Below are 56854 nucleotides of genomic sequence, written 5' to 3'. Positions count from 1 at the left end.
CGTGGTGATCCCCAAGTCCGTGACGCCGTCACGGATCGCGGAGAACATCGACGTCTTCGGCTTCGAGCTGGACGCCGACGACCTCGCCGCGTTCGCCGCACTCGACGAGGGCAAGCGCCTCGGCCCCGACCCGGCCGAGTTCAACGTCGGGGCCTGAGCCCCTTCCGCACGCAGGACGGCGCCCCACCGCGTACGCGGTGGGGCGCCGTCCTGCGTGCGTGAGGACGCCTTCACCGCGCCCGGAACGACGTGCTTGCCGGTCTTCGGGCGCCTGCGGCGACCACCTCGCTCACCCGCGTGTGCGAAAGGCCAGCAGCCGGTACACCGGGTCGGCGCGGGGGGTGTCGGGATCCGGCAGCGCGAGGAGCTGCTCCGCGAGCCGGGTGGCGGCCGTCCCGGGCAGGGTCAGCCGCGACGCGTAGTCCCCCCGCAGCACAGCCCCGGCCGTACGCCGGGGCGAGCGGCCCTGCCCGTGGCCCGCGAACCCTGCGTCGCCGGCCGGTTCCAGGCCGACGTGGCGGGCGTACCCGGTGACCAGGTCCGCGGCGTCGGCGGGCCGCGCGCTCAGATACGGGGCGAGCACCGCGTCGATGTCGCTGCCCACGTCGTGGCCCGCGTCCTTGTCGACGGTCGCGACGAACACCCCGCCGGGCCGCAGCACACGGGCCGCCTCCGCCACCACCTCCCGGACCACGCCGTCCCCGCGCAGCAGGTGCAGCAGCCAGACCGCGCTCACCGCGTCGACCGTGCCGGTGGCCAGGGGAAGTGTCCGCACATCCGCCAGGGCGACCGCGCCGACGCGCTGCCGGGCCAGCCGCGCCATGCCGTACGCGGCGTCCGCCCCGAACACCCGGAGCCCTGGACGTCCGAGGGCGATCCGCTCGGTGACCAGTCCGGTCCCGCAGCCGATGTCCAGCAGGGTGCGCGCGGACGGGGGCACCAGCCGGAGGACCGCATCGGCGGCGGCCTCGGCGCGGGGTGTCCCACCCCGGGTGGCGTCGTAACGGGCGGCTTCCGTGTCGTAGTCCAGCACGGGGCAATCCTATGAGGACGCCGGTGGGGTGACTCTGTGACTGCTCGTGGTGAGTGCGTCAAGCGTGTCCACGTATTGCCGAGGGGCTCCTCCGCCCCTACCGTGCGCGCATGGAGCTGGAGTTACGTCATCTGCGCGCCGTACGGGCCATCGCCGACACCGGCAGCCTCACCAAGGCCGCGGCGTCCCTCGGGCTCGCGCAGCCCGCGCTCAGCGCACAGTTGCGGCGGATCGAGAAGGCACTCGGCGGGCCGCTCTTCGACCGGGACCACACGGGCGCGCGGCCCACCCCGCTGGGCGAGCTGGTGCTCGAGCGGGCCCGGGTGGTGCTGCCCGCGGTCAGCGGACTGCAGGAGGAGGCCGTGCGCTTCGCCAACGCGTGGGCCACCGTGGAGCGCTTCCGGCTCGGCGGCACGCACGGCCCGCTGCTCGGCGGGCTGGTCGACCGGCTGGCCGCCGCGCATCCCACGGCGCCCGTGACCACGCACACCGCGTGGTCGGTCGGGGAGATCGCCTCGCTGCTGATCGACGGCAGGCTCGACTTCGCGCTGATCGGCGCCTGCGGGGAGAGTCCGCCACCGATGGCCGACCGGCTGGTCTGGGAGGTGATCGGCATCGACCCGGTGTTCGTCATGCTGCCCGAGGACCACCCGCTGGCGGGCGAACAGGAGCTCGGGCTCTCCGCGTTGGCGGACGAGTGCTGGGCCGACGTGCCGGGCGACGGCTGCTTCGCCGACTGCTTCACCGCGGCCTGTGCGCGCGCCGGCTTCACCCCGGTGTCGGTGTACGAGACGGACACGGCCTCCGTCGTCCATCTGGTCCAGGTGGGCCGGGCGATCGGACTGTGCCGGGCCACCTTCCCGCCGACGCCGGGCCTGGTGACCCGCCCTCTCACGGGCTCACCGCTGAGCTGGCGCCATCTGCTGGGACGGCACCCGCGTTCCCTCGCCGCCGGTGCGGCGGCCGGTGCGGTGACCGGGCACACCCGGTCGGCGTACGCGGAGGCGGTGCGGCGCAGCGACAGCTACGCGGGCTGGCTGGCCGCACACCCCCGGTTCGGTCCGGCGCTCTGATCTCCCGTGCGGCAGGGGCTACTTCGCCCCGTGACCGGGGGCGATCGCCTCGACGCGTGCCGCCAGCGCGAGGTCCTTCCGCGTGACGGCGCCACCCGCGTCGTGGGTGTGCACGGCGAGGGACACGGTGTTGTAGCCCAACGTCAGGTCCGAGTGGTGGTCGAGCTCCTCCTGGACCTGGGCGACATGGACGGTCAGCCCCGCCGCCGCGAAGTGGGAGGGCAGTCGGTAGGTGCGGGTGATCCGGTCACCTTCCAGTTGCCAGCCGGGCAGCTCGCGCAGCCCTGCCTCGATGTCGTGCGCGGACAGCGGTTCGGTGGGCATACGGCGCCTCCTGGGGCGTAGCGGTGCGGCCTGCGGTGCCCGTGACGTTACGGCCCGGGTCCGTCGGCTGTCGCGCCCGACACCGGCCGAAGCCGGCACGGTGCGACGGCCCGCTTCATCAGGCCGCGGGCGGCCGCGTCCAGAGCGCGTCGCTCCGGGCGAACAGGGTCGCCGCCGTGGTCACCGCGGCGAGAAGGGCCACGGCGATCAGCAGAGGCAGGGCCGGGTGTCCCTTGAGTAGGGCCAGAGCTCCGAGGAAGGCGCCGGCCAGCATGGCCCCGGCGGAGAGGACGCGCCGCCCCGCATGGCCGCCGGGTCCCTTGGCGAGCCGGCTGTCGGCGATGGTCGCGGTGAGGGTGCGGGTGAGTACGGTCGTGGTGAGGTCGGGCACGGCGAGCACCCGGACCATGGCGTTCTGCACGCCGAGTCCGAGGCCGAGCAGCACGATGAGCGCGAAGCGGGCCCCTCCCGTGTACGGCCGGCCCGAGACCAGGGCGACCGTCATGGCGGCGGTGACGAAGGCGGTCTCGACAAGAAGCGCGTGCTGCAACTGCTGGCCCCGGTGGGCCCTGGCCCGGTGCACGGTGAACCCGCCGGTCAGCGCCCCCGCCGCGAACGCGACCAGCGCCGCCGCGGAGGCGGGAGTCGAGAAGCCCGGTGCGCCGGCGAGCGAGAAGCCCAGGAGGACGACGTTGCCGGTCATGTTCGCGACGAAGACATGCCCGAGGAGCAGGAAGCTGAACGCGTCGACCGTTCCGGTGAGCACGGTCAGCACGAGCAGCACCGGCGGCAGCGGACCGTGCGGCCCGGTCATGTCGGGTACGAGCGTGTCCCGGGCGTCACGCAGCACGGCAGGCACGAGCGGCACGCTCCGTTCACTGGACGTGGTCAGGATTGTGCCGCAGGCCGCCGGATGTCCGACCCGTACGCGCCGCGCCGGGTGTGCCGGGGTGCGCTTCCCCCGGCCCGACGCGTACGGCCCGCGGACTACACGCGTGCTCCGGCGTCGGCCGGGTCCCGGCCGGTCCGCCCGGGTGTCCGCCCCCGCGTCGTCCCGCGCCCCGTTGCCCGTTTCCCGGTGGGAGGCGGGGCCTTGCGGTGCCCCTCCAGAAGGAGTGCTCCCGGTACCGCGGTCAGCACCGAGGAGTACGTACCCACGCCGATGCCGATGAGGAGGGCGAGGGCGAAGTCCGCGAGGGACTCACCACCCAGCACGGCGAGGGCGACGAGGATGAACAGGGCGCCCATCCCGGTGTTGACGGTGCGCGGGACGGTCTGCAGGACGGCGCGGCCGGCCACCTCGGCGAGCGGGGTGCGCCGGTTCCGGGCCCACAGCTCCCGCACCCGGTCGAACACCACGACGGAGTCGTTGACGGAGTAGCCGATGACGGTCAGAAGGGCGGCGAGGAAGATGCCGTCGACGGGGCGGCCGAGCCACGCGAAGGCACCGACGAGCAGGACGACGTCGTGCACCAGGGCGCCGACCGAGGCCGCGGCGAACGTCCAGCGGAACCGGGCCGCGAGATAGGCGAGTTGTACGCACACGGCGACGCCGAGGGCGATCAGGGCGTTGCGCCGCAGTTCGTCGCCGAGGCTGGGCCCGATGAGCTCGTCCCGCACCTTGGCCGTCGCGCCGCCCTCCTCGGCCAGGGCGGCGCGCAGGGCGTGTTCCCCGTCGTCGTCCAGCCTGCCGGTGCGCACGGAGAGGTCGTGCTCGCCCGCGGTGGTGACCTCGGCGTCGGTGAAGCCGGCGGCGGCGATCGCGTCCCGGGCCTCCTCGACACCGACGGGACGGCTGGTGGAGTACTCGACGAGCCGCCCGCCGGTGAACTCGACCCCCAGGTCGACGCCGCGCACGAGGATTCCGGTCACGGCGACGAGGACGAGTGCGGTGGAGACCGTCAGCCAGCGCCCCGGTGACCGGAAGAGCCGGGGGTCACGTGTGCTCAGCCAGGTGCGGACGCGACCGGGGCGCGCGATGCCGTTGACACCCCGGTAGTCGTTGACGAAACGGGAGCCCGCCGCGATCTCGGTGAGCGCCCGGGCGATGACGAGTGCCGAGAACATCGAGGCCAGGACACCGATGCCCAGGGTGAGCCCGAAGCCCTTGACCGGTCCGGAGCCGAGGAGGAGGAGCAGGCCCGCGGCGATGAGGGTGGTGACGTTGGAGTCGGCGACCGCGCTTCGCGCGTGACGGAACCCGGCCGCCAGTGCGGAACGGAGCGGGCGGCTCGTCCGGTGCGCGTACTCCTCGCGGGCCCGTTCGAAGACGAGGACGTTGGCGTCGACCGCCATGCCGACGGCGAGGACGAATCCGGCGAGGCCCGGCAGCGTCAGGGTGACTCCGAGCGCCACCAGGGCCGCGTAGGAGATCACGCCGTACGCGACGAGGGCGAGGGCGGCGAGCGCTCCGAAGAGCCGGTACACGAGGGTGACGAAAAGGGCGGTGGCTGCCGCGCCGATGAGTGCGGCCCTGGCGCTCGCGTCGATGGCGGCGGCGCCGAGTGTCGGTCCGACGGTCCGCTGTTCGATGATCTCGACGGGCACGGGGAGTGCGCCGCCCTTGATGAGCAGCGCGAGATCGCGGGCCTCGTCGGCGCTGAAGGAGCCGGTGATCCGGGTGGAGCCGGAGGGCAGGCCGCTCTCGCAGGCGACCGACGGATCGATCTGGGGCGAGGAGATGACCTTGCCGTCGAGGACGATGGCGACGCGGCGGCGTTCGTCCCCGGCCGGGTGGCAGGCGGCGTCCCCGGTGAGCCGCTTCCACTTCTGTCCCGCCTCCTTGTGGAAGTGGAGGGAGACCGCCCAGCCCGTGCCCTGCTGGGCGTCGAATTCCGCGGTGGCGTCCTTGACCCCCGCACCGGAGAGCCGCTCCGGGCCGAGGGCGAGGAGACCGCCCTGTTCGTCGGGCAGCGTCGTTCGCCCGTCCTGCTCGGCCCCGGTCCCCCGCACGGCGTGGAAGCCCAGTCGGGCGGTCCTGCCCAGGACCTCGGCTGCCTGGCGGGGGTCCTGGACGTCGGGCAGTTCGACGATGATCCGGTCCTCGCCCGAGCGGGTCAGGACCGGTTCGGCGACACCGAGCGAGTCGATGCGCTGCCTCAGCACCTCCAGGGTGCGGTCGGTGCTCTCCCGGTCGGCCTTCGCCGCCCGGGAGTCCTCGGCCTGCAGCACCATCCGGGTGCCGCCCTGGAGGTCGAGGCCGAGTCTGGGTGACATGGTCAGCGTGATGAGCACGGCGACGAGCAGCACGGCGGCAGCCAGAACCGCTCGCACCGTGGTGGCGCGAGTCATGGGAATCCCCTCGAGTGGGCGTCGTCCGCCCCGGACTCAGAGGGGACGGGGCGACAGGTCTGCGGAACAGGACCGGTGGCGGGCCGCCTGAGCGGCCGTCACACCCGGGGGCCCACGTACGCCGGGAAGCGTCGCCCGGACCCGTACGACGACGATGGGCCCTGCGCCTACCTCCAGGGGCGCGGCCCCCCGAGGGGGAAGACCGTGCGGGCACGGGGGCAGAGCGGCGTGGCCGGGCGGAGGCAGGTGGTGCGGCGCGTGCGGCCGGTCGGCGCCCGCGCGCGGCCGGGGTGCGGGGTCGGCGTCCGCCCGCCGGACGTCCACGGGCCGGGTGGCTGCCGAGGGACCGGAGACCCGCGCGGCGCCGCCGGACGCGGACGCGCCGGCCCGGATCGTGTGCGCGGCGCGGTGGGCGGCGTGCGTGTGCCGAGGGGCGAGGGGGCCGGCGGGACGGTCGGTGTGCGCGACCGCGGCCCCCTGCGCGGGGAGCGCCGCCCCGGCTGCCGCCGGTGCGCCGCCGAGCAACGTCAGGACGGCGAGGACCAGCCCGGCAAGGAGGTGCCGCACCTGGTGCGGTGCTGAGCGGGGCGCCGACGACGTGGAGTGCGGCGACGGCGTGCAGGACGGCGCCAGGGTGCAGTACGGCGACGGCGCGTCGTCGGCCGTCGTGCCGTGCGGCGGTGGAGTGCCGGGCGAGGGCCTGTCGTGCGGCGACGGTGGTGCGGGGACCGGCCCCGCGTCGTGCGGTGAGCGCGCGCCGTCCGCCGGGTTCCTCCGCCGGTGGACCCGCCGGCCATGCCGCCGTCCGTCACACGAAGAACCCATCGGTCCTCATCCTCCGGCCCCCACCGCACACCCACGCTATGGATAGCAAGGCATGATCGAACCCTCACTATGCAACACGGAGGCGAAAAACACCATCACCTAGGCAAATCCAAGGGATATCACCAGGGGTGGCTCTCGCGCCTACGAGGCAAGGTGGGCCTCGACCAGCTCCGCGAACTCCTCGGGGGCGGCTATCCGGACCCCCAGGTCCTCGGCCTTGGTCCGCTTGGATCCGGCCTTCTCCCCGGCGACGAGCAGACTCGTGCGCTTGGAGACCGAGGAGGAGGACTTCCCTCCCGCCCGCTCGATCAGCTCGTTCATCTGGTTGCGCGAGAGCTTCTCCAGGGCCCCGGTCATCGCCCCGGTGACCACCACGGTCATGCCGGCGAGCGGCAGCCCGGCCTCACCCTGTTCCCCGGCCTCCGGCTCGGCACCGGGCTCGGGCGGCGGAGTCGCGCCGGGCTCCGTCATGGTGACCCCGGCGGACACCAGCTTGGCGATCAGGGGCGCCAGCTCCGCCAGCTCCGTGACGACGGCGGCCGCCTTCTCCGTGCCGATGCCGTCGACCCGCTGCAACGCCTCCGCGTCGGCCGCAACGATCCGGTCCATCGAGGCGAAGTACCGTGCGATCCTGCGGGACATGGAGCGCCCCGTGCCACGGACACCGAGGGCGCAGAAGACCCGGGAGAGCGGCTGCTCCTTGGCCGCCCCGATGGCCGCGAGCAGGTTGTCGGTGGACGTCTCACCCATCCGGTCCAGGGAGAGCAGCTGGTCCCGCTCCAGCGTGAAGAGGTCGGCGAAGTCCTGGACGAGGCCCGCGTCGACGAGCTGGACGACCCGGGTGGCGCCGAGACCCTCGATGTCGAGCTGATCGCGGCCGGCCGCGTAGGAGATGGAGGCGACCAGACGGCAGTTGCGGCCCCGGGTGCAGCGCCAGCGCTGCTCACTCGTGTCGATCTCCGAGCCGCACTGGGGGCACACCTCGGGGAATTCGACCGGCTGCTCCTCACCCGTCCGCAGATGCGCCACAGGGGCCTCGATGCGGGGGATGATGTCACCCGCCTTGTAGACCATGACGTGATCGCCCAGGCGCAGATCACGGCGGGTGATGTCGGCCGGATTGTGCAGCGTGGCGTAACCGACGGTGGATCCGTCGATCTCGACGGGCTCCAGCACGGCGCGCGGCGCGATGATCCCGGTCCTGCCGACGTTCCACTCGACGGCCAGCAGCCGGGTGACCTTCTCCACGGCCGGCAGCTTGTAGGCGATGGCCCAGCGCGGCGCCCGCGTCCCTGACCCCGCGTCACGCTGGTCCGCGGCCAGGTCCGCCTTGATGACGATGCCGTCGATCCCGAACGGCAGCGAGGCGCGCAGGGCCGCTATGCCCTCGACCCCGGCCTGCACCTCCTCGACCGTGCCGACGGTGCGCGGCGCCACCGCGGTGTCCGCCGCGGTGTGCACGCCGAGCCCCGCGACGTACTCCAGGACCTCGCTGTGCGGAAGTCCGGCAAGGGTCGCCGTCAGCTCACCGGAATCCGGGAGCGCGAGCGCGCCGTACGCGAAGAAGGTCATCTCCACCCGGTACGGACGGTCCTTGGCGCGGAGTGTGCCCGCCGCGCCGTTGCGCGGGTTGGCGAAGGGGGCCGCGCCGTGCCCGGTGCGCACCGTGTTCGCCTGCTCGAACTGCTCGTTGGTCATGAGGATCTCACCGCGCACCTCGAGGGTGACGGGAGCACCGAGCCGCTCGGGCAGACCGAGCACCGTGCCGATCGCGTGCGAGACGTCCTCCCCGGCCGTCCCGTCGCCGCGGGTGATCAGCCGGTCGAGGCGGCCCTCCTGGTATCGCGCGGCGACGGCCAGGCCGTCGAGCTTCGGCTCCACGCTCCAGGCGGCGACGGGTCTGCCGATGCGCCGCTCCACCGACACGGTCCAGGTGACGAACTGCTCGGCGGAGAAGACGTTGTCCAGCGAGAGCATCGGGACGGTGTGCGGCACGTCCCCCGACGCCGCTCCGCCCGCGACCTTCCCGGTGGGCGAGGCGTCCAGAACCTCCTGCGGGTGCTCCTCCTCGTAGGCGGCGATCCCGCGCACGAGCCGGTCGTACGCGTCGTCGTCGAGGCTGCTCTCACCTGCGGTGTAATACGCGGCGGCGGCACGCTTGGCCTCTTCGACCGCGGCGGCGTAGGAGGCGGTGTCGGCGAGCGCACCTGCTGAGTTCGTCGTCATGACCACCATCCTGCCGTCCACCACTGACAGTCCCCCTCGCCCCATGGTCGAACCTCCCCCCGGGAGAGCGCTCTCCCGGTCATGGGACCCCGAATCCCGTTCAGCAGCAGGCATTTGAGGCCTCCTCTCAAAGTATTGACATGCTTCGGTCACACTTCTACGTTCCTTTGAGAGAGCGCTCTCTACCCTGGCCGGACCACCGGCCGGAGGAACCCCACTTCCTCGGAACAGGAGTGCCGTGCCCTTCCTCAAGAGACGCACGACCGAACACCGCGCACGCAGAGCCCTGCCGTCCTGGCGCTACCGGATCGCGGGCCTGGCCGCCGCCGCGCTGGCCCTCTCCCTCATCCAGGCCAACGCGGGCAACGCCGCCGGCGATCGCGCCCCCCAGGCCGGGGCCGAGGCCGCCGCCGACGTGGTCCGGGTAGCCGAGTTCCTCGCGGAATGCCCCTACACGCACCGGGCCCCCGACGACCCGATCGTGCTGCCGAACCTGCCCGGTGCCTCGCACATGCACAGCTTCTTCGGCAACGACTCCGCGAACGCCCACTCCGATCTGGCCTCGCTGGAGAAGGCCCGCACCAGCTGCGCGCCCGCGACCGACCTCTCCTCGTACTGGGTCCCCACGCTGTACGACGGCGACCGGGCGGTGGAGCCGACCGGCACCACCTTCTACTACCTCGGCGAGGGCGTGCGGGACGACATCATCCGGACGATCGAGCCGTTCCCCCGCGGGCTGCGCATCGTCGCGGGCAACGCCAAGGCCACCGGCCCGGACGACAACACCATCTCCCGCTGGTCCTGTCTGCACCACGGCGAGGTCGACCCGTCGCACGACTTCGTCAACTGCCCCGCGGGCTCCATGATGGAGAGCTACCTGGACTTCCCGCAGTGCTGGAACGGCAGGGACCTCGACTCGGCCGACCACAAGAGCCACATGGCCTATCCGGTCGGCGGGGCCTGCCCCTCGACCCACCCGGTCCCGGTTCCCAAGCTGCGTCAGGTCCTGCGCTATCCGGTCAACGGTGACCCCGCACGCCTCCGGCTGGCCTCGGGGCGGGGCTACACGATGCACGGCGACTTCTTCAATGTCTGGCCCGAGGCGGAGATCGCACAACGGGTGCGCGACTGCATCAACGCCATCATCAAGTGCGGGGCCGACGGCACGCCCTGACCGCACATCGACCCACCGTCCGACCAGCGCCCGTCCGGGTCCCCGAGGCCCGGACGGGCGCCCCGCGCAAGGACCTCCTGCCGATGACGGCTCGTCGCACCGCAGCCCTGCTGCTCCTGCTCGTCCTTCTGACCTCGTGCGCCGGGGAAGGAGACCGGCGGTCGGACCCGGCGTCCGGCCACTCCCCCACGACGGCCGGCTCCGCCCCCTCCGTGGACCCGACGGACGCCGCATGGGTCCAGCTGATGATCCCGATGGACGAACAGGCCCTCGTCCTGCTGGACGTCGCGGCCGGGAAGGCCACCGGCCCCGGGCTGCGGTCCTGGGCGGCCCGCCTGCGGACCGCGCAGGCCGGCGAACTGGCCGCGCTGCGGGGGCTGCGGGACCGGATGGGGCTGCCGGACACCGATCTGCACAAGGGGCACGACATGCCGGGCATGGTGACGGCCGAGGATCTCGACCGCGCCCGCGCCGCCCGGGGCGCGGCCTTCGACCGCCTGCTCGTGACCCTGATCCACGACCATCTGCGCCAGTCGGAGCAGGTCTCGCGCTCAGCCACGGCCGCCGGCGGCTCGGCGGATGCCCGAGCGCGGGCGCGCGCCCTGGTGGCCGCGCGCGGGGAACAACTGGCGGCTCTGACGGATCTGTGCGCGGGCAGGGCCGCTGACGTGCCGGAACCCTTCGCCTGCCCATCGGATCACCCGGTATAAAGACTGCATGACTGCCGACGTCTCACCGCCCGTACGCCCCGCCACCTTGGAGGACGTGGCCGCGGTGGCGGGCGTCTCCCGGGCCACCGTGTCCCGCGTGATCAACGGGGCGACCACGGTGGACCCGGCCCTGCGGCGCGTCGTGGAGGAGGCGGTGGCCACCACGGGCTACGTCCCCAACCGTGCGGCGCGGTCGCTGGTGACCCGGCGGACCGACTCGATCGCCCTCGTGGTCTCCGAGCGCGAGAAACGCCCCGTCTCCGAGCCCTTCATCGGCCGGATGTTCTCCGACCCCCACTTCGGGCGTGTGGTCGAAGGGCTGATGGACGTGCTGCGCCCCGCCGGCATCCAGATGGTGCTGATGCTGTCCGACGACGAGGCCTCCCGGAACCAGCTGTTGTCCTACCTGCGCCAGGGGCACGTCGACGGGGTGGTGCTGATCTCCTCGCACGCCGACGACCCGCTGCCCGGCCTGCTCCACGACACCCGGCTGCCCGCCGTGCTGGCGGGCCGTCCCCGCCGGCCCTCGCCGCTCACCTACGTCGAGGCGGATCAGCGGGCCGGGGCCCAGATGGCGGCCGGGCATCTGGCCGCCCTGGGCCGGCGGCGCATCGGCACGGTCGCGGGCCCTCAGGACACGCCCGCGGGGCAGGTGCGGCTGACCGGCTTCCTGGACGCGCTCGAACAGCACGGCATCGGGGACGTGGTGACCGCCGAGGGCGACTTCACGCACGCGGGCGGGGCTTCCGCGATGCGGCGGCTGCTGCGTGAGCGGCCGGACCTGGACGGGGTGTTCATCGCCTCCGACCTGATGGCGCTGGGCGCGCTGCCCGTGCTGCTCCGTGCGGGCAGGGACGTGCCCGGGGACGTGGCCGTGGTGGGCTTCGACGACAGCAACGCGGCGGTGGCGTGCGATCCGCCGCTGACGACGGTGCGTCAGCCGGTCGAGGAGATGGCCTCCGAGATGGCCCGGCTCCTCCTGAAGCAGATCGGCAAGCCGGGCGACGGCCCCGCGCCGTCCGTGGTCTTCCACCCGACGCTGGTGCGGCGCGAGTCCGCCTGACGCCCGGGGCCGTCACCCACGTGTGCCCGGTAGCCCGGCGTCGTCGGGGTCAGGCACGGCGGGGAGCGGTGCGACCGCGCCGGCCGGGGCGCCGGATCCGGCCGGGCCCCCGGAGCGGACCGGCTGACCGGCAGGCTCGATCGGGGAGGACGCGTCCGGGAAGGGCTCGTCCGGCGGCGCGGCCCCGGTGAAGGCCTCCTGCCCGAGCGGCACCTGCGGCCCGGAGAGCTCCCGCAGCCAGCGGGCCAGCACCCGGTGCACCGCTTCCGCCCCCACAGGACCGGTCCGGGGCACCCCCGCGGGATCCGCCGGGGACGCTCCCCGGGGCGCGTCCGCCGCCATCGCGTCGAGCGGGTCCGTCAGCGTCCGGGGCCAGAGCAGGAACGGCCGGGACTGTTCGCCGCCGAGCCCGCCGTGCGAGCCGATCTGTTCCTCGAAGGCGTGCACCCGGCCGGTCCCGGGGTCGTACGCCGAGTTGACCATGACGTCCGCGACGTGCGGGAATCCGTCCGTCCGGCGGACCGCGTCCGCCGCGCCGGCCCCGAAGACGGCCAACGGCCCCTCGCCGTCCGTCAGCTCGGCCACCGGGATCTCCGCCCCGCCCCCGCCGAGCACGACCGAGCCGTGCTTCTCGCTCCGTACGAGCAGGAAGCCGATCCCCGGATGGGCGGCCAGCGTGCTGAGCAGGGCGGGGTGGCGACGGTCGAGCTGTTCGCGCGAGGCACGCCCCTCCATGTCCGGGAACGACAGCAGCCCCAGGTTCCCGGAGGCGAGCACGACCGGGTCGGAGGACTTGGGGTGTTCCTGCTCGTGCTCCCCGGCGACCGGCCGGTGCAGAGCGATGCGCACGGCGTCGCGGGCCTCCGAGGCGCTGCGGGTGCGCTGGGCCCTGCGGGGCACGGGCAGTCCGCAGCCGGCCCGTACGAGGTCCTTGAGCGTGAGGCCGTACCGCCCCGCGAAGGTCTCCCCGGGGCTCTGGCCGTGGTCGGACAGCAGCACGATCCGGTAGGCGCGCGGGGTGTGGTCGGCGATCTTCAGGATGAGGCCCAGCGAACGGTCGAGACGTGCGAGGACCTTCTCCGCGTCCCTGCTGTGCGGCCCGGAGTGGTGGGCCACCTCGTCGTAGGCGACCAGGTCGGCGTAGACGGCGGTGCGCCCCGCGAACATGTCACCGATCACCGCCGCGACCACCACGTCGCGTTCCACGACGGTGGCGAAGGCCCTGATGAAGGGGTAGAGCCCCCCGCGCTTCACCCGGGGGGACTCCTTCCGCACCCGTGCCCGGACCGACTGGCCGATCTCGCGGCCCACCTCGGCGACGAAGGACAGGGCCGTGCGGACGGCGTTGGCGGGGTCGGAGAAGTAGGCGAAGTAGCCGGAGCGCGAGCGGCGCCCCTTGCCCAGCCGGGCCGCCATCGACAGGACCAGGGCGAGCTGGTCCGCGCCGCCGCTGAAGAGGTTGCCCCGGCTCGCGCCGTCGACGGTGAGCAGGCCGCCGTCATGGGTGCGGGCGATGGCCCTGCGCTGCAGTTCGAGGGCGCTCGCCGGTCTGCTGGAGACCATGACGGTGCCGCTCTCCTTCTCGAACCAGCGGAACGCGGGCACGTCGAAGTTGGTGCCGTGCAGGATGCCGAGCTGGCTGGCGCCCGTCTGGCTGGACCAGTCGGTGGTCCACGGGGTGAGCCGGTGGCCCGCCTCGTCGGCGAGCAGGCCGGCCACGGTCGGCATGAGCCCGTCGGCCGCCGCCTGTTCCAGGACGTCGTGGCCGACGCCGTCGAGCTGGACGAACACGATGCCGGGCGGTCCGGCCCGTCCGCCGTCCGCGCTGTGCGGGACGCCGCTGCGTCTGCGGCGCCGGTCGGCGAGCCGGGAGAGCCTGCGCCGGTAGGCGTCGTCGTCACGCACCGCGAGGGCGGTGGAGACGGCGGAGGCGACGGCGGACATCACGGCCGCCACGACGACGGCGGTCTCCGGGGCGGCGTCGCCGCGGCCGTCCGGGATGAGCCGCAGGGCGATGAGCAGCAGCGAGCCGTTGAGGAAGAAGACCAGGGCGCCCAGTACCAGGGCGGGCACGATGAGCAGGGCCCGGACGAGCACGGGCCAGACCAGGGCGGAGAGCAGGCCGAAGGCGCCCGCTGCCCAGGCCGCGGTGAAGGCGGTCCTCGTGACGGTGTCGCCGTCGTCGGCCTGGAGCCGGAAGTCGGGCAGGATCCCCGCGAGGGCGAGCAGGGTGAGGGTGGAGACACCCCACACCGAGACCACGCGTATGAGGGTTCCCCCCGCCCTGCGCCATCGCCCGTCACTCACGCCGTTCCACCTCACGTCCGGGCCGGGTGTCCGTCATGGCCCGGACCAAGCCTGTCACAGCCCGTTCCGGCTCCTCCGGGGCCCCGGGGCCTCTCCGGGGATCAGCAGCCGTCGTACCCCGCGGTGGGCATGGAGAGCCTGCGGTGGACGCTGGCCTTGGTGCGCGCGGTGTAGACGGGCTCCTCCAGACCGGCGAACTCCAGACGCACGCCGCGCCGCTCGCACTCCGCGGTGAAGTCCGGCACGGAGACGAGCGCCCGGGCGAGCACGCGGTCGTTGGGCGCCACGAACAGCTCGACCTGCTCGCCCTCGACGCCCGCCCACAGCGCCTGGTGGTCGGGGCGCAGCCCGTAGACGCGGAGCTGGCGGGTGACGACGTAGCCCTGGTCCTCGGCCCAGCGGGCGCACATGGCGTGCTGGCTGCGGGTGTCGACGAGGAACGGGTCGCCGTCGAGCTCCTCCAGCGGTGTGAGACTGGCGATGGCCGCCACCCGTACGTCTGCGATGACGTCGTCCATGAACGGATCCCCCCGCACTCGGATGCTGGCCCTGACCCTACCCCCGCCGTAGCGCTCCGTAGCCGCCCGGTACCGTGCCGGGAAGGGCGTGAAGGAGCACTCCGGCGGGGGAAGGGCGCGGAGCGCCTACGCTCGTACGCGTACGGGAACGGCGGATCGACGGACGAGGAGGCGGGGCGGTGGAGGTCACCTGGTGGGGTCATGCCACCTGCACCATCGAGGACACCGGGGTCCGGGTGCTGACCGACCCCCTGTTCGCGCGGCGCTTCGCGCACCTGCGCCGGCGCCGGGGCGAGGTCCCGCCGCCTGAGGCCGCGGTCGCCGACGCGGTGCTGATCTCGCACCTCCACTCCGACCATCTGCATCTTCCCTCCCTGGCCCGCCTCGCTCCCGGGAGCCTGGTGATCGTGCCCCGGGGCGCGGTGCGCGCCGTCCCCGGCCTGCGGGTGCTGCGACGGCTGCGCGGTCTGCGGATCTCCGAGGTGGGTCCCGGTGACGCGGTGCGGGTCGGTGAGGTCCTGGTCCGCGCGGTCCCGGCCCTGCACGACGGGCGTCGCCTGCCGGTCGGCCCGCACCGGGTGCCCGCTCTCGGATACGTCGTGGAGGGCGAGGCCCGCACCTACTTCGCCGGGGACACCGGGCTCTTCGACGACATGGCCGAGGCCGTGGGTCCGGTGGACGTGGCGCTGTTGCCGGTCGGCGGCTGGGGCCCCAACCTGGGCCACCACCATCTGGACGCGACGCGTGCCGCGCAGGTGCTGACGCTTCTGGAGCCGCGGTCCGCGGTGCCGGTGCACTACGGCACGTACTGGCCGATCGGGATGGACGGGATCCGGCCGCACGAGTTCCACGCGCCGGGCGACGAGTTCGTGAGGCAGGCGGCGCGGGTGGCACCGGACGTGGCGGTCCACCGGCTGGGCCACGGCGAGCATGTGAGACCGGAGGCCCGTAGGTGATCGACGAAGTGCTGCGGCAGTTGCCGACGGAGTCGACGCAGCAGGCCGCGGGCTATCCGACATTGTTCCTGCTGGTGGCCCTGGGGTCGCTGGTGCCGGTGGTGCCGACGGGGGCGTTGGTGAGCACGGCGGCCGTGGTGACGTTGCACCAGTCGTCACCGTTCGCCCTGCTCGTGGTGTTCGCCGTGGCGTCGGGCGCGGCGTTCCTCGGGGACATATGCCTGTACTGGCTGGGGCAGCGCGGGGTGCGGTCCAGGAACGGTTCGAAGTGGCTGGAGGCCCTCACCCGCAGGGCCGCTCCGGAGCGGCTCGCCCAGGCGCAGCGGAAGCTGGACGAGCACGACACGATGGTGCTGGTGCTGTCGCGGCTGGTGCCGGCCGGGCGCATCCCGGTGATGCTGGCCTGTCTGCTCGGCACGATGCCACTGCGGCAGTTCGCCCGTGGTGATGTGGCCGCGTGTCTGGCCTGGGCGGCGACGTATCAGCTGATCGGGATCCTGGGCGGTTCGCTGTTTCCCGAACCGTGGGAGGGCGTGCTCGTCGCGATCCTGCTGACGCTGCTGATCAGCGGGACCCCGGCGCTCTGGCGGCGGCTCCGGGCGCGCATGGCCGGCTGAGCGGCCGGGGCGCCGGCCGGCCACGGTCAGGCCTCCAGGACCCGTGAGCCGCCGACCGGAAGGTCCCAGAGGTCGGTGCGCGGGTGTCCGGCCCGCTGCCAGGCGGTACGGAGCCGGGTGAGCGGTTCGAGCACCGGTTCGGCGGAGAGGACGAACGTCGCCCAGTGCATCGGGGCCATCGCCCGGGCCCCCAGGTCCTCGTACGCCTGTACGGCCTCTTCCGGGTCGGTGTGCACGTCCGAGAGCCACCAGCGCGGTTCGTAGGCCCCGATCGGCAGGATGGCCAGGTCCAGGCCGGGATAGCGGCGGCCGATCTCCTCGAACCAGTGGCCGTAGCCGGTGTCCCCCGCGAAGTAGAGCCGCCGCCCCCGCGCGTCGCCGAGCACCCAGCCGCCCCACAGGGAGCGGCAGGTGTCCAGGAGGGTGCGCTTGGACCAGTGGTGGGAGGGGACGAAGTCGAAGCGGACCCCGCCCAGCTCCACCGATTCCCACCAGTCGAGCTCGGTGACGCAGGTGAAACGACGGCGTCTGCACCAGCGGCCGAGGCCCGCGGGGACGAGGAGGGGCGTGTTCCTGGGAAGTCTGCGGAGCGTGGGGGCGTCCAGGTGGTCGTAGTGGTTGTGACTGATGAGGACGGCGTCGACGCGCGGCAGTTCCTCCCACGGGACGCCGACCGGGGTGATCCTGGCGGGGGTGCCGAGGATGCGCCGTGACCACACCGGGTCGGTGAGGACGGTGAGCCCGCCGATGCGGACGATCCAGCTGGCGTGTCCGGCCCAGGTGACGGCCGTCGTGTCCACGTCCACGACGGGCAGCGGCCGGGGGGCGTAGGGCAGCCGGTGGATGCCGCGGAGTCCCTCGGCGTTGGGCCGGAGGGCGCGCTCCCTGGCCAGACGCGTCATGCCCCTGACACCCGGGAGCGGGGCGGTGAGCCGGTCGGCGAAGGAGCGGGGCCAGGTCCTGGGCTCGCCGAGACGTCGCGGAGGGGCGGCGGGACGCCCCGGGGGCGCGTGTCCGGCTCCGGGGAGCGGACGCTCGGTCTGTTCCGTCATCGAGAGGCTCCTGTCATCGGAGTTCATCGAGGGCTGCTGCGAAAATGCTCAGTGCTCGGGCGACATGGGGCAATTCCAAGGGCTCCACCGCAGTGAGGGACTCCGTCTGCTGCTCCGGGGTTGCGCCGAGCAGCGGCCCGGTGCTCAGCCGCACCCGCAGCGCGCCCAGTTCGTCGCCGAAGCGGTGTCCCCCGGGAGCGGGCGCGCCGAGACGTTCCGTCAGGTACTCCTCCAGCTCCATGGAGTCCGTGACGCCCCGGGCGGCCAGCCGGGGGCGCAGCGGTCCGAGGTCGGCGTAGAGATGGCGGCCGGCCTGCGGAGGTCTGGCCAGGGCGCCGACGGTGAGCACCGCGCGGTGGGCGGCGGACGCCACGTGGGACTGGAGGCGGGCGGCCTGCCGGATCCGGGTCGTGACGGCCTCGGGTTCGTCCAGCGCGTGGGAGGCGGCCCGGGCGACCGGTTCCGCGACGAGGGCGCCGAGCGCGGTGAGGATGTCGAGCACCCGGGCCCGGCGCGCGGCGGCCCGTGCCGTGGCCGGGAAGCGTGCGACGGCGACCGGCCACGCGGACGGGGTGAGGGCTCCCGCCAGGTCGGACAGGACGGTGACGTCGTCGGGGCACATCTCGGCGGGGCTGAGCAGGACGGTGTCGTGGGGCTTGTGCAGGGTGTCGCGCCAGGTCTCGTCGCTGACGATGTGCAGCCCTTCGGAGACCGCGGCCTCGCAGGCCTCGCGCACCAGTTCCGGCGGGGCCAGTGTGGCGGTGGGATCGTCGGCCACCGAGATCAGGAGCAGCCGGGGTCTGCCGCCCTCGGCGCGCACCCGGCGGACGGTCTCCAGCAGGGCGTACGGGTCGGGGATGCCACCGCACTCGGCGGGCGTCGGCACGTGGTAGGCGGGCCGGCCCAGCAGGCGTGCCTGGGGCGTCCACGTGGCGGGGCAGGGCCGGGGCATGAGCACATCGCCGCCGTGGGCGGCGATCAGCGCGAGGAGGAGGGGCTGGGCGCCCGGGGCCGCCGCGATGCCGTCGGGGCCGCCGTGCAGGCCACGCCGCCCCCAGTAGCCGCAGGCCGCCTCCCGCAGGATCGTTCCGCCACCGGGTGGTTCGGGCCGGGTCCGCGCGGCGGACGCGGCCAGCACGGCGGCGAGCTCGGGCAGCACGGGGAGACCGGGGTCGGGGGCGGGCGGCCCGTAGCGGACCGGGCCGTGCCCCTCCCCGAGGGGGTGGGGCCGCGTCCGCTCGCTCCCGTGCATCCCGGGGTCTCCCTCCGCCTGCGTCGACCTCAGAGCCCTTTATACGGAGGTTCCCCGGGGTCCGCCCCCGCACCGGCTCCGGAAGGCGGCGGAAATACGCATCCGGGCCCCGGCCCGCTCAGCCGGCGAACGGTGTCCCGGGCAGCCCCTGTCCGGCGTCCGGCAGCACGAGCAGGGAGCCCGACAGCGGGTGGGGGGCGTCGAGGCCCGTCCGGGCGGTGGAGACGTACAGGTCGCGGAGGCCGGGACCGCCGAAGGCGCACGCGGTGGGCCGCCGGACCGGCAGCTCCACGACCCGGTCCAGCCGGCCGTCGGGGGTGTAGCGCCTGACCGACGCGCCGTCCCAGAAGGCGACCCACACGCAGCCCTCGGCGTCCACCGTCAGCCCGTCGGGCCATCCGGGCCGCTCGGTGGCGACGAAGGGGCGCCGGTTCAGGACGTGCTCCCCGTCCACGTCGAACACGTCGACGCGGCGGGTGGGGGTGTCGACGTAGTACATCAGCCGGCCGTCCGGGCTCCAGCCGGTGCCGTTGCTGACCGTCACCGAGTCCAGGACGGGGCTCACCGTGCCGTCCGGGGCGATCCGGGACAGGGTCCCGCCCGCCTCCGCCTCGTCGTAGCGCATGGTGCCCGCCCAGAGCGCGCCGTCCGGTGCCACGGCCGCGTCGTTGCCCCGCCGCCCGGGGACGGGGTCGTGGACCAGCCAGGAGAAGGAGCCGTCGGCGTCGTACAGTCCCGTGCCGTCCCGCAGGACGACCACGAGGCCGCCGCCGGCCCGCGGTTTCGCCGCCCCGACGTGCTGTCCGGTGGCCATGACCGTACGGCGGCCCGTCGACGGCTCGTAGGTGTGGACGCGGGAGGAGAGGATGTCGACCCAGATCAGCCGCCCCGCGGCCGGGTCCCAGGTGGGGCCCTCACCCAGCTCGGCCTCGGCCCGGACCGCCACCTCGGGGGACGTCCTCACACCTGGCTCCGGTGGTGGCCGAGCCGGCCGGACAGCGCGTCGGCGCCGCCCGCGGCGAGCTGCGCGAGCTCCTCCTCGCGCTCCTCGCTCCAGCGGATCATCGGCACGGAGATGGAGAGCGCGGCGACGACACGGCCGGACCGGTCCCGGACGGGCGCGGCCACACAGCTCACGTCGGGGTTCGACTCCCTGTGCTCGACCGCTATGCCCCGCTTGCGGACGACGGCGAGCGCGGCCCGCAGCTCCACGGGATCGGTGAGGCTGTTGTCGGTCATGGCGATGAGCTCACGCCCGTCGAGTCGGGCGTCGAGCTCCGGCTCCGGGAGCGCGGCGAGCAGCAGTTTGCCGACGGAGGTGCAGTGCGCGGGCAGCTTCCTTCCGGCGGCCGAGACCATGCGGACGGCGTGGGTGGAGTCCACCTTCGCGATGTAGATGACCTCGGTGTCCTCCAGGATCGCCACGTGGACCGTCTCGCCGCAGGTCTCGGCGACCTCACGGGCGACCTGCTGCCCCTCGGCCGCGAGGTCGAGCTGCTCGGCGTAGCGGCTGCCCAGCTGGTAGGTGCGCACACCCAGCCGGTAGCGGCCCGGCTGCTCCGGGACCGTGACCAGGTAGGACCGTGCGGCGAGCGTGGTGAGCAGCTCGTGGACGGTCGTCCGCGGCAGTTGGAGCTTGCGCGTGACCTCGGGAGCGGAGAGAGTTCCCTCACCCTGGAGGAAGAGTTCGAGAACATCCAGCGCCCTGGTCACCGCAGGGACGAGTCGCCCCATGATCGCCCGCCAATCTCGTTCGACACTCCGGTCAATGACCGGAATCACGAACGCAGGCTAACGTCAGGGAACTTGTCCGGGCAATGTCCGCGGCACGACGCGGTGGGCCGGAGGGTGCTTTTCGTCACATCCTCCGCATTCCGATCGGGCCTCACACCGGGATCCGGCCGGAATTCGACGGAGGACCTTGCGCGCGCCTCCTGGTTCACCGCCCGGTCGCAGGGTATTCGCTGTCCCATGTCCACATCGAGCAGTCTCTCCTCCCCCGGCCGCTGGCAGGCCTGGTTCCACCAGCGCGACATGGCCGCGTTCCAGCGCGTGGCAGAAAGACACTGGCCCGGCGCCGAGCACGTCCTGCCACGGCTGAGCCGCAGCGCCAACCACGGCCTGCTCTGGTTCGGGGCCGCCGCGGGCATGGCGGCGCTGGGCTCCAGCGCGCGGTCCCGCAGGGCGGCGCTGCGCGGAGTCGCCTCGCTGGCCGTGGCCTCGGCCGCGATCAACACCGTGGGGAAGAGGGCCGTACGCAGGGACCGGCCGATAGTGGATCTGGTTCCGGTCATACGGCAGCTGAAGCGTCAGCCCTTCACCACGTCCTTCCCGTCGGGGCACGCGGCGTCCGCGGCGGCGTTCGCGACGGGCGTCGCCCTGGAGTCGAAGGGCTGGGGCGCGGTCGTGGCCCCGGTCGCCGTGGCCGTGGCGGCGTCACGCGTCTACACCGGCGTCCACTATCCGAGCGATGTGATGGCGGGTGCGGCGCTCGGCGTCGGGGCGGCGTTCGCACTGCGGGGCGTCGTACCGACCCGTGGACAGCTGCCCGCCCCCGGCAGACCGCCGGCCGAGGCGCCGGCCCTGCCCGCGGGCAAGGACCTGGTGGTGGTCGTCAACCGGGAGTCCGGTTCCGCGACCGCGGCGGCGGCCGTGATCCGCGACGCGCTGCCCCTCGCGGAGACGGTGGAGTGCGCACCGGCCGACCTGTCGGGGTGCCTGGAGGAGGCCGCACGGGAGGGCAAGGCCCTGGGCGTGTGCGGGGGCGACGGCACGGTCAACATGGCGGCGGCCGTCGCGGCCACCCACGGCGTGCCGCTCGCGGTGTTCCCCGGCGGGACCCTCAACCACTTCGCGTACGACCTCGGCATCGAGACCGTGCACGACACGGTGACGGCGCTCACCGCCGGTGACGCGGTCCGGGTCGACCTGGGCCGCTTCCGGCCGGGGCCGCAGGGGCCGGGCGGGGCGCACGGGTACTTCCTCAACGCCTTCAGCCTGGGCGTCTATCCGGAGCTGGTGCGCACCCGGGAGCACTGGGCGCCCAGGATCGGCGGGTGGCCCGCGGGCGTGCTCGCGGCCTTCGAGGCGCTGCGGGGCTCCCGCCCCCTGACGGCCGAACTCCAGGGCAGGCGGAGGCCGTTGTGGCTGCTCTTCGTGGGCAACGGGCTGTTCCGGCGGGTGGGCCCCGCTCCGGGGCGCCGGCACAACCTGGCGGACGGACTGCTCGACGTACGGGTGGTCCACGGCGGCCGCACCCCCGGACTCCGGCTGCTCGCCGCGGCGATCGCCGGCCCGCTGTCCCGCTCCCCCGTCCACGCGGCCGTACGGCGCCGCGCGGTGCGGCTCGCCGGCCTCACGCCGGGCACCCCGTACGCCTACGACGGCGAAGTGGCGCACTCCGGAGAGGAGTTGCTGATCGACAAGCTGCCCGAGGCGCTGACCGTGTACTGCCCGATGCCTGCGTAGCGATGACCGAATGATGAGACACCTATCTCAGGATGCGACACCGCAGCGTACCTTTGCCCCATCGCCGGCGACGATGCTCCGGGAGAGGACGTACGGCCATGCCGAAGGAAACCGCCGTCTACACACACGGCCACCACGAGTCGGTCCTGCGCTCGCACCAGTGGCGGACCGCCGCCAACTCGGCGGCGTACCTCCTCGGTGAACTCCGCCCCGGTCAGGCGGTCCTGGACGTCGGCTGCGGGCCGGGCACCATCACCGCGGACATCGCCGCGCTGGTGGCGCCCGGCCCGGTGACGGCGGTCGACACCGGCCGCGACATCCTGGACCGCGCGGCGGCGGCCGCCGCCGGACGCGGGCTGGACAACGTGGAGTTCACCGTCGCGGACGTCCATTCCCTGGACTTCCCCGACGACTCCTTCGACGTCGTCCACGCCCATCAGGTGCTCCAGCACGTGGGCGACCCGGTGCAGGCACTGCGCGAGATGCGGCGCGTCTGCCGGCCCGGAGGCGTCGTCGCGGCGCGCGACAGCGACTACGCGGCGATGACCTGGTACCCGGAGGTGCCCGGGATGCGGGAGTGGCAGGACCTGTACGGCCGGGTGGCCCGCGCCAACGGCGGCGAGCCCGACGCCGGACGCCGGCTGCTGTCCTGGGCCCGGCAGGCCGGCTTCACCGACATCACCCCGACGGCGGCCGCCTGGTGCTTCGCCACGCCGGAGAACCGTGCCTGGTGGAGCGGGCTCTGGGCCGACCGCACGACCGCGTCCGTGTACGCGGAGCTCGCCGTGGACGGCGGGCACGCGAGCGCCGAACAGCTGACGGCCGTCTCGGATGCCTGGCGCGCCTGGGGCGCAGAGCCCGACGCGTGGTTCATGGTGCCGCACGGCGAGGTGCTCTGCCGGGTGTGACCCGGCGGCGGGGAGCGAACCGATCCCCTCGCACCGGGTCGGCAACTACCCTCGTGGGCATGGAAATCCTGGGAACCACGCTGCGTATCTGTGTCGACGACCTGGAGGCCTCGGTGGCCTTCTACGAGGGCCTGACGGGCACTCCGGCGCTGCGCTTCGAGCGCGGCGGGGTCGCGGTGGCCGCGATCGGCTGCTTCCTGCTGATGAGCGGCCCGGAGTCGGAGCTGGAGGTGCTGCGGAAGGTGTCGGCGACGATCGCGGTCAAGGACGTCGACGAGGCCAACGCGGCACTCACCAGGGTGGGAGCGAAGGTCATCGCGGGCCCCGTGCCCACCCCGGTGGGGCGCAACCTGATCGCCCTGCACCCGGACGGCTCGGTCTTCGAGTACGTCGACCGGAACGTGTCCGCCTGACGGCGGTCGTCCGGAAGGCACCGTGACCTGATCCGCCGGCTGTCAGTCCCAGGGCCGGGCGTCGTGGGAGGGCAGGGGGCGCAGTGCGGGCCATCGTTCCAGCAGGCGCGCGGCCAGGGCGTTGCCCAGACGGCCGAGCGCGTGCAGGTGGTCGTGGCCGCGGGTCAGGTCGGCGACCGCACCGAGCCGGTGGACGAGGCGCTCCCGGGCGGAGACGTGGCCCCACTCGAAGTCCTCCGCCGGCACCCGTGCGAGGTGGTCGGCCGACTCGCGGTGGGCGCGTTCGACGAGTGCGTCGCCCCGGATCAGCCAGCCGGCGCAGGTGTCGGCCAGATCGCCGGAAACTTCCGTGCCGGTGAGACTCCGCCAGGTGGCGCGGTAGACCTCCTCGGCTTCCGCGAGGGGCGCGGCCGGGACCGACATCGCGCACCAGCACGTGGGGAACCCGATGCGGAGGTAGGCGAGTTCGACCAGGCCGTTGCCCGACGCGGCCTGCTCGAAGTCGACGAAGCGGACGCCGGTGGCGGTGCGCAGGTCGTTGCCGGGGCAGGGGTCGCCGTGCAGGAGGGCGTGGTGGGGCGTGGGGTCGAGCCGGTCGAGCAGCCCGGCGAGTTCGTTCGGCACCGCGGGCGGGACGGGAACGTCCAGCGCCCTGGCGAGGGCGAGGAAGGACTCGGCGTCGGCGGCCGTCGGTCCCGACCAGGCGGGAAGCGTGCCCGTGTCGGCCGGCCCGGTGAGCGCGTGCAGCCGGGCGAGGGCCTCGGCGTAGCCCGGCATCCAGTCGTCGCTCGCGCCGAGATCGTCCAGGTGCTCCAGGACCATCACGCGGGCCGCCGGGTCCGTGCCGAGCAGGGCGGGCGAGACGGCCGGTGCGGTCGCCCTCCCGGCGAGCCGCAACGCGGCGACCTCCCGCGCGTAGCGCGTGTCCCCGTCGGATCCGGCTCCGCCTCCGTCGGTGATCTGTTTGACGACCACCCGGCCACCACCGCGCAGTTCGACCCGCCACACCCGGGAGCGCGGGCTGCTGTCCAGGAGCACGGCTTCCGCCGGGTCGCCCACCGCGGAGCGCAACGCGTCGCTGATCGGCACCCGGGTCGGCATGGTGGCCAGCGTAGGGGCCTCCGGGGCGCGGTGTACGGGCTTTCCGTCCGAGCACGCCGTCCATACTCCGGGACGCCGGTGTGATGCGCGCCACAGCCAGATCACGCGAGGTCGGGACTGCGCGATCATGACCGGATGGACGCTCGTTTCCTCGGTATTCCCGAGCTGGCCGAAGCCCCGTCCGTGGCGGTCGTGGTCGACGTCATGCGTGCTTTCACGGTGGCCGCCTGGGCCTTCGCCCAGGGTGCGGAGAAGATCGTTCTCGCCGGGTCGCCCGACGAGGCCCTGGCGCTCAAGGCCCGCCACCCGCGCTGGCTGGCGCTCAAGGACGGTCCGCCCGCGCCGGGGTTCGACGCCGTCAACTCGCCGGGACTGCTGCGGTCGGTCGACCTCGAAGGACGGACCGTGGTGCAGAAGACCACGGCGGGGACGGTCGGCGCCCTCGCGGTGAAGGAGGCGTCGCTGGTGCTGTGTGCCGGCTTCGTGGTGGCGGAGGCGACCGCCCGGCTCCTGCGGACCCGGGCGCGTGACGGCGTCACGTTCGTGGTCACCGGCGAGGACGGGCAGGCCGATGAGGACCTGGCGTGCGCCCAGTACATCGCCCTCAGGGCGGGCGGAGCAGTGACGGACGCGACCGGCTTCCTCGACCGCGCCGGCCGGTCACGCGCCGCCTACGAGCTGGAGCACGGGGTGCGTCAAGGGGTGCACCCCGATGACATCGCGCTCTGCCTGGAGCTCGACCGGTTCCCCTTCGCCATGGTGGCGACCCCGGAGGACTCACTCATGGTCCTCCGCCCGCACGCCGTGCCACCGCCGGCCGACGGTGCTTCGCTGTGACCGCTGGTGAGCCCGGGTCCCCCGCCACGACGTAGTGATCAACGCTCCGGCGCCTCCGGTCCCGCCTCGGAGAAAGCACCGACGATCAGGTCGGTGAACAGGGCGCCGGCCGTGCCGTCCGGGTCGAGGTCGGGGTCGTAGATCGTGACGTTGAGCCCCGCACAGCGGGGTGACCGCACGAGGGTGCGCAGCAGCACCGCGAGCTCGCCGGGGAACAGGCCGCCGTCGTCCGGGCTGTCGACGGCGGGCATCACGCTCGGGTCGAGGACATCGGCGTCGAGGTGGACCCAGAAGCCGTCGAGGACGGGGACCTCCAGGGTCTGCACCACGGCGCGGGCGATGTCGGCCGGCCCCCACTCCCTGATCTCCCCCACCGTGGCGTTGGAGATCTTCAGCGCGGTCATCTCGGCGCGGTCCTCGTCCTCGTCGCGCATCCCGAAGAGACGGATGTCCTCGTCCCTGACATAGGGACCCAGCCCTTCGAGATCGGTGAGGTCCGCCTGCCCGCGCCCGGTGGAGAGCGCCAGCTCCTCGCCGCCCGCCGCGCCGATCCGGTCGCTGTTGCCCGGGTGCCGGAAGTCGGCGGAACCGTCGATCGCGGCGAGCCCGTACCGGCCGATGCGGCGCAGCGCGAGGGCGGCGCCGAGCTGGATGGAGCAGTCGCCCCCGAGGACGACCGGGAACTCGCCCGCCCTGACGTGTCCTTCGATCCGGTCGGCGAGCGTGCGCGTGTAGCGGGCGATGGCCTCGGCGTGGAAGACGCCGTCGCCCTCCTCCCAGTCACCCCGGTCGTAGCGCGGCGGTACGACGACACCGCCCTCCAGCGCCCGGAGCCGCTGCACGATGCGCTGCTCACGGAGCGCGCCGGCGAGTTTGTAGCACCCGGGGACGACGCCGGGGGCGGGGGGCCTCAGCCCCAGGTTCGAGGGGGCGTCCAGGACGACACGTGTACGCATACGGCCATCCTCACCGCGCCTGCCGGAGGATGTCTCCCCATTTCCCGAGGAGTTCTCGGTCCAGGCCCCGGCTTTCCCCGAGAAGTTCCCGGTCCGGGCCCCGAAGGCCCGCGCGTCCTCGGGGCGGCGCGGGTCGCCCCGCCCGCCCCAGGGCGCGTGGGGTCAGCCGAGCGTCCTCGCGGCGCACTCGGTCACGACGGTCCGGAGACTGTCCGAGCCCGCGAGGACCTCACGCTGCGCCCGGGCGCCCGTCCCCCGCTTCAGCAAGGTCCGCAGCGCCTTCTCGGCCTCCACGAGGTCACCGCTGTCCTCCAGGGCGTCACCCACATGGGTGAGCAGCGCGTGCGCGACGTCCGCCGCGGGCTCGGGCCGCGTGGTGAGCGGGTGGATCAGCCGCCCCTCCAGACCCGAGCGCGCGGCCTGCCAGGAAGCCATCCGCAGGACGCTCACCGACGCGGGGTGCGGTGGGTCGCCGGCCCGCCAGGCGCGGGCCGCCGTCTCGACCAGACCGCGTACGAGCGTGGCGAGCAGCACGGTGTCGGCCGGCTCCAGGCACACGTCCGCCACCCTGACCTCCACGGTGGGGTAGCGGTGCGAGAGGCGCGCGTCGAAGTAGATCATCCCCTTGTCGCGCAGGACTCCCGTGTCGACCATCGTCCGGACCTGCTCGTGGTAGCGGTCCGCGGAGCCGAACACCTCCACCGGGCCGGCCGAGGGCCAGCGGCCCCAGACCCTGCTGCGGTAGCCGTCGTAGGCGGTGTCCTGCCCCTGCCAGAAGGGGGAGTTCGCGCTCAGGGCCAGCAGGACCGGAAGCCAGGGCCGCACCCGGTCCAGTACGGCGACGCCCTCCTCGTCCGATTCCACCGACACGTGCACGTGGCAGCCGCAGGTCAGCTGCTCCTGCGCGGTCAGGCCGAACCGCTCCGCCAGCCATCGGTACCGCTCGTCCTCCCCGATGGAGGGACTCACCGGCATCGGGGAGGTGGCGAGTGCGGCCACGGTGGCGCCCATCTCCGACGCGCTGCGGGCCGCCTCGGCCCGCCAGCGGCGTATCTCCTCCGCCAGGTCCGCCATCGCCTCGCGCGGTTCGGTGCCGAACTCCACTTGCTGGTCGTGCAGTTCGGACTCGAAGACGGAGTCGCCCTCGGCGCGGCGTTCCGCCAGGGCCAGCACCGCCGTCGACAGTGTCCGGGGGTCACCGCTCTCCGCGTCGACGAGCAGGAGCTCTTCCTCGACTCCGACAGTCCGCACGTCCGTGTCCTCTCCGCCGCCGCCCGGTACGCCCCGTGGCGGGTGATGACCTGCGCGTACCCAGGGCTCGACCGTTCAGGCCGATGCCGGGGGCCGGGTGCGGATCAGCTTCCGCGAGGCGGCGTCCAGGACGAGGACGGAGGGGGCGCTACCGGTCGGCGCGCCTGCGGAACAGGTAGGCGCCGCAGAGCCCGCCGGCGACGAAGACGCCCAGCAGCGCGGCCCAGAGCGGCATCGTGACCTTGGGGATGATGACGCGGATGGTCACGTCGGCGGTGTTCACGCAGATGAAGACGATCGTCAGCACGGCCAGCACGGTGACGGCGATCCGGGCGGGGGTGAAGGCGCTCGCGGTGTCGCTGGATACGTCCTTGGGGCTCATGAGCCGCCCTCCCTGAGTCCTGGTGCCGGGGCCGGGAACGGCGGTCCCCGGACCCCAGGATGACTCCGTCCCGGGTCCGGGGAGCTGTGGAGCAGGGCCGTACGGGTGACGGTCAGCGGACCACGGGGAGTTCCAGGACGCCGGTGTCCTGCGGGGCGCTGACCACGGTGACCGGCTTGACGCCCCGGTTGCCGAAGTACGCCGTGTCACTCCCGGCGATCACGAACCGCAGCCGGTGCCCGGCCTCGTACCGGTGCACGATCCCTGGCAGCTCGACGGTGAAGGGGCGGGTGACGTCGGGGACGCGCACGGGGGCGACCAGGCGGTTCACCAGCTTCTGGGTCCCGTCGGGTGCCACGTCGTACACCTTGGCGAACAGGACGAGCTTGTCCGCGGCGTCGCCGCTGTTCTGCACCCGCTCCGTCTTCGGCGAGACGACCTTCAGGGTGGCCTTCGGCGCGCCGACGACGTCGACCGGGGAGGTCAGCGGCGCGCTGGTCCAGCCGAGGTACGTGCCCTTGGTGTCGTGGGGCGCCCGGTCGGGGAACCCGATGATGCCGGCGAGGGAGCTCTCGGAGTGGCTGGTGGGCAGGAGCCAGTTGGTGTACTGGCGGCTTCCGCGGGTGACCTTCGAACGGCTGTCCACCAGGGCGCCGTCGCCGGACAGGTACATCGTGCGGGACGCGGCGGGGACGGCCGCCGCGGTGCCGTAGCCGCTCTCCCAGTCACGGTAGTAGGCGAACTCGGGCCCTGTGTCGGTCGTTTCCTCGTGGCGCAGGTAGCGGTCGAACCAGGCGAGGATGCGCCGACCGACGTAGTTGGCCTCCAGATCGCCCGTGGAGAGGTCGAGTTCACCAGCCGCCTGGCCGCCGCTGTGGCCCCAGGCCTGCCAGATCATCTTCGTCGTGGTGCCCTGGGCCTCGAGCGCCCGGTAGGTGGCCGTGGCCTCGTTGAGGTTGAACAGGCTGTCGGCCTGGCCCTGGACGAGCAGCGTGGGCGCGGTGACACCGGACAGGTACGAGACCGGCGAGACGCTCCGCGCGTACGTGAGCATCTCCCGGGTCTCGTCGGCCGGGTAGCGGCCGGAGTTCAGGAGTCGGATGGTGTCGCAGGCCCGCGCGGAGAAGTGCAGGCAGGTGAGACCGCCGAAACGGGAGGGGTCGAGGCTCGGGACCAGCAGGGGCTGCCCCTCCCCCATCAGGTAGAAGCCGTTGGTCCACTGCCACTTGAAGACGCCGGGCGTCCCGGAGGAGACGCCCCGGGCCGCGCCGGTGCTGTTGGGGGCGAGCGAGTACGCCAGGTCGTTCCAGGTGATCAGCGGGACCAGCGCGTCCACGCGGCGGTCGGCGGACGCGGTCGCCAGTTGGACGGCCCCGCCGTACGAACCGCCGATCATGCCGACCACCGGATCGCCCGGCCCGTCCGAGGTGACGTAGTCGGCCTCGGTGCCGTCGTCGGCGGCTCGGGTGCCGGCGAGGAAGTCGACGAGCCCCGAGGCGGCCTTGCCGTCGATCTCCGGGTCGTCGAGCGTGATGAGGCAGCCGGACTTGCCGAAGCCCAGGCCGGAGTAGACGAGGGAGACGTAGCCGCGTTCGGCGAAGGCCTTGCCGATGACGTCGGTCGAGCCGTCGTCCTTGCTGCCGCCGAACCCGTTGGTGGCGAGGACGGCCGGGGCCGGGTGCTGCGCGTCGACACCGGCGGGGCGGTAGAGGTCGGCGTCGACGGTGCAGGACCGGCCGCCCGCGCGCACGGTGAACTCCAGGGGTGTGACGGTGTACCGGTCCGCCGCCGATGCCTGCGGGGCGACCGTCAGGACGAGTGGGGCGAGTAACGCCGCCCCGGCGAGCGAGGTGAGTGGACGGCGGAATCTGGGCACAGCACGCGACACATGGACCTCCACACCGAGGACACCTTACCGACCGGTAAGTAACTGGCCGGGCCCATGCTGTGACACCGGTCACACCGCTGTCAACGCACGGGATCCGAGTTTTCCGAGTTGATCCGTCCGGCGCCTGCCGGGCCGGCCTTCAGACAAGCGCGGGCACGCGGACGGTGAGGGTGCACCGGCCGCCGTCGGCAGGCGCGTCCAGCACCGCGGGCACGCCGAGCGGGACGGTCAGCGCCGTGGGGCCGTGGCCGAAGCCCAGCTCCTCGACCACCGGGATCCCGAGACCGCCGAGGCGGTCGGCGAGCACGCCCCGCACCCCCTCGTAGGGCCCGCAGGCCTCCCACGAGCCGCACACCACCCCGGCTATCCCGTCGAGGGCGCCGATGCGCAGCAGCCGGGTGAGGATCCCGTCCAGCCGGTACGGCTCCTCCCCGGTGTCCTCGATCACCAGCAGCCCGCCCCGGGCGGAGGTCCGGGCCCACGGGGTGCCGGCGTCGGCCGCGAGGAGGCTCACACAGCCGCCGTAGGTGATCCCCCGGGCGGTGCCGGGGACCAGCGCGGCCGCCGCGTCCAGACCGAGCGTCCGCACCGACTCGGGCTCGAACAGGGTGGAACGCAGGGCCTGCTGCGTGGCCTCGTCCTTGAGGAAGACCTCGGTCCCGATCATCGGACCGTGCAGGGTAGAGAACCCGGCCCGCAGCGCGAACGCCTCGTGCAGCACGGTGATGTCGCTGTACCCGACGAACGCCTTGGGCCCGGCCGCGCGGATCGCGGCCCAGTCCAGGAGGTCGACCATGCGGTGGGCGCCGTACCCCCCGCGGGCGCACAGCACGGCGTCCACGGACGGGTCGCACCAGGCCTCCTGGAGGTCCTGGGCGCGGTGCTCGTCCCTCCCGGCAAGATGACCGAGCTCAGGGTGCGTGTCGAGGGCATGGGGGGCCACGACGGGGTCGAGGTCCCACCCGCGCAGCAGGTCGAGACCGCGCTCCATCCGGTCGGCGGGCACGGGACCGCTGGGCGAGACGACCGCGACCCTGGCCCCGGGCCGCAGCCGGGCCGGGCGGGCGAGGGGCTCCAGGGTCACTTCTTCAGCTCCAGCCGGGGTACGTCGGTCCGGTCGAGCCCGAAGGTCTGCGCGTAGAGGGAGAGTTCCGCCTCCAGAGCGCGCCTGACGGTGTCGGCGCGGCGGAAGCCGTGGCTCTCCCCCTCGAAGGCGAGGTAGGCGTGCGGGATCCCGCGGCCCTCGATCGCGGCGAGGAAGCGCTCGCACTGGACGGGCGGGCAGATCGGGTCGTCGAGCCCCTGGAGCAGCACGAACGGCGCCGTCAGCGTGTCCGTGCGGTTGATCGGCGAGCGTTCCCGGTAGCGCTCGGGCACCTCGGCGTAGGGACCCACGAGCGATTCCAGGTACTGCGACTCGAAGTCGTGGGTCTCCCCGGTCGCCCAGCCCGCCAGGTCGAGGATCGGGTAGCTGATCGCCCCGCAGGCGTACACGTCCGTCTGCGTGAGGGAGGCGGCGGTGGTCCACCCGCCGGCGCTGCCTCCCCGGATCGCCAGCCGGTCGCGGTCCGCCGAGCCCTCCTCGGCCAGCCCCAGGGCGACGGCCGCGCAGTCCTCCACGTCGACGACGCCCCACTGCTCCCGGAGCCGTTCGCGGTAGGCGCGGCCGTAGCCGGTCGAGCCGCCGTAGTCGACCTCGGCGACGCCGATCCCCCGGGAGGTGAAGTAGGCGATCTCCAGGTCGAGCACGAGCGGGTCGCGGCCGGTGGGGCCGCCGTGCGCCCAGATGACGTACGGCGGCAGCTCACCCTCGGGCCCGGTGCGGTCGGGGTGGCGCGGCGGATACACGTGGGCGTGGATCTCGCGGCCGGCGGGCCCGGTGAAGGTGCGGATCTGCGGCTCGGGACAGTAGGCGGGGTCGACCGCGTCCTGGTGGGGCACGCCGATGGTCCGGGTGTGGCCGGTGGCGGTGTCCAGCTCCACCACCTCGTACGACGTGTGCGGGCTCGCGGCGATACCGATGACCCTCGTGTCCTGCACGGCGAGCGTCTCCGCCCAGGCGGTCCAGGGGCCGACGGCGTCGACGAGCTCGCCGGTCTCCGGGTCGAGCACGCCGAGCGCGGTGGTGCCCCGGCCGTGGATGACGGCGATCAGCCCGTTGTCCAGGAGCTGGAACCAGCGCAGGCCGATCTTCCACAGCGGTCCGCCGAACTCCTCGCCGCGGCCGGTGCAGAGACGGCCGGCGGGAACGGCCGCACCGGCGACCGCGTCGGGCCCGAGCCGCTGGAGTTCCCACCAGCCCCCGACGTCCGACACGAAGAGCAGCGAGCCGTCCCGGTCCCACTCGACCTGGACGACCGACTCGTCGACGGCTCCGACCAGCGGCCGGACACCGGTGAAGGCGCCGTCGTCACCGACGTCGGCCACCATGGCGAACGTGCCGTCCCACGGCATCCGCGGGTGGTCCCACGCGATCCAGGCGGCCCGGCGGCCGTCGTGCGACAGCTTGGGTCCGGTGACGAACCGGTGCCGGCCGTCGGTGAGTTCGCGTACGGCGCCCCGGTCGTCGGCTGCCGATCCGTCCAGGGGCACCGCGGCGATCACCCGTCGCACGTCGGTGGGGGCCGAGCCGGTGAACTCCTCCAGCACGCACCACACTTCACCGCGGGCGAGATGCAACTGCGGGTCCACCCAGCGCAGTCCGCCGCCGACGTCCGAGAGCGGGGTCAGCGGCCACGGCTCGTCGGGCCCGTCCGGCGCGTAGGCGTACAGCCGCTGGTCGGGGAAGTGGACGAAGACGACCAGCGGCCCGCCCTCCTCCCGGACCCCGCCGGCCCAGGGCGCTCCGCCGTACTCGATGACGCGGCTGCGCGGGTTCCACGGCTCGGGGAGCACCGAAAGGGTGCTGCCGTCCGCCCTGCGGCGCACGAGTGCGCGCCTGCCCCCCTCGGCGGGGCGCGGCTCCGTCCACCACACCTCGTCGCCGACGGTCCCGACGAACTCCGGCCGGCCGTCGTGCGAGGCGGAGAGCGCCGCGTCGATCGGTGACGGCCACGTGCCGTACGCCGCTGTGGACACCATGGTCGGTTCCCCCTCTTTCCGGTCGGGCGGTTCTGTTCGCGGGCCGTTCGGTCCGTCGGGCCGTTCGGTCCGCCGGGTGGTGCGGTCCGTCAGGCGGTGCGCAGGAAGTGGTCCAGGACCCGGACGCCGAAGTGCAGGGCGTCGACCGGGACCCGCTCGTCGACTCCGTGGAACAGAGCCTGGTAGTCGAAGCCGACGGGCAGCTTGAGTGGGGAGAAACCGTAACCGGTGATGCCGAGCCGCGAGAACTGCTTGGCGTCCGTGCCGCCCGACATGCAGTAGGGGACGACGTGCGCGCCGGGGTCGAACAGCTCGACGGCCGTACGCATCTTCCGGTACGTGGGCGAGTCGACCGGGGCTTCCAGCGCGACCTCGCGGTGGTCGAACTCCCAGTGGACCCCGGGGCCGGTCAGCCGGTCCATCGTCTCGCGGAACTCGTCCTCGCCGCCGGGCACCATGCGTCCGTCGATGTGGGCGGTGGCGTGGCCCGGGATGACGTTGACCTTGTAACCGGCTTCCAGCATCGTCGGGTTGGTGCTGTTGCGCACGATGGGTTCGATGAGCGCTGCGGCGGGGCCCAGCTTGCCGAGGAGCTCGTCGACGTCGAATCCGGGCGCGTCGGGGTCGACGCGGATGTGGTGGAGCGCCGCGATCTCGGTGAGGGCGGCCCGGACCGTCGGGGTCAGCCGCACCGGCCACTCGTACTCGCCGATCCGGGCGACCGCGGCGGCGAGCCTGCTGACGGCGTTGGCGCGGTTGACCTTGGACCCGTGACCGGCCTTGCCCTCCGCGGTGAGCTTCAGCCAGCCCGTCCCGCGCTCCCCCGCCGCGACGGGGTACAGGGACATCCCGGGCCCCGCGTGGAAGGTGAAGGCCCCGGACTCGCTGATGCCCTCCGTACAGCCCTCGAAAAGCTCGGGGTGCCGGTCGGCGAGGAAGCCGGCGCCGTCGTTCGCGCTGGCCTCCTCGTCGGCCGTGTAGGCGATGACGATGTCACGGCGCGGGCGGACGCCCGCGCGCGCCCAGGCCCGGACGACGGCGAGGACCATCGCGTCCATGTTCTTCATGTCGATGGCCCCGCGCCCCCACACGACGCCGTCGCGCACCTCTCCGGAGAACGGGTGCACACTCCAGTCGGCAGCCATGGCGGGCACCACGTCCAGGTGACCGTGGACGAGGAGGGCGTCGGCGGAGGGGTCGGTGCCCTCGATCCGGGCGACGACGTTCGTCCGTCCCGGCGTGCGTTCCAGGAGGGCCGGCTCCAGGCCGGCGTCGGCCAGGCGCTCGGCGACGTACTCGGCGGCCGGGCGTTCCCGGCAGCTGCCGTCGCCGCGGTTGGTCGTGTCGATGCGGATCAGCTCGGAGGTGAAGGTCACCGACTCCTCGAGCGCCCGCTCGTCCACGGGTCCGGTGGGGTTGCCCGCCTCAGCCATACTGCTCCTCCACGGCGGCCGACACGATCGTCGTCACCGCCTTGAACGTGCGAATACCTTCGTACATCGTCCCGCTGGTATAGGCGACGCGCCGCTCGCCGCTGGGCGCCACGCCGGGGACCACGGTCGCTGCCGATGCCAGATGCTCGGCGTCGAACTCCAGCTCCACCGTGCGGGTGCCGCCCGTCACGGGCGTGTGGCGTACGGCGAGCGCGGTCGCTCCGGCCGCGGCGGCCCTGATGTCGGCTGCCGTGCGGGCCGGGGTGCGGCACACCGCCGCGTACCGCGAGACGTAGTCCTTGACCGCCACCGTGCGCGCCTCGGGGGCGTAGCCGGCGGCGTCCACGCACGTCAGGTCGTCACCGGTGACCAGGACGACCGGTACGCCGTACTCCGCCGCCACATGGGCGTTGAGAAGGCCCTCACTGGCACGGACACCGTCGAGCCAGACCCCGGTGATGGAGTTGGCGAGGTAGGTGTGGGCGAGCACGCCCTCCGTGCCGGCGCCCGTGTGATAGCCGACGAACGCCACACCGTCGACGTCACCGTGCTGGATGCCCTCGACCATGGAGAGGGACTTGTGCCGGCCCGTGAGCATCTGGACGCGCTCGTCGAGCCGCTCCAGCAGCAGATTGCGCATGGTCCAGTGGGCCTCGTTGACGAGCACCTCGTCCGCGCCCCCGTCGAAGAAACCGAGAGCGGCGGCGTTCACGTCGGAGGTGAAGAGGGAGCGGCACCGCTCCCACTGCGGGGTCCCCGGCAGCACATCGGCCGGCCAGGTCACTCCGGTCGCGCCCTCCATGTCGGCGCTGACGAGGATCTTCACGGTGCGCGGTCCTGTCCCTGGTCGGTCGCTCCCCCGCCCGTTCCCGGGAAGAGGATCTTCGTGCCGGATCACGGTACGCGCCGGGACAGCACCGGGCCAGGGCCTCGGTGATCTGTCACTGGTCCAGTCCGGTGAAGCCCGTCCGCCGCGCGGGGCCGCACGGCGGACGGCCCGGAGGTCAGGGGCGGACGGTGCCCTTGACGAGCTCCTCGATCCGGGCGAGCTCGTCGTCGCCGAACTCCAGTCCCCGGACGGCCTCGACGCTGTTCTCCAGCTGCGCGACGCTGCTGGCGCCGACGACGGCGGAGGTGACCCGGCCGCCGCGCAGCACCCAGGCGAGCGCCATCTGGGCGAGGGACTGCCCGCGCTCCCGCGCCAGCTCGTTCAGCGCGCCCAGGCGGCTCACCAGGTCCGGGGTCACGGCCTCGGCCGACAGGAAGGGGCTGGCCCCCGCGGCGCGCGACCCCTCCGGGATGCCGTTCAGATAGCGGTCCGAGAGGATGCCCTGCTCCAGCGGAGAGTACGCGATGGAGCCGGTGCCGAGCTCGTCCAGGGCGTCCAGCAGCCCGTCCTCGACCCAGCGGTCGAGCATCGAGTAGCGCGGCTGGTGGATGAGGAGGGGGGTGCCCAGCTCGTTCAGGATGCGGGCGGCCTCGCGGGTCTGCTCGGCGGAGTAGTTGGAGACGCCCGCGTAGAGCGCCTTGCCGGAGCGCACCGCCATGTCGAGGGCGCCCATCGTCTCCTCGAGCGGGGTGTCCGGGTCGAAGCGGTGCGAGTAGAAGATGTCGACGTAGTCGAGCCCGAGCCTCGTGAGGCTCTGGTCGAGCGAGGAGCGCAGGTTCTTCCGGGAGCCCCACTCCCCGTACGGGCCCTCCCACATGTGGTAGCCCGCCTTGGTCGAGATGACCATCTCGTCCCGGAGTCCGGCGAAGTCCGTCCTCAGGGCGCGGCCCATGGCGATCTCGGCGGATCCGGGCGGCGGTCCGTAGTTGTTGGCGAGGTCGAAGTGGGTGATGCCGAGGTCGAAGGCCCTGCGCAGGATCTCGCCCTGGCTCTCGGGGGTCCGGTCGCCTCCGAAGTTGTGCCAGAGCCCGAGCGACAGTGCGGGGAGCAGCAGACCGCTGCGTCCGGTGCGCCGGTAGGGCATGGCGGTGTAGCGGTCGGCGGACGGAAGGTACATACGGGCACTCCACGGGACACGGCGTAGCGCGCCAGGTCTGGTGCGCGCCCTCAAGACTGACGGAGATGGATCCAGCGGTCCAACAGGAGATTCCGCTTGGATTCATCGGTTAGATTGCTCAATCATGGAATTGCGTCAGCTGGAACACTTCGTCGCCGTCGCCGAGGAACAGCACTTCACCCGGGCGGCCGAACGTCTGGCCGTCTCGCAGTCCGGGCTGTCCGCGTCCGTCCGGGCACTGGAGCACGAGCTGAGGACGCCGCTGTTCAGCCGTACGACGCGCACGGTCAGGCTCACCGAGGCGGGCGCGGCCCTTCTGGTGGAGGCCGAGCGCACGCTGGCGGGTGCCAGGGCGGCGCGGGACGCCGTGGACGCCGTACGGGGGCTGCTGCGCGGCACGCTGACGCTGGGGGTCGAGCAGTGTGTGGCCGGGGTCAGCACGGCCCGGCTGCTCGCGGCCTTCCACCGGGAGCATCCGCACATGGAGATCAGGCTCCGGCAGGAGGGCACGTCCAGCCTGCTGGAGGGGGTGGCCGGCGGCCGGCTCGACCTCGCGTTCGCCGCGACCGTCAGCCCTCCGGAGTGGCGGGGCGATCTCGTGCCGCTCGCGCGGGAGCCGATGGTCGTCCTGTGCGCCCCTGGTCATCGGCTCGCCGGGGAGGGCGCACCGGTGGCGTGGAGCGGTCTGCGGGGCGAGTCGTTCATCGACTTCCATCCGGACTGGGGCCCGAGGCGCGCCGCGGACGAGGCGTTCGCCGCGGCGGGGACCCGTCGCACGGTGGCCCTGGAGGTCAACGACGTGCACAGCCTGCTGGAGCTGGTGCACGAGGGTCTCGGCATCGCGGTGGTGCCGCACCACTTCGCCCGTAAGCCGGAGGCGCGCGGTCTGGTCGCCGTGGAGCTCGGCGGTACGGAGGGGCCCGTGTACGAGAGCGTCGTCGTGCTCCCTCCCGCCCGGGCCATGAGCCCGGGGGCGAAGGCCCTGATGACGCTGGTCCGGGAGGCTCCGCTGCGCTGAGCGGGGCCGGCCGCGCCGCCGCGTTCACCCGCTCAGCGCCTCCGCGAACGCGCCGGCGTCCTGCTCGACCCCACTGCAGGTGTCGGAGGCCGTCGTGGTGTCCTCGTCCGCTCCGCACTCCCGGTCCCGGAAGGACGCCCACAGGGAGAGCGCGCCGACGCCCCGGCGGGTGGCGAACGAGCGGAGGGACGCGGCGTCGTCGAGGGTGAACGTCTCCCCCGCGACATCGTTGACCCCGATCATCACGGTGATGTGCAGCGCCTTCCACGCCGCGTCCTGCGACAGGCCGAGCACGTCCACGAGCTGGTCGTGGGCCGCGGCGGCCGCCTGCTCCGCGTACTCCCCCATGTCGCCGTCGTGGGACGTGCTGTAGTTCATCGCCATGATGTCGACCGCCGAGACGTCGACCCCCTGGTCCTCGGCGTCCTGGAGGACGGCGAGCCCGGTGTCCTCGAGCCCGCCCGGCATGACGGGCAGCGTGTACGTGACGTCCAGGTCGCGCTTCTCCTGGAGCAGGGCGAGGGCCTCGTTGCGGCGGGTGACGGAGGCGGTGTCGGTGAGCGCGTCGCCCTCGATGTCGAAGTCGGCCTTCGTGGCCCCGACCGCGTCCAGGGCCCCGGCGTAGAGGTCGGCCAGCTCCTCCGCGCTGTCGCAGGCCAGTGCGGCCTCCGTTCCCGCGGCTCCGCCGAAGGAGACCCGGAGGTCCGCCCCGGTCGCGGTGAGCGCCTCGGCCCGGGCCGCGACCGCGTCACCGCCGGCCGCCGCGGTGCCGCCCCAGAGGGGCGTGCACTCCGATGCGGCGGAGGTGACGAACGCCAGGTTGTACGTGTCCGGGGAGCCCGCGGAGTCCGTGTCCGCCGCCGTCGTGGCGCTCACGTACGGGGTGTACGCGGTCTCCGCGGCCGGTGGAGGCGGCACCGATCCCTTCGCCTGGTCGGCGACGCCGCCCGTCGCACAGGCCGAGCACGCGAGGCCGAGCGCGATCAGCCCGGCGACGGCTGAGGAAACCCGTGTGCGCCTTTGCATGACGAATGTGCACCTGCTCCCGTAAGGCCGTCCGGAACGGCAGCCGGTGCTGCCTGGACACCACGAACCTCTCACATCGGGGGGCCTGCCCAAGACACAGACACCTCATGGGAACGCCCCTCCGCCACTCGGAGCCGATGACCAACTCCCTTGTGGACATGGGTTGGAGGGAGGTCGAGCAGGAACGGCTCACCCGTCGCACTCTCAGCACTCCGACAGGTTGGAGCCCGTTTCACAGCGCGCGGCCAGGAAAGCTCCAGACTTCGCACATCAACCTTCGCCACCATGCGCACATGCAATCCGACCCCGTCATCGAGAAAGACCCGGCGCAGCGCGGCCGACGCCGGGCACACGCCGGCCCGGCCCGCCCGGCCGGACGGCGCCGCGCGGCAGGACAGCCGCAGGAAGGGCCCGTCTTCGTCGACAGCTCCGGGCGCCGGGCCAGGCTCCTGCGCCGCGCGGGCATCCTGCTGGGCACCGTCTGCGTCGGCTACGCGGCCGTGCTGGCGCTCGCCTTCATGGGCGGCATCTCCCTGACTCCCTCCCAGCTCCTCCCCTTCGACGGCGGCCCGGCTGCGGAGGCCCGCCCCGGCGGCGGGACGACGCGGCCCGGCTACGGCCTGCCGCCGGGCGGCACCGCGCCCCCGAGCGGCGCTCCCGCGCCGGGGCAGGAAGCACCGTCCGGCCAGGCATCCGCATCCGCATCCGCTTCGGCTTCGGCTTCGGCTTCGGCTTCGGGCGGGACGAACTGATGGCCGCCTCACGCCGCAGGCACGCCACGCCCGGCAGGATCGGCCGCATGGGCCGCCAGGCCGTCCCCCGGCCCCGCGTGATCATGGCCTTGGTGCTGTTGCTGGGGCTCGTCTGCACGATGCTGCTGGACGGCTATCTGCGCGCCGAGGTCGGCGACGACCAGCGGGTGCGCTCCGACGCCTCGGCGGACACGGTGCCCGACGACGTGCTGGAGGGCGGGCCCATCCTGAGCTTCGCCGGCGGCACCGCCCGTACGCAGTCCGTGCCGGACAAGACCATCGTGCTGACCTTCGACGACGGCCCCGATCCCGAGTGGAGCGGGAAGGTCATGGACATCCTGGACGAGAACGACGTGCCGGGCACCTTCTTCCTCGTCGGCTCGATGATCTCCCGCTATCCGGACGTCGTCCGCAGAATGGTCGACGAAGGGAACGAGGTCGGCGTCCACACCTTCACCCACGTCGACCTCTCCTACCAGAGCGAGGCCCGCGTCAAACGGGAGATCGCGCAGACGCAGCTCGCCCTCGCGGGCGCCGCCGGCATCACGACGACGCTGTTCCGCGCGCCGTACTCCTCCAGGACCGACGCGATCGACGACTACAGCTGGCCGGTGTACGAGCGCCTGGGGGCGATGGGCTACACCAGCGTGTTCATCGACACCGACAGCGAGGACTGGCAGCAGCCGGGGGTCTCGAAGATCGTCGAGTGGGCGACGCCGAAGGACGGTGACGGTGCCTCGGTGCTCTTCCACGACGCGGGCGGTGACCGCTCCGAGACGCTGGCCGCGCTGCCGAAGTACATCAAGAAGATGAAGGCGAAGGGCTACACCTTCACCACGGTGAGCGGCGCGCAGCAGCAGGCCGGCGCCCAGGACGGCTCCCTGACGGACGGCACGGCAGCAGGCGGAACCGCAGCGAACGGCACCGAGGCGGACACCGCCGCGCAGCCGGGCCCCGCACAGGCCGGCGCGCCCCGGGGCGACGCCGAGCAGGCGGCCCACCGACGGGCGGACACCGCCAGCGTCTGGGAGGGCCGCGCCCTGCTCGCCGCGGTCGCCGTGGCGGAGTGGAGCGTGCCCGGGCTGGCCGCCGCCCTGGCCGTCGTGGGGGTCGCGGTCCTGGTCCGCTTCGGCATGATGCTCCTGCTCGCCCGACGCCACCACCGGCAGCGCAACCGGCGCGGATTCACCTGGGGCCCGGAGGTGACCGGCCCGGTCAGCGTGATCGTCCCCGCGTACAACGAGAAGGAGTGCATCGCCGCCACGCTCAACTCCCTTGCCGCGAGCACCCATCCGATCGAGATCGTGGTCGTCGACGACGGCTCGACGGACGGCACCGCGGAGATCGCCGAGTCGCTCGGCCTGCCCGACGTACGGGTGATCCGGCAGGAGAACGCCGGCAAGTCGGCGGCGCTCAACAACGGGGTGCGGCAGGCGCGTCACGACATCGTCGTGATGATGGACGGCGACACCGTCTTCGAGCCGGACGCGGTGCACCGGCTCGTCCAGCCGTTCGCCGACCCCGGCATCGGAGCCGTCGCCGGGAACGCCAAGGTCGGCAACCGGTCCACGATGATCGGCGCCTGGCAGCACATCGAGTACGTGATGGGTTTCAACCTGGACCGCCGGATGTACGACCTGCTGCGGTGCATGCCCACCATCCCCGGCGCCATCGGTGCCTTCCGCCGCCGGGCGGTCCTGGAGGTCGGCGGGATGAGCGAGGACACCCTGGCCGAGGACACCGACATCACCATCGCGCTCCACCGCGCCGGGTGGCGGGTCGTGTACGCCGAACACGCCCGCGCCTGGACCGAGGCACCGGCCTCGCTCGGGCAGCTGTGGCGTCAGCGCTACCGCTGGAGCTACGGCACGATGCAGGCGCTGTGGAAGCACCGCCGGTCCGTCACCGACCGGGGGCCCTCCGGGCGGTTCGGCCGGGTCGGCATGCCGCTGGTCGTCCTCTTCCAGATCGTCACCCCGGTCTTCGCGCCGCTCATCGACGTCTTCACCGTCTACGCGATGGTCTTCGTGGACTTCCGTGCCTCGCTGCTCGCCTGGCTGGCGGTCCTGGCCGTGCAGCTGTTCTGCGCGGCGTACGCCTTCCGGCTCGACGGGGAGAAGTACAGGTATCTGCTCATGCTGCCCCTCCAGCAGCTCGCCTACCGGCAGTTGATGTACCTCGTGCTGATCCATTCCTGCGTCACGGCGGCGACCGGCGGCCGGCTGCGCTGGCAGAAGCTGAAGCGCACCGGCGAGGTGGGCGCGCCCCACGTGGGGGCGTCGTAGTGGCGGGAGCGCACCGCAGGACGGCGCTCGCGCCGTCCCCCGCGGTGGCCGCCGGCACCGGCCGGGACCGGTCCTTCGACGTGCTGCGGGCCGTGGCGCTCGTCCGGGTGGTGACCTACCACACCTTCGAGTGGCCCTGGCTGGGCTACGTCTTCCCTTCCATGGGCGTGATGTTCGCGCTCGCCGGCTCGCTCATGGCCCGCTCGCTGGAGCGGCCGGCCGCCGGGGTGCTCCGCGGCAGGCTGCGGAGGCTCCTGATCCCCGTGTGGCTGTTCGGCCTCGTGCTCGGGGTGGCGATGCTGCTGCACGGCTGGGAGCCCGGGCCGGACGCCGTGCTCTGGGTGCTGCCGGTCGGGGACCCGCCGGGCGCCGCGTGGGGGGAGCAGGCCTGGGCGGTGCTCTGGTACCTGCGCGCCTACCTGTGGTTCGTCCTGCTCTCGCCCCTGCTGCTGCGTGCCTTCCGGCTCGCGCCCCTCCCCGTGCTCGCCCTGTCGCTCGTCCCCGTCGTCGTCCTGGAGACGGTCTCCGGGGTGCCGGACGGGCGGCTGGGGAGCGCCGTCGGCGACGCCTCGGTGTTCCTGTTCTGCTGGCTGCTGGGCTTCGCGCACCGCGACGGGGTGCTCGACCGGCTGCGCGGCCCGGGAGCGACGGCCGTCGCGGTGCCGCTGATGGCGGCCGGTGCCTGGTGGGCGTCCGGTCACCCGGTGGACGGCTCCTTCGACCTGGACGACATCCCGCTCGCCCAGGCGCTGTGGTCGGCGGGGTCCGTGCTGCTCCTGCTGCGCTTCCGGCCGCGCTTCGACGGGCTCGTACGCCATCCGGTGGCGGACCGGCTCGTCACGGTGTTCAACGCCCGCGCGGTCACGGTCTACCTCTGGCACGAGGTGGCCCTCATGGCCGCGGTGCCGCTCATCGACCTGATGTGGGAGGTGCCGGTGCTGGAGCGGCACCTCCCGCTGGGGAGCCTGTGGTGGCAGTTCGGTGTGGCGTGGGTGCTGATCGCGGTCACCGTGGTGTCCGTCGGCTGGGTCGAGGACGTCGCGGCGCGGCGGAGGCCCCGTCTGCTGCCGTGAAGTCCGGTGGGGTGTGCGGGCGTTTCCGCGCACCCCACCGGTCCGGCCGTCCTCAGTCCTCGTGCCCCAGCTGGAGGTCACGCTCGGTCCGTCCCCCTCCGGGGAGCTGGAGCACGGTGGCGACGGGCGGGTAGCCGGCGGCGATGACGGTGTACTCGCCGGTGGACAGGTCCACGAACCGGAACGCCCCGTCCGAGCCCGTGGTGAGGGTGTGGACCACGTTGCCCGCCGCGTCCAGGAGCGTGACCCTGGCGTCCTCGACGGCCCGCCCGCCGGGGGCGCGGACGATGCCGCGCAGCACGGCGCCACCGGCCAGCTCGATGTCCTGCCTGGTCTCCCGGGCCGCCTGCACGCTCACCGGGAGCGCCGCGGGGCGGAATGCCTGGGCGCTGGCCGCCAGGGTGTACTCCCCGGCCACCAACTCGCTGATCACATAGGCGCCTTCGCGCCCGGTGCGGGTGGTGGCGACGACCTCGCCCCGTACGTCGGTGAGCGTGACCGCCGCATCACGGACGGGGGCTCCGTCGGGTGTGAGGACCGCCCCGGCGAGCCGCCCCGCCCCGCCCAGGACCACATCGAGCTCCACCGGCCGCTCGCCGACGGTGACGCTGACGGCCTGCGGCTGATGCCCGCCGGCGGCGGCGATCAGCACATAGGCTCCGGCGGCGGGCGCGCTCAGCGCGTAGCGCCCGTCGTCCCCGCTCGCGCCCCGTCCGACCTGCCGCCCCTGGCCGTCGATGAGCGTGAGGGCGGCCCTCCCCACCGTCGTGCCGTCGGGGTGCTGGACACATCCCCGTACAGGTACTCCGGAGAGGGGGCCCGGCTGGGGCGGGCCTGGGTCGGTGCGGGCCACCGGGATCGTGGACCGCGTCGCGGACGGGTCGGCAGCCGTGGGGGAGGTGGGGTGGGACACCAGCGGTTTCTCCTTGAGGAAGAAGGCGAGGAACAGGCCGAGCAGGAGCACCGGCACGAGGTAGAGGAAGATCCGCGGCATCGCGTCGGCGTACGCCTGGATGTAGGCGTCGCGCAGCGCCGGCTCCAGGGTGTGGACCAGCTGCGGGGTGATCGACTCCGCGTCGGGCAGGCCCGCTCCGGAGGGGAGCCGCACACCGAGCGCGTCGGCGAGCCGTCCCGCGAACAGCGTGCCGAAGATCGCGGCGCCGACGCTGCCGCCGATCTGCCGGAAGTAGTTGTGGGCGCTGGTGGCGGTGCCGAGGTCGGCGGGGCGTACGGAGTTCTGCACGGCCAGCACCAGGATGGACATGACGAGACCGATACCGACGCCCAGGACGGCCTGCCAGAGGCCGTACTCCAGCGCCGACGTGCCGGTGTCCAGGAGCGAGAGGAGCCACATGCCGACGACGGAGACCGCCGCCCCGACGATCGGGTAGACGCGGTAGCGGCCGGTGCGCGAGACCAGTTGCCCGGAGACGACGGAGGCGATGACGATGCCGCCCATCATGGGCAGCATCAGCAGCCCGGACTCGGTGGCGGACACGCCCTCGACCATCTGGAGATAGGTCGGCAGGTAGCTGGCGGCCCCGAAGAGCGCGACCCCGACGACGGCGCCCACCAGCGAGGTGACGTTGAAGACCGAGTCGCGGAACAGCCGCAGGGGGATGATCGGTTCGGCGGCCCGGTGCTCGACGACGAGGAAGAGCAGGGTCGTTCCGGCGGCACCCGCGGCGAGTCCGACGATGGTCCGCGAGCCCCACTCGTACTCCGTGCCGCCCCAGCTGGTGAGCAGCACCAGGCAGGTCGACGCGGCGGCGAGCAGCAGCGCGCCCAGCACGTCGAGGCGGGGGCGGACGGCCGGCTTGGGCAGTTTCAGTACGAGCGCGATGACGGCGAGGGTGACGATGCCGAACGGCACGTTGATGTAGAAGCACCAGCGCCAGGAGGCGTGGTCGGTGAAGAAGCCGCCGAGGAGCGGTCCCGCGACGGAGGCGAGGCCGAAGACCGCCCCGATGAGCCCCATGTAGCGGCCGCGTTCCCTGGACGGGACGATGTCGGCGATGATCGCCTGCACGCCGATCATGAGTCCACCGCCACCGATGCCCTGGACGGCCCGGAAGGCGATCAGTTCGTCCATGGTGCGCGACCAGCCGGCGAGGGCCGAGCCGACGACGAAGACGATGATCGCGAACTGGAAGACGCCCTTGCGGCCGAAGAGGTCGCCGAGCTTCCCGTAGATCGGCAGACCGATCGTGGAGGCGAGGAGGTAGGCGGTGACCGCCCACGACATCTTGTCCAGGCCGTGCAGCTCACCGACGATCTTCGGCAGCGCGGTGGCCACGATCATCTGGTCGAGCGCCGCGAGCAGCAGCGTGAGCATCAGCCCGAGGAAGATCAGCCGGACCCTGCGGGGGCTGATCCCGTCGGACGGTGGGGGTGCTCCGGCGGCGGACGGCGGCGCCGGCGGACCGGGCTCCAGGGCGGTGCCGGGCTCCACCCGGGTCCCGGGCGGCCCGTACTCCGCGCCTCCCGGCCCGTCCTTCACCAGAGTGATCCCACCCACCACGTGACGCTCCCCTCGTCGCAGCTGCGCCGCCCATTTCTCGCATCAGGCGGCAAGGCAGGGCAAACGCGACCGGGCGCGCGCACGGCGCATTCCGAGGGCTTATGCGCCGGTGGGAGGCACTGCGGCGCACAACCGGCCACCCCGGAAAACCACTCGTTCCGGTGAGCCGGCCGTGACGCCAACAGCGGGAGGAGCAGGGTTACTTCTCGACCTCGGTGGCGAGGTTCTGCAGCAGCTCGTCGTAGATCCGGCCGAGGCCCTTGGGCGCGAAGGTCTTCTCGAAGAACCCGCCGATGCCGCCCGCGCCCTTCCAGACGGTGGTGACGACGACCTTCGACCTGCCCTCGCCGGCCGGGGTGACGGTCCAGGTGGTGACCATCGTGGAGTTGCGGTCCTTCTCGACCAGCTGCCCGTCGGTGGGCTCGGTGACGTCGAGCAGGCAGTCGCGGACCCGCTTGCTCGTGGCCTGGAGCTTCCAGTGGACGAGGGTGCCCTCGCCGTCCCCGCCCTCGCGCACCTCGTACTCGCTGAAGTGCCCGGTCAGCACCTTGCCCCGGACCTCCTTGTAGTCGGCCAGCGCATCGAACACCGTCTCTGCGTCCGCCGCGATGATCCGCTCTGTCGTGGCCTCGACCTGCGCCATGCCTGCTCCTCCAGCACTCGGTTGTTCGGGGTGCTGCTGAGCCAACCACCTCGGGCACGGCCCCTCAAAATCGGGCCCGGAGTCCCACCGCGCACGATCAAGGGAACATATGTTCTATTCTCTGCGGAGTACTACCGAGGAGGCGTTCATGCGCTGGGACAATCTTGCAGAGAACACCACAAAAGCAGGGAACGGAGCGCTCTTCGCCGCGGACGCGGTGACGACGCGCACCTTCGACACCCCGGAATTCAGGGGGATCACCTTCCACGAGATCCGTGCCCGCTCGATCGTGAACCGGGTGCCCGGCGCCTCCCGTATGCCGTTCGAGTGGACCGTGAACCCGTACCGGGGCTGCACCCATGCCTGCGTGTACTGCTTCGCCCGGAAGACCCACAGCTACCTGGACCTGGACACCGGTCTCGGGTTCGACTCCCAGATCGTCGTCAAGGTCAACGCCGCCGAGCTGCTGGGCCGCCATCTGGCCTCCCGCCAGTGGCAGGGCCAGCACATCGCGATGGGCACGAACGTCGACTGCTACCAGCGCGCCGAGGGCCGCTACCGGCTGATGCCCGGCATCATCGCCGCCCTGCGCGACCACGCGAACCCCTTCTCCATCCTCACGAAGGGCACCCTGATCCTCCGCGACCTCGACCTGCTGCGGCAGGCCGCGGAGGTCACGGAGGTCGGCGTCTCCGTCTCCGTCGGCTTCACCGACCCCGAGCTCTGGCGCACGGTCGAGCCGGGCACCCCCTCCCCCGAGCGCCGCCTCGACGTCGTACGGGCCATGGCGGACAACGGGATCGGCTGCGGGGTGCTGATGGCCCCGGTCATCCCCTTCCTCGGCGACCACCCCGACCAGCTGCGCGCCACGGTCCGCGCCATCGCCGACGCCGGAGCGACCTCGGTGACCCCGCTCGTCCTCCATCTGCGCCCCGGCGCCCGCGAGTGGTTCATGCAGTGGCTCGGGCACCACCACCCGCACCTGGTGCACCGGTACGAGGAGATGTACGCGGGCGGGGCGTACGCGCCGACCTGGTACCAGCGGGGCATCACCCGCCGGGTGCACGAACTGGCGGCGGAGTTCGGCATCGGCCCGGCCGACCGGGGCGGCGCCCGGCGCACCGTACGCGGGACGCCCACGGCTCCCGCCGCCGGCGCCACCCAGCTGAGCCTGCTCTGACCGCATCCGTCTCCCGGCCCGAACGGGTCAACTCTCGGCCTCACGTGTCCTTCCGCTCCCGGATCCGGGAAGCATGCGGCGGGAGCTGTGCCACCCACAGCCGCGTTGCCCCACCACGGGAGGCCCCATGACGAAACGTGCAGGAATTCTGGTCGCGGTCGGCGCCACGGTCGCGGGTCTGGTGACCGCCGCGCCCTCCACCGCGTCCGCACCGTCCACCACCCCCGCCAGGACGGGGCCCGCCGCCGCGCCGCTCAAGTGGACCGGCTGCGGGACGAAGTCCTACCCGACGCTGCAGTGCGCAACGGTCACCGCGCCGCTCGACCATGACAACCCGTCGGGCCGACCGGTCACCCTCGCCCTCTCCCGCATCCCGCACACGGCGAAGACCTCGCAGGGCCCCCTGCTGGTCAATCCGGGCGGACCCGGCGGCAGCGGGCTCTCCATGGCCGGCTTCGTGGCCGCCTCGCTGCCGAAGAAGCTCGCCGCCCAGTACGACGTGATCGGGTTCGACCCGCGCGGGGTCGGGAAGAGCCGGCCCGCGCTGAACTGCCTGCCGAAGTACTTCGAGCCCGTGCGCCCCGACACCGTGCCGGACTCCTACGAGGCGGAGAAGACCGCGCGCAACCGGGCCGCCGCCTTCGCCGCCGCGTGCGGCGAGAAGCACGGCGACCTGCTGCCGTACATGGACACCGTCAGCGCCGCGAAGGACCTCGACGTCATCCGCCGGGCGCTCGGCGCGAAGCGCATCAACTACTTCGGATACTCCTACGGCACCTACCTCGGCGCGGTCTACGCCAAGCTGTTCCCGGAGCACGTGCGCCGTCTGGTGCTCGACTCGGTCGTCGACCCCGACGGCGTCTGGTACGAGGACAACCTCGGCCAGGACCACGCGTTCGACGCCCGCCACAAGGCCTTCGCCGCGTGGGTCGCCAAGAACGACGCCACGTACAAGCTGGGCACCGACCCGGCGCAGGTGGAAGCCGCGTGGTACGGAATGCGCGAGGCGGTGAAGAAGCACCCCGCGGCCGGCAAGGTCGGGCCGGGCGAGCTCGAGGACACCTTCATGCCGGGCGGCTACTACGACGGCTACTGGCCGCGCCTCGCCGAGACGTTCGCGGCGTACGTGAACGACGACGACGAGGACGCGCTCGCGACCGCGTACGAGGACTTCGCCGCCGTCGACAGGAGCGGGGAGAACGGGTACTCCGTCTACGCGGCCGTACAGTGCCGTGACGCGGGCTGGCCCCGGACCTGGAGCACCTGGCGCAACGACACCTGGCAGGCCCACGCGAAGGCGCCCTTCATGTCGTGGAACAACACCTGGTACAACGCACCCTGCGCCACCTGGCCGGTGGAGCCCCTGGAGCCGGTGCGGGTCACCAACGACAGGATCGGACCCGCGCTGGTCCTCCAGGCGACCGACGACGCGGCGACCCCGTACGAGGGCGGCGTCACCATGAGCCGCGAGCTCAAGGGCTCGGCCCTCGTCGTCGAGCAGGGCGGCGGGAACCACGGCATCACGCTGAGCGGCAACAACTGCCTGGACAAGCACCTGGTGCGCTACCTGACGGACGGCACGCTCCCGGCCGCCGCCGGCAGCGGGGCGGACGCGGTCTGCGCAGCCCTGGCGGAGCCGAAGGCGACTCCGTCCGCGAAGGCGACCGCGAACACGAAGGGCAGCACCCTGCACGGCCTGCTGGGCTTCCGCGGCTGATGCACGGCTGAGAAATGCCGGGCCCCACGCCGGGGGCGTACGCGAGGATGGACCGCGTGACGACACGCCCCACCCCCGCATACGCCCCCGGCCCGCGCATACGCGCCATGACACTCGGCGACTGCGCCGCCGTGGCGGACATCCGGGTGCGCGGCTGGCAGGCGGCGTACGCCGGGATGATCCCCCAGGGGTATCTGGACGCGATGGACGCCGCCGAGGACACCGAGCGCCGGCGCGCGTACCTCACGACGGACGGCGGGCCGCTGAACCTGGTGGCCGAGACCTCCGACGCCACGGTGACCGGCTGGGCCTGCTACGGGCCCTGCCGCGACGAGGGCGCACGCCCCGGGAGCGGGGAGCTGTACGCGCTCTACGTACATCCGGCGCGGATCGGCACGGGCACGGGGCACTCCCTGCTCGCGGAGGTGATCTCACGGGCCTCGGTGGACGGATTCGGCGAGTTGGCGCTCTGGGTGCTGAGGGAGAACGTACGCGCCCGGCGCTTCTACGAGCGGGCGGGCTTCCGGCCGGACGGCGCGGAGGAGGCCTTCGAAGCGGGTGGAGCCATGGTGCCCGAGGTCCGGTACGTACGCGCTCTCACCCCGCCGGCGACGTAGCCTGGCATCTATCCGTGACGCCCCGCTGACAGCGTGTCGCTCACAGCGAACCATGCGTAACGGGGATCTCTGCAGCTGACTCGCCCCATAGGGGCACATGCCAGAGGGGGTGTGCACATTGGCTTGCATCGAAGGCCAGGCGGTGCAGACGGGCCACTCCGCCGCGGCCGAGCTTCGCGCCTCGGACCTGCTGATGCGCCACAAGACGCCACGCGATCATCCGCCAGCACCACCCGAACCTGGGCTCAGCGAGGATCGTACGCATCAACGATCCGGTGCGCCTGAAGAAGAAGACCGGATGCGAACTCGCCACAGCGGTGGGCACACTGGTCGGCAAGGTTAGGGGTAAGGCGCTCCAACAGCGCGGCCCGCTGGTCGGTCTGGCCGTCCACGAAGACCTGGACGGCTTCACGGACAACCGCTACCGCACCGTACGCAAGACACTGTCAGAGGAGCTCTCCCGCCAGAGCCCCTGCGATGCGGCGCTCGCTCTGGCGGCCTGGGAGTCGGAGGCGTGGTTACTCCTCTTCCCTGCCGCATTCGCGCACGTCCGCCCGCGCTGGAAGGTGCCGGCCCAGCTACGCGGAACGACACGGGGATGCTCAAGGACCCCAAGGAGACGCTGAAGAGCAAGCTCGGCTCGCCCACCTTCCGCGAGAGCGACGGCGCACTGATCGCGAAGGCCGTGTACGAGCGAGGACTGCTCGCCAAGCCTCAGGGAAAGAACCGCTCGTACGACGACTTCGTGGCTGAGCTGACTACGTGGGGCTGAGGGGCCCGGCGGGCCGAGGCGCCGCCCAGCCCGCTCACACCTCGCGGGCGAACGTGATGAACGCGGTCCAAGCCGTCGGAGCAAGGGCCAAGCCGGGTCGCGTGATGTCCGTCGAGTCACGAACTTGGACAGTGTCGGGACAGCTTGCTACTTCAACGCACTGGCCGCCATCACCGGCGCTGTAGCTGCTCCTGAACCAGGCACGGGGGTCGGTCCCGCACTCGGATTCGTCCACTCTCATGCTTCTCCCAACAACTTCTCGATCAAGGCCATGGACTCCTGAGGCGCAGGAGCCTGCCCGCGCATCGCCCCGTATGTGGCCTCCAACTCACGCACTTTGCCACGTTCGGTGTGCAGACGACCATCACTCTGCACCTCCGTGTAAGCAACTCTGCGCCCGTCCCCAGTCTCCATCAAGGTGAAGGGCCCAGCGAGCCCAGCATGTTGGCCTCGCCCCAGTGGCATCACCTGAACATCGACATTCCGCCTCTGCCCGATCAGCAGGACGTGTTCCAGCTGTCCCCGCCAGACCTGGTCTCCGCCGATCCGTTTGTGGAGTACGGCCTCCTCGATCACGAAGCTCAGGTTCGGCGCAGGCCGTCGGTTGAAGATCTCCTGCCGCGCCATGCGCGATGCGCATCTCTGGTCGACCACTTCTTCGTCCAAGAAGGGGCGCCACTGTCTGAACACTGCCCGTGCATAATCCTCCGTCTGCAGGAGGCCGTTGACCGCCAAGGTGTCGTAGACGTGCAGCTCGACCGCCTCCGATTCCAGCTTGGCCGCCTGCTGAAAGAACGACGGATACCGCGCCCGAGCCACCTCCGCCTTTATCGCGACCAGCAGCCCACCCGCCCTCAGCACCTCGTCCGCCCGGTCGATCATCTCCGGCTTCGGGATGCGCCGCCCCAGCTCCACCGAGGCGATCTGGTCCTCCCCGTATCCCAGCCGCGCCCCCAACTCGGCCCGCGTGAGGCCTTCCCGCTCCCGTAGCAGCCTCAGCTGCATACCGAAGCACCGCAGGAACCCCACGACTCCGTCGTCCCGTTCTGTCTCCGCCACCGCTCACCCCGCCACGTACACCGCGCACACTCCGTCCGTCACGAAACTACGCACAGCGCTCACTCTGCGTACCCGAATCCGACCCGCTCCCCCGAACGAGCGCCCTGTCTCCCGCCCCGTCGGCAGAGACGTCTGTCAGCGGCGTACGAAAGTCCCAGCGGCGCGTACAACCGGATCCCGTACAAGCGTTGCTGCTGGTGGACGGGGTGTCGCTCCCGCCAGCCTCACTGCCATGACTTCCTCCCCGACCGCCTCTCACATGAACGCGCCACCGCCCGACGACCAGGAATTCGTCATGCGCTTCACGTCCACCCCGCGCGGCGCCCGCCTCGCCCGGCTCCTGGTCGGTGAGCGGCTGGATGCCTGGGGCGTCCCCTACCGTTCACTCGCCCACGACACGCTCTCGCTCATCGCCGGCGAGCTCTGCGCCAACGCCGTGCAGCACGGGCACGTCCCGGGACGCGACTTCCACGTTCGTCTGACCGCGACAGCGGGGGTATTCCGCATCGAGGTGACCGACACCCGCACCGAACGCCGCCCCGCCGTCGCCGGTCGGCCCACCACCCCGCCCCTGGACTCCGAGACCGGCCGCGGGCTCCTGCTTTTAGCGCACCTGGCCACCCGCTGGGGTGTCATGCCACGCGCCTGCGCACCCGGCAAGACGGTCTGGGCCGAGTTGTGAAGGAGCCACAGGAGCTCAATCAGGTGCCCGTTCGACTGCCGGCTCGCACTGCCCCGAATCTCCGTTACCGATTCCGGGGCCGACCGCTCTGTGGGCAGGGCGGTTGCACGTTCGCGGAGCACGTAGATTGGCGGCCTCGCGGCGGGTCATCGTCCTGCAAGCCGTCGAGCACGCCCAGAACGACCCTGGCAACCTGTTCGCGAGCTTCACGCGCGTAATCAGGCGCGACCAACAGCGCCTCGACGAACTGGAGTCGGGCATCGCCGGTGCCCTGGTGCGCCTGTCGGCGCTGGAGTTGGCCCGTCCGAACGGTTTGCGGCCGTCTTCACGCCGGGTGAAGTGGATCGTCTGTTGCGCGCGACCCATCGGATTCACCGGCTGGGCGATGGCATCACGGTCAACAGCCGCGCGACAGACGTGGCGATCGAGATCGCCCGCGACAAGGACGGCTCGGTGGTCGTGTTCCCCGCGCTGCCCGCGGAGGCCTAGCCTGCGGGACTGTCACGCTTCCGGGATGGCTCCTACTCCTGCCTGATCAGAGGTGGGAATGCGGGCGCTCGGCCGACCACACGGTGGCCTCACGACGAAGCTTCACCTGGCCAGAGCCGCGTACGTCTGATCTCCTGCCGACACCCCATACCGCTCGTCCCACTGTGGCAACTCAACCCGCCCCCACCCCGTTGCAACGTGGCGAGCGCGTGGGTCCGGGTCCGTGGAGGCATCGAAGGCTGCCCCTCCGACGTAGGGTCACGCGCATGTGGGCGGAAGTGGATTCGATCGACTGGGCAGCACTGAGGCACAACTACGGGTCCGCCGAGGACGTGCCCGGACTGTTGCGCCGGTGCGCGGGGCCGAATCCGGAAGATGCGGAGCGCGCTGCGGACGACCTCATCAATCACCTCTTCCATCAGGGTGGCTGGATATGCTCCGCCGCCCCGGCCACGCTTCCGTTTCTGCTGCGCCTGGCCGCGACGCCGGACGTGCCGAGCCGTCGCACGCTGCTGGAACTCGTATCGAGGCTGGTGTCCGAGGCCGTGCTGGTCGCCGAGAAGTGGGTGGACCCCGGCTGGCCATCGGCGTGGGAGCGCGCCTTTCCGGAGGTTCTTGTCCTGCTCGACGCTCCTGAGCCGGAGATACGGCGAGCCGCGACCGACGTGATCGGCTCCTGCCGGAGTCCCGGTGAGCTCACTCTGCCTGCGTTGCTACGGCGCTGGGAGGCGGAGGACGATCCGGCGACGCGTCTCGACCTGGTCCTGGCACTCGGCCATACGGTGCTCCAGGAGCCGACCGGCGAGCATGGTCCCAGGGTCCGCACCTTGCTCCGCGGACTGCTCGATGCTCCGGAGGCGCAGATACGCCTGGCAGCGGTGCACGCGATCGCCCCGGCCGACCCGGCCCTTCCGGCGCTTCAGCTGGGCCTGCTGCTGGAAGCGGTACGGGATCCGAGCGTCGAATTGTGGCAGCACACCAGCACGGTGGAGACTGGTGTGCAGGGTGTTCACCACTGGACAGCTGCGCTGCTCACCGGCCCGTCGCCCTCTTTCGCACACGGCCTGCTGGAAGACCATCCCGACGTCGAACAGCGGATCAGCGGCCTGGCGCGTGCAGGCGGACTGCTGGCCCAGTGGCGCTCGCCGACCACCGCGCTCCTTCCACGAATCGTCGCGCGACTGGAGGATCCCGCCGCCGAGGTCCGTTTCCGGGCGGCCGAGCTCCTGGCCTGCCTGGGTTCGGCGGCCTCGGCTCACGCCGATGAGATCGCCGCGCTGATCGGCGACACCGGCGCCTGGACCACACGTAGACGGGAGACAGCCGCCGAGGCCGCGACATGGGCGCTGGCCCGGATGAACGACCCTCGCTGTGTGCCAGGCCTGATCGACGCGGCGGCTCACCCCGAATCCGGCTTCGCTTCGCATTCTGCTCACTATCCATCATCCGCCGACTGGCATTACGCGGTCCTCCCTGCGCTCCACGAGGTCGTCGGCCACCTTCCCGACCATGCCGGTCTGCTCCTTCCCATGGTCTGCGGCCGGCTCGACACCGCTACGGACGACCACGTGCTCGACTCGTACTGCCAGGTGCTCGCGGACTGGGGCCCCGCTGCCGCTGGTGGGGTCCCGCAACTGCTCGGCCTGCTGGAGAACGACCGGACCTGGACATCGGCAGCGAAGGCGCTAGCAGGGATCGGAAGGGCTGGGAACGAGGCCCTTGAACTTCTGTTGGCCCGGTCGGCCGCAGGCGGGGCACGCACGGAAATCGCGGCCTGGGCCTCCTGGAAGGTCGGCGGCGATCCCGACGCCGCCCTGGAAGCACTCGGACGAACCGTCGCCGAGACGGGCTTCCCGCGCCCTGCCCTGCGGATGATCGCCGACCTGGGCACACACGCCGCCCACCACGCGGACCGGCTCCGGGCCATGACCTCCGATCCAGACCCCTGGACCCGTGTCGAAGCAGCACACGCCCTGTGGGCAGTGACCCGTGACACCGAAAGCTCCGTACCGGCGCTGACGTCTGCGGTACGGGGGTTGGCCGAGGGAACATGGCTACCGGTCATGCTCCCCGCAGTGCGCTACCTGACTCGGATCGGCCGTGCCGCCCGGCCTGCCGCCGAACTCGTGCGTGGTGTACCCGACCATGATCAGCGGATTCGCAGCAGCGGCGGGTGGCGGGGCTTCGTCCAGGATGACTCCGCGAGAACCGCAGTCCGCGACCTGCTCGCGGCGTGCGACTGACGCACCGGCCAGGGCAGGCGGGACGAGGTCGCTGTCATCACAGAACGTGATCTTCTCGGAGGCTTCGACCGCGGGGACCACAGAGCTCGGCACGCTGTGGGGTGCGGGATCAATCGACCCAAGCGGCCCCGCGGTGGCCACTCGCCACGACGACGGGCCGTCCGCTACGAGGCGACTGTTCTCATCGCCGTACTCGACGAATGGCTGTGACACCTGCGCGGCCGCCCGGCATCATGGGTGTCATGACCTCGCCGAGCACCGACTGGATCAGCGTTGCGGCCTATGAGAACCTGCCGGGCCACCTGCACCCGATGGCGGCTGCCCGCGCTTGACTGCGAGACCGCGGCATCGACTGGATGCCCTTCGCCCCGGACGAGATCCGGTCGAATCTGGCCTGCGGCATCGGTCCTGACGGCCGCTGGCACGGCTGGTTCGATGTCTGCGTCCATGCGAGCGCGCTTCGACGGCATGGGCTCCACCCCGACCAACCCACCGCTGAGGTCAGCGACGCATCTCCACCTGGTTGGTGGCATGCCGCCGCAGAGCGCCACGCTCAGTAGCTGCGCAGAAGGCCACTTCTGAAACAGCCCTGGCCCACCGGCCCCGCATACCTGTTGCGACGCCGAGAGGTACTGGTAACCCTCTCCGTCACCGGCGGCCAGCGTCATGAAGTTCAGAGCGGCGTCCTCTCCGACGTCCGTCCGGATCGAACCGAGTTTCGGTTCTTGGATCACCGCGGCCTCCTTGCGGCGCGACGGATGGTGCCGTGAGCCGCTCGGCCCACGAGACCGGGCACCCGCTCACCCCTCCGGCAGCCGCCTGAGGGCCTCCGCCGCCGCCGTGCCGAGGCGTGGGTGCGGCAGTGCGGCTTGCAGGACGGGACGGGCCCGCCCGTCCCCCAGGGTGCCCAGCCCCTCGACGCAGGCGAGCGCGACGTGCCAGTGCGGCTCGCCGGGGATCAGCAGCCTGTGGAGCGTGCTGACGAGGGCGGGTACGGACTCCGGGGCGCGCAGGGCCGTGAGCAGCCGCACCGGGTGCAGGGCGTAGGCCGTGCGCAGGCTGTTCGTGGCGAGCGCGGCCGCCGCCTTGGGCGTCCGGGGGTCGCCGAGGAGCCGCAGGGCGTGGGCGGCCGAGACGCAGCGCTCGGGGTCGCGGTGGTTGAGGAGGAGCACCAGCGCCTCGAAGGCCCGGCGGTCCCCCCGGCAGCCGAGCCGGAACGCCGCGATCTCGCGGGCCCACAAAGGGCGTTCGCGTGCGACGAGCACCTCGGCCAGTTCTTCGTCGTCCTCGGTGGCGACGAGCCGGCGGAAGACCTCCGGCTCACCCGCCTCGGCCCCGAGCCGGTCCGTCAGCGAGCGGAACTCCTCATCCATGACGGTGAGTTTATCCTCGCGCACGCACCGTGTTCACCGAACTGTGTGCCAGCGCACAGACGGCCAGGGCTGGCGCGCTCGTTACTCGCCGGTTAATCTCAAGTGAGCGGGACACACTCCCCGCCGGCTCCGGTGGCCTGGTGACGCAGCCACCCGGAGTGCTTGTCGGTTCGGCAGTTGCAGACGTGGCTCGGGGCAGAGCCCGTCACCTTTTTCCCCGGTGTGCCGTGCGCACCCGGGACCGTGCACCACGACACGCAGTTTCCCTTGCACCGAGCGCCGGTTGGGCTTTCGGCCACGCGCGCCGCCGTGCTCCTCCTCAGTCGTCACTCACCCTGGAGTCCCGTGATGGACATCCCGCTCACCACCATTGCCGTCGTCGGTCTCGGCACCATGGGAACCGGCATCGCCGAGGTCCTGGCCCGTGCCGGCCGCGAGGTCGTCGGCATCGACGTCAGTGAAGCAGCCGCCCGTCAGGCCGTCGCCTCCCTGGAGGCCGCCACCGCGCGCTCCGTGCGCCGCGAGCGCATCACGGAGCAGGAGCGGCACGACATCCTCGCCCGCTTCCGCACCTTCACCGATCTCCAGGCCGCCGCGGACGCGGAGCTGGTCATCGAGGTCGTGCCGGAGACGTACGAGATCAAGCAGCAGGTCTTCCGCGAGCTGGACGCGGTGGTCTCCCCCACCGCGATCCTGGCGACGGGCACGAACGCGCTGTCCGTGACCCGGCTGGCCGCGGAGTCGCGGCACCCCGAGCGGGTCCTCGGTCTGCACTTCTTCAATCCGGCGCCCGCGATGAAGCTCGTCGAGGTGGTCTCCTCGGTGCTGACCGCACCGCCGGCCGTGGAGAGCGTGACCCGGCTCGCCCGCGAGCTGGGCAAGGAGCCGGTCGCGGTCGGCGACCGTCCGGGGTTCGTCGCGGACGGCCTGCTGTTCGGCTACCTCAACCAGGCCGCGGCGATGTACGAGGCGAACTACGCCTCCCGCGAGGACATCGACGCCGCCATGAAGCTGGGCTGCGGCCTGCCGATGGGTCCCCTGGCGCTGCTCGACCTGATCGGGATCGACACGGCCCGCACGGTCCTGGAGGCCATGTACACGGCGTCCCACGACCGGCTGCACGCCCCGGCCCCGGTGCTCGGGCAGCTCAGCGAGGCGGGGCTGACCGGCCGCAAGGCGGGCCGCGGCTTCTACACGTACGACGCCCCGGGCGGCCAGACCGTGGTGCCGGACGCCCTGACGCCCTCCGGGAGCGCGGG

General features: G+C 72.6%; 50 protein-coding genes and 1 pseudogene (2 of these 51 running past the window's edge). 23 read left to right on the top strand and 28 right to left on the bottom strand.

Translation table 11 applies throughout. The features are described 5' to 3' along the window. Positions 1 to 157: the final stretch of an aldo/keto reductase gene (locus OG488_RS31900; RefSeq protein ID WP_329235330.1), read on the top strand. It extends 680 nt beyond the left edge of the window; 157 of the gene's 837 nt are visible here — the last part of the coding sequence; its start codon lies beyond the left edge, outside the window; its stop codon occupies positions 155 to 157. A 132-nt stretch (positions 158 to 289) separates the two neighbouring features. Here OG488_RS31900 and OG488_RS31895 read toward each other — a convergent pair whose 3' ends face one another. After that, positions 290 to 1033 carry a class I SAM-dependent methyltransferase gene (locus OG488_RS31895; protein ID WP_329235327.1) on the bottom strand — a complete coding sequence of 248 codons (744 nt, stop codon included), beginning with the start codon at positions 1031 to 1033 and terminating at the stop codon, positions 290 to 292. A 110-nt stretch (positions 1034 to 1143) separates the two neighbouring features. Here OG488_RS31895 and OG488_RS31890 point away from each other — a divergent pair, with 110 nt between their 5' ends. Beyond that, a complete protein-coding gene (locus OG488_RS31890; RefSeq protein ID WP_329235324.1) occupies positions 1144 to 2106 on the top strand; it encodes a LysR family transcriptional regulator in 963 nt (320 codons plus the stop codon). An 18-nt stretch (positions 2107 to 2124) separates the two neighbouring features. Here the strand turns inward: OG488_RS31890 and OG488_RS31885 are convergent, their stop codons facing one another. The 5 genes from OG488_RS31885 to ligA form a co-directional block, all read right to left on the bottom strand. Beyond that, entirely contained in the window at positions 2125 to 2430 is a 306-nt protein-coding gene (locus OG488_RS31885; RefSeq protein WP_329235321.1) for a 4a-hydroxytetrahydrobiopterin dehydratase, read from the bottom strand. Between the two features lie 118 nt (positions 2431 to 2548). Further along, on the bottom strand, positions 2549 to 3289 hold the full coding sequence (locus OG488_RS31880) for a YoaK family protein (RefSeq protein ID WP_443074283.1): 741 nt from the start codon (positions 3287 to 3289) through the stop codon (positions 2549 to 2551). Between the two features lie 128 nt (positions 3290 to 3417). Continuing rightward, complete coding sequence (gene secD / locus OG488_RS31875; RefSeq protein ID WP_329235316.1) at positions 3418 to 5721, bottom strand: protein translocase subunit SecD; 2304 nt, start codon at positions 5719 to 5721, stop codon at positions 3418 to 3420. 36 nt (positions 5722 to 5757) lie between these two features. Then, a complete protein-coding gene (locus OG488_RS31870) occupies positions 5758 to 6288 on the bottom strand; it encodes a hypothetical protein (RefSeq protein ID WP_329235313.1) in 531 nt (176 codons plus the stop codon). Between the two features lie 399 nt (positions 6289 to 6687). Then, positions 6688 to 8772 carry an NAD-dependent DNA ligase LigA gene (ligA, locus tag OG488_RS31865; protein WP_329235312.1) on the bottom strand — a complete coding sequence of 695 codons (2085 nt, stop codon included), beginning with the start codon at positions 8770 to 8772 and terminating at the stop codon, positions 6688 to 6690. 238 nt (positions 8773 to 9010) lie between these two features. Between ligA and OG488_RS31860 the strand changes: the two genes are divergently transcribed. From OG488_RS31860 to OG488_RS31850, 3 genes are all read left to right on the top strand, one after another. Next, entirely contained in the window at positions 9011 to 9946 is a 936-nt protein-coding gene (locus OG488_RS31860) for a DUF1996 domain-containing protein (protein WP_329235310.1), read from the top strand. A gap of 83 nt (positions 9947 to 10029) precedes the next feature. Beyond that, on the top strand, positions 10030 to 10656 hold the full coding sequence (locus OG488_RS31855) for a DUF305 domain-containing protein (protein ID WP_329235308.1): 627 nt from the start codon (positions 10030 to 10032) through the stop codon (positions 10654 to 10656). A gap of 7 nt (positions 10657 to 10663) precedes the next feature. After that, on the top strand, positions 10664 to 11719 hold the full coding sequence (locus OG488_RS31850; protein WP_329235305.1) for a LacI family DNA-binding transcriptional regulator: 1056 nt from the start codon (positions 10664 to 10666) through the stop codon (positions 11717 to 11719). Positions 11720 to 11731: 12 nt separating this feature from the next. On the opposite strand, the gene OG488_RS31845 is transcribed toward OG488_RS31850, so the two are convergent. Both OG488_RS31845 and OG488_RS31840 read right to left on the bottom strand, forming a co-directional pair. Next, positions 11732 to 14026 carry a phage holin family protein gene (locus OG488_RS31845; RefSeq protein WP_329235302.1) on the bottom strand — a complete coding sequence of 765 codons (2295 nt, stop codon included), beginning with the start codon at positions 14024 to 14026 and terminating at the stop codon, positions 11732 to 11734. Between the two features lie 101 nt (positions 14027 to 14127). Then, a complete protein-coding gene (locus OG488_RS31840; RefSeq protein WP_329235299.1) occupies positions 14128 to 14544 on the bottom strand; it encodes a hypothetical protein in 417 nt (138 codons plus the stop codon). Positions 14545 to 14723: 179 nt separating this feature from the next. Here OG488_RS31840 and OG488_RS31835 point away from each other — a divergent pair, with 179 nt between their 5' ends. Both OG488_RS31835 and OG488_RS31830 read left to right on the top strand, forming a co-directional pair. Next, positions 14724 to 15500, top strand: a complete 777-nt coding sequence (locus OG488_RS31835) for an MBL fold metallo-hydrolase (RefSeq protein WP_329235296.1) — start codon at positions 14724 to 14726, stop codon at positions 15498 to 15500. After that, complete coding sequence (locus OG488_RS31830; RefSeq protein WP_329235293.1) at positions 15497 to 16117, top strand: DedA family protein; 621 nt, start codon at positions 15497 to 15499, stop codon at positions 16115 to 16117. Before OG488_RS31835 ends, OG488_RS31830 begins: the two co-directional genes overlap by 4 nt. A 26-nt stretch (positions 16118 to 16143) precedes the next feature. Here OG488_RS31830 and OG488_RS31825 read toward each other — a convergent pair whose 3' ends face one another. From OG488_RS31825 to OG488_RS31810, 4 genes are all read right to left on the bottom strand, one after another. Next, positions 16144 to 17169, bottom strand: coding sequence for an MBL fold metallo-hydrolase (locus OG488_RS31825; protein WP_329235291.1), 1026 nt, complete (start codon positions 17167 to 17169; stop codon positions 16144 to 16146). Positions 17170 to 17182: 13 nt separating this feature from the next. Continuing rightward, the gene (locus OG488_RS31820) at positions 17183 to 18421 is read right to left on the bottom strand and encodes an aminotransferase class I/II-fold pyridoxal phosphate-dependent enzyme (RefSeq protein WP_329235288.1); all 1239 of its coding nucleotides are present in this window, start codon (positions 18419 to 18421) and stop codon (positions 17183 to 17185) included. Positions 18422 to 18539: 118 nt separating this feature from the next. Next, positions 18540 to 19385 carry an SMP-30/gluconolactonase/LRE family protein gene (locus tag OG488_RS31815; protein WP_329235285.1) on the bottom strand — a complete coding sequence of 282 codons (846 nt, stop codon included), beginning with the start codon at positions 19383 to 19385 and terminating at the stop codon, positions 18540 to 18542. Then, positions 19382 to 20155: an IclR family transcriptional regulator gene (locus OG488_RS31810; RefSeq protein ID WP_329239157.1), complete on the bottom strand. Its 774-nt coding sequence runs from the start codon at positions 20153 to 20155 to the stop codon at positions 19382 to 19384. Before OG488_RS31810 ends, OG488_RS31815 begins: the two co-directional genes overlap by 4 nt. Before the next feature lie 237 nt (positions 20156 to 20392). Here OG488_RS31810 and OG488_RS31805 point away from each other — a divergent pair, with 237 nt between their 5' ends. The 3 genes from OG488_RS31805 (at position 20393) to OG488_RS31795 (ending at position 23210) form a co-directional block, all read left to right on the top strand. Then, a complete protein-coding gene (locus OG488_RS31805) occupies positions 20393 to 21889 on the top strand; it encodes a bifunctional phosphatase PAP2/diacylglycerol kinase family protein (RefSeq protein WP_329235282.1) in 1497 nt (498 codons plus the stop codon). A gap of 98 nt (positions 21890 to 21987) precedes the next feature. Next, entirely contained in the window at positions 21988 to 22797 is an 810-nt protein-coding gene (locus OG488_RS31800) for a methyltransferase domain-containing protein (protein WP_329235280.1), read from the top strand. A gap of 59 nt (positions 22798 to 22856) precedes the next feature. After that, entirely contained in the window at positions 22857 to 23210 is a 354-nt protein-coding gene (locus tag OG488_RS31795) for a VOC family protein (RefSeq protein WP_329235277.1), read from the top strand. A gap of 42 nt (positions 23211 to 23252) precedes the next feature. Here the strand turns inward: OG488_RS31795 and OG488_RS31790 are convergent, their stop codons facing one another. Continuing rightward, positions 23253 to 24311, bottom strand: coding sequence for a phosphotransferase (locus tag OG488_RS31790; RefSeq protein ID WP_329235275.1), 1059 nt, complete (start codon positions 24309 to 24311; stop codon positions 23253 to 23255). A gap of 135 nt (positions 24312 to 24446) precedes the next feature. Here OG488_RS31790 and OG488_RS31785 point away from each other — a divergent pair, with 135 nt between their 5' ends. After that, positions 24447 to 25148, top strand: a complete 702-nt coding sequence (locus OG488_RS31785; RefSeq protein WP_329235273.1) for a 2-phosphosulfolactate phosphatase — start codon at positions 24447 to 24449, stop codon at positions 25146 to 25148. A 38-nt stretch (positions 25149 to 25186) separates the two neighbouring features. Here the strand turns inward: OG488_RS31785 and OG488_RS31780 are convergent, their stop codons facing one another. From OG488_RS31780 to OG488_RS31740, 9 genes are all read right to left on the bottom strand, one after another. Next, positions 25187 to 26104, bottom strand: a complete 918-nt coding sequence (locus OG488_RS31780; RefSeq protein WP_329235271.1) for an arginase family protein — start codon at positions 26102 to 26104, stop codon at positions 25187 to 25189. A gap of 162 nt (positions 26105 to 26266) precedes the next feature. Continuing rightward, entirely contained in the window at positions 26267 to 27355 is a 1089-nt protein-coding gene (locus tag OG488_RS31775) for a glutamate--cysteine ligase 2 (RefSeq protein ID WP_329235269.1), read from the bottom strand. Positions 27356 to 27503: 148 nt separating this feature from the next. After that, positions 27504 to 27737, bottom strand: a complete 234-nt coding sequence (locus OG488_RS31770; RefSeq protein ID WP_329235266.1) for a DUF1049 domain-containing protein — start codon at positions 27735 to 27737, stop codon at positions 27504 to 27506. 112 nt (positions 27738 to 27849) lie between these two features. Then, positions 27850 to 29637: a CocE/NonD family hydrolase gene (locus OG488_RS31765; protein WP_329235264.1), complete on the bottom strand. Its 1788-nt coding sequence runs from the start codon at positions 29635 to 29637 to the stop codon at positions 27850 to 27852. 127 nt (positions 29638 to 29764) lie between these two features. Beyond that, entirely contained in the window at positions 29765 to 30709 is a 945-nt protein-coding gene (locus OG488_RS31760) for a S66 peptidase family protein (protein WP_329235263.1), read from the bottom strand. After that, on the bottom strand, positions 30706 to 32706 hold the full coding sequence (locus OG488_RS31755; RefSeq protein WP_329235260.1) for a S9 family peptidase: 2001 nt from the start codon (positions 32704 to 32706) through the stop codon (positions 30706 to 30708). Before OG488_RS31755 ends, OG488_RS31760 begins: the two co-directional genes overlap by 4 nt. Before the next feature lie 89 nt (positions 32707 to 32795). Then, positions 32796 to 34139 carry a M20/M25/M40 family metallo-hydrolase gene (locus OG488_RS31750; protein WP_329235257.1) on the bottom strand — a complete coding sequence of 448 codons (1344 nt, stop codon included), beginning with the start codon at positions 34137 to 34139 and terminating at the stop codon, positions 32796 to 32798. Beyond that, entirely contained in the window at positions 34132 to 34965 is an 834-nt protein-coding gene (locus OG488_RS31745) for a M55 family metallopeptidase (RefSeq protein ID WP_329235256.1), read from the bottom strand. Before OG488_RS31745 ends, OG488_RS31750 begins: the two co-directional genes overlap by 8 nt. Positions 34966 to 35143: 178 nt before the next feature. After that, a complete protein-coding gene (locus tag OG488_RS31740) occupies positions 35144 to 36145 on the bottom strand; it encodes an aldo/keto reductase (RefSeq protein WP_329235253.1) in 1002 nt (333 codons plus the stop codon). A 124-nt stretch (positions 36146 to 36269) separates the two neighbouring features. Between OG488_RS31740 and OG488_RS31735 the strand changes: the two genes are divergently transcribed. Then, positions 36270 to 37163 carry a LysR family transcriptional regulator gene (locus OG488_RS31735; protein ID WP_329235250.1) on the top strand — a complete coding sequence of 298 codons (894 nt, stop codon included), beginning with the start codon at positions 36270 to 36272 and terminating at the stop codon, positions 37161 to 37163. A gap of 24 nt (positions 37164 to 37187) precedes the next feature. Here the strand turns inward: OG488_RS31735 and OG488_RS31730 are convergent, their stop codons facing one another. Further along, the gene (locus tag OG488_RS31730) at positions 37188 to 38189 is read right to left on the bottom strand and encodes a hydrolase (protein ID WP_329235247.1); all 1002 of its coding nucleotides are present in this window, start codon (positions 38187 to 38189) and stop codon (positions 37188 to 37190) included. Between the two features lie 293 nt (positions 38190 to 38482). On the opposite strand from OG488_RS31730, the gene OG488_RS31725 reads away from it, so the two are divergent. From OG488_RS31725 to OG488_RS31715, 3 genes are read left to right on the top strand one after another with little or no spacing between them, the layout of a single operon-like run. Next, positions 38483 to 38941: a hypothetical protein gene (locus OG488_RS31725; protein ID WP_329235244.1), complete on the top strand. Its 459-nt coding sequence runs from the start codon at positions 38483 to 38485 to the stop codon at positions 38939 to 38941. Further along, positions 38941 to 41226 (top strand): bifunctional polysaccharide deacetylase/glycosyltransferase family 2 protein, encoded by a 2286-nt coding sequence (locus tag OG488_RS31720; protein ID WP_329235241.1) that lies wholly within the window; start codon positions 38941 to 38943, stop codon positions 41224 to 41226. Before OG488_RS31725 ends, OG488_RS31720 begins: the two co-directional genes overlap by 1 nt. After that, positions 41226 to 42299, top strand: coding sequence for an acyltransferase family protein (locus OG488_RS31715; protein WP_329235237.1), 1074 nt, complete (start codon positions 41226 to 41228; stop codon positions 42297 to 42299). Before OG488_RS31720 ends, OG488_RS31715 begins: the two co-directional genes overlap by 1 nt. Before the next feature lie 52 nt (positions 42300 to 42351). On the opposite strand, the gene OG488_RS31710 is transcribed toward OG488_RS31715, so the two are convergent. Both OG488_RS31710 and OG488_RS31705 read right to left on the bottom strand, forming a co-directional pair. Next, on the bottom strand, positions 42352 to 44820 hold the full coding sequence (locus OG488_RS31710; RefSeq protein WP_329235234.1) for an MFS transporter: 2469 nt from the start codon (positions 44818 to 44820) through the stop codon (positions 42352 to 42354). A gap of 199 nt (positions 44821 to 45019) precedes the next feature. Beyond that, positions 45020 to 45463, bottom strand: coding sequence for an SRPBCC family protein (locus OG488_RS31705; RefSeq protein ID WP_329235231.1), 444 nt, complete (start codon positions 45461 to 45463; stop codon positions 45020 to 45022). 148 nt (positions 45464 to 45611) lie between these two features. Between OG488_RS31705 and OG488_RS31700 the strand changes: the two genes are divergently transcribed. The 4 genes from OG488_RS31700 (at position 45612) to OG488_RS31685 (ending at position 49749) form a co-directional block, all read left to right on the top strand. Beyond that, the gene (locus OG488_RS31700) at positions 45612 to 46643 is read left to right on the top strand and encodes an Rv2578c family radical SAM protein (RefSeq protein WP_329235228.1); all 1032 of its coding nucleotides are present in this window, start codon (positions 45612 to 45614) and stop codon (positions 46641 to 46643) included. Between the two features lie 127 nt (positions 46644 to 46770). After that, on the top strand, positions 46771 to 48360 hold the full coding sequence (locus OG488_RS31695) for an alpha/beta hydrolase (RefSeq protein ID WP_329235225.1): 1590 nt from the start codon (positions 46771 to 46773) through the stop codon (positions 48358 to 48360). Between the two features lie 47 nt (positions 48361 to 48407). Next, entirely contained in the window at positions 48408 to 48977 is a 570-nt protein-coding gene (locus OG488_RS31690; RefSeq protein WP_329239154.1) for a GNAT family N-acetyltransferase, read from the top strand. 598 nt (positions 48978 to 49575) lie between these two features. Then, complete coding sequence (locus OG488_RS31685; RefSeq protein ID WP_329235222.1) at positions 49576 to 49749, top strand: hypothetical protein; 174 nt, start codon at positions 49576 to 49578, stop codon at positions 49747 to 49749. Between the two features lie 34 nt (positions 49750 to 49783). Here OG488_RS31685 and OG488_RS31680 read toward each other — a convergent pair whose 3' ends face one another. Next, positions 49784 to 49990: a DUF397 domain-containing protein gene (locus OG488_RS31680; RefSeq protein WP_329235219.1), complete on the bottom strand. Its 207-nt coding sequence runs from the start codon at positions 49988 to 49990 to the stop codon at positions 49784 to 49786. Beyond that, complete coding sequence (locus OG488_RS31675) at positions 49987 to 50754, bottom strand: helix-turn-helix domain-containing protein (protein ID WP_329235216.1); 768 nt, start codon at positions 50752 to 50754, stop codon at positions 49987 to 49989. The genes OG488_RS31680 and OG488_RS31675 overlap by 4 nt, the downstream gene beginning before the upstream one ends. A gap of 286 nt (positions 50755 to 51040) precedes the next feature. On the opposite strand from OG488_RS31675, the gene OG488_RS31670 reads away from it, so the two are divergent. The 3 genes and pseudogenes from OG488_RS31670 (at position 51041) to OG488_RS31660 (ending at position 54222) form a co-directional block, all read left to right on the top strand. Then, on the top strand, positions 51041 to 51490 hold the full coding sequence (locus OG488_RS31670; RefSeq protein ID WP_329235214.1) for an ATP-binding protein: 450 nt from the start codon (positions 51041 to 51043) through the stop codon (positions 51488 to 51490). A gap of 127 nt (positions 51491 to 51617) precedes the next feature. Then, a pseudogene (locus OG488_RS31665) lies at positions 51618 to 51979 on the top strand (hypothetical protein); the annotation flags it as partial. Between the two features lie 266 nt (positions 51980 to 52245). Further along, positions 52246 to 54222, top strand: a complete 1977-nt coding sequence (locus OG488_RS31660; RefSeq protein WP_329235211.1) for a HEAT repeat domain-containing protein — start codon at positions 52246 to 52248, stop codon at positions 54220 to 54222. 800 nt (positions 54223 to 55022) lie between these two features. Here the strand turns inward: OG488_RS31660 and OG488_RS31655 are convergent. Next, the gene (locus OG488_RS31655) at positions 55023 to 55595 is read right to left on the bottom strand and encodes an adenylosuccinate lyase (protein ID WP_329235208.1); all 573 of its coding nucleotides are present in this window, start codon (positions 55593 to 55595) and stop codon (positions 55023 to 55025) included. A 348-nt stretch (positions 55596 to 55943) separates the two neighbouring features. Here OG488_RS31655 and OG488_RS31650 point away from each other — a divergent pair, with 348 nt between their 5' ends. Further along, on the top strand, positions 55944 to 56854 hold the 5' portion of the coding sequence (locus tag OG488_RS31650) for a 3-hydroxyacyl-CoA dehydrogenase family protein (protein WP_329235207.1). The gene runs 871 nt beyond the window's last position; only the first 911 of its 1782 coding nucleotides appear in the window; the start codon lies at positions 55944 to 55946; the stop codon falls past the right edge of the window.

Source organism: Streptomyces sp. NBC_01460 (genome assembly GCF_036227405.1).
Lineage (GTDB): Bacteria > Actinomycetota > Actinomycetes > Streptomycetales > Streptomycetaceae > Streptomyces.
This window is presented reverse-complemented; position numbering and strand designations above follow the sequence as displayed.

Bases quoted from the DNA above. Each gene is read 5' to 3' on its own strand.
- OG488_RS31890 (WP_329235324.1), top strand. From the start codon at position 1,144: ATGGAGCTGGAGTTACGTCATCTGCGCGCCGTACGGGCCATCGCCGAC.
- OG488_RS31885 (WP_329235321.1), bottom strand. From the start codon at position 2,430: ATGCCCACCGAACCGCTGTCCGCGCACGACATCGAGGCAGGGCTGCGC.
- secD (WP_329235316.1), bottom strand. From the start codon at position 5,721: ATGACTCGCGCCACCACGGTGCGAGCGGTTCTGGCTGCCGCCGTGCTG.
- ligA (WP_329235312.1), bottom strand. From the start codon at position 8,772: ATGACGACGAACTCAGCAGGTGCGCTCGCCGACACCGCCTCCTACGCC.
- OG488_RS31855 (WP_329235308.1), top strand. From the start codon at position 10,030: ATGACGGCTCGTCGCACCGCAGCCCTGCTGCTCCTGCTCGTCCTTCTG.
- OG488_RS31850 (WP_329235305.1), top strand. From the start codon at position 10,664: ATGACTGCCGACGTCTCACCGCCCGTACGCCCCGCCACCTTGGAGGAC.
- OG488_RS31840 (WP_329235299.1), bottom strand. From the start codon at position 14,544: ATGGACGACGTCATCGCAGACGTACGGGTGGCGGCCATCGCCAGTCTC.
- OG488_RS31825 (WP_329235291.1), bottom strand. From the start codon at position 17,169: ATGACGGAACAGACCGAGCGTCCGCTCCCCGGAGCCGGACACGCGCCC.
- OG488_RS31820 (WP_329235288.1), bottom strand. From the start codon at position 18,421: ATGCACGGGAGCGAGCGGACGCGGCCCCACCCCCTCGGGGAGGGGCAC.
- OG488_RS31810 (WP_329239157.1), bottom strand. From the start codon at position 20,155: ATGGGGCGACTCGTCCCTGCGGTGACCAGGGCGCTGGATGTTCTCGAA.
- OG488_RS31805 (WP_329235282.1), top strand. From the start codon at position 20,393: ATGTCCACATCGAGCAGTCTCTCCTCCCCCGGCCGCTGGCAGGCCTGG.
- OG488_RS31800 (WP_329235280.1), top strand. From the start codon at position 21,988: ATGCCGAAGGAAACCGCCGTCTACACACACGGCCACCACGAGTCGGTC.
- OG488_RS31795 (WP_329235277.1), top strand. From the start codon at position 22,857: ATGGAAATCCTGGGAACCACGCTGCGTATCTGTGTCGACGACCTGGAG.
- OG488_RS31790 (WP_329235275.1), bottom strand. From the start codon at position 24,311: ATGCCGACCCGGGTGCCGATCAGCGACGCGTTGCGCTCCGCGGTGGGC.
- OG488_RS31785 (WP_329235273.1), top strand. From the start codon at position 24,447: ATGGACGCTCGTTTCCTCGGTATTCCCGAGCTGGCCGAAGCCCCGTCC.
- OG488_RS31780 (WP_329235271.1), bottom strand. From the start codon at position 26,104: ATGCGTACACGTGTCGTCCTGGACGCCCCCTCGAACCTGGGGCTGAGG.
- OG488_RS31770 (WP_329235266.1), bottom strand. From the start codon at position 27,737: ATGAGCCCCAAGGACGTATCCAGCGACACCGCGAGCGCCTTCACCCCC.
- OG488_RS31755 (WP_329235260.1), bottom strand. From the start codon at position 32,706: ATGGTGTCCACAGCGGCGTACGGCACGTGGCCGTCACCGATCGACGCG.
- OG488_RS31750 (WP_329235257.1), bottom strand. From the start codon at position 34,139: ATGGCTGAGGCGGGCAACCCCACCGGACCCGTGGACGAGCGGGCGCTC.
- OG488_RS31740 (WP_329235253.1), bottom strand. From the start codon at position 36,145: ATGTACCTTCCGTCCGCCGACCGCTACACCGCCATGCCCTACCGGCGC.
- OG488_RS31735 (WP_329235250.1), top strand. From the start codon at position 36,270: ATGGAATTGCGTCAGCTGGAACACTTCGTCGCCGTCGCCGAGGAACAG.
- OG488_RS31730 (WP_329235247.1), bottom strand. From the start codon at position 38,189: ATGCAAAGGCGCACACGGGTTTCCTCAGCCGTCGCCGGGCTGATCGCG.
- OG488_RS31725 (WP_329235244.1), top strand. From the start codon at position 38,483: ATGCAATCCGACCCCGTCATCGAGAAAGACCCGGCGCAGCGCGGCCGA.
- OG488_RS31720 (WP_329235241.1), top strand. From the start codon at position 38,941: ATGGCCGCCTCACGCCGCAGGCACGCCACGCCCGGCAGGATCGGCCGC.
- OG488_RS31705 (WP_329235231.1), bottom strand. From the start codon at position 45,463: ATGGCGCAGGTCGAGGCCACGACAGAGCGGATCATCGCGGCGGACGCA.
- OG488_RS31700 (WP_329235228.1), top strand. From the start codon at position 45,612: ATGCGCTGGGACAATCTTGCAGAGAACACCACAAAAGCAGGGAACGGA.
- OG488_RS31695 (WP_329235225.1), top strand. From the start codon at position 46,771: ATGACGAAACGTGCAGGAATTCTGGTCGCGGTCGGCGCCACGGTCGCG.
- OG488_RS31690 (WP_329239154.1), top strand. From the start codon at position 48,408: ATGGACCGCGTGACGACACGCCCCACCCCCGCATACGCCCCCGGCCCG.
- OG488_RS31685 (WP_329235222.1), top strand. From the start codon at position 49,576: ATGCTCAAGGACCCCAAGGAGACGCTGAAGAGCAAGCTCGGCTCGCCC.
- OG488_RS31680 (WP_329235219.1), bottom strand. From the start codon at position 49,990: ATGAGAGTGGACGAATCCGAGTGCGGGACCGACCCCCGTGCCTGGTTC.
- OG488_RS31675 (WP_329235216.1), bottom strand. From the start codon at position 50,754: ATGCAGCTGAGGCTGCTACGGGAGCGGGAAGGCCTCACGCGGGCCGAG.
- OG488_RS31670 (WP_329235214.1), top strand. From the start codon at position 51,041: ATGACTTCCTCCCCGACCGCCTCTCACATGAACGCGCCACCGCCCGAC.
- OG488_RS31660 (WP_329235211.1), top strand. From the start codon at position 52,246: ATGTGGGCGGAAGTGGATTCGATCGACTGGGCAGCACTGAGGCACAAC.
- OG488_RS31655 (WP_329235208.1), bottom strand. From the start codon at position 55,595: ATGGATGAGGAGTTCCGCTCGCTGACGGACCGGCTCGGGGCCGAGGCG.